Here is a 55,056-nt window from a genome sequence, read left to right on the forward strand (position 1 = left end):
TCGACGAGGCGGGCCATGCGGGCGAGTTGGGTGTCGGAGCCGATACGGGTGGCCTCGACGACGAGACGGCCGCCGGCGTTGATCGTCGCACCGGTCACCGCGTCACCGGCGGCGACCTCCACGGGCACGGACTCGCCGGTGAGCATGGAGGCGTCCACGGCGGAGCTGCCGTCGACGACCGTGCCGTCGGTGGCGATCTTCTCTCCGGGCCGGACCAGGAAGCGGTCGCCGACCTGGAGTTCGGCGGTCGGCACGGTCACCTCGCGGCCGTCGCGCAGGAGCGTGACCTCCTTCGCGCCCAGCTCCATCAGCGCCCGGAGCGCGGCTCCGGCCTTCCGCTTGGAGCGGGCCTCGAACCAGCGACCGGCGAGGATGAAGGCGGTCACTCCGGCGGCGGCTTCGAGATAGATGTTCCGGGCGCCGTCGCTGCGCGCGATGGTCAGCTCGAACGGATGCGTCATCCCGGTCATGCCCGCCGTACCGAAGAACAGCGCCCACACCGACCACAGGAACGCGGCCGACGTACCGACCGAGATCAGCGTGTCCATCGTCGCCGCGCCGTGCTTGAGGTTGGTCCAGGCGGCGCGGTGGAAGGGCCAGCCGGCGTACGTGACGACGGGAGCGGCGAGGGTCAGCGAGAGCCACTGCCAGTTGTCGAACTGGAGCGCCGGGACCATCGCCATCGCGATCACCGGGACGGCGAGGACGAGCGAGGTGATCAGGCGCTGGCGGAGCGCGGTGAGTTCGTGGTCGGACTCCTCCGCCGTCCCGTTCTCGCCGGCCTCCTCTCGCGGTGGCTCCTGCGCGGTGTAGCCGGTGGCCTCGACGGTGGAGATCAGGTCCTGTACGGAGACGTCCTCGCCCCGGTACGTCACCTTCGCCTTCTCCGTGGCGTAGTTGACGGTCGCCTCCACGCCGTCCATCCGGTTGAGCTTCTTCTCGATGCGGGCCGCGCAGGAGGCGCAGGTCATACCGCCGATGGAGAGCTCTACGGAGGCGCCGGAGGCGTTGCCGGTGCTGGAGGCCAGAGAGGTGGCGGAGCGGGTGGGCACGGGGTCCTCCTCGGAGCGGGTTCGAATACCCCTAGGGGGTATCCCTTCCTCTCCTCATATATACCCCCCACCCCTATGAAACGCAAGGCGCGCCGGAGGATGCCTGCCGGACGGGGTCGCGCATGTCCGCGATCATGCGTTCAGATGGAGGGCTGCGCGGCCGCTCGGCCGCCCCGTAGGCTGGCCATTGGACTAGACCTATAGCCGCAAGCTGTGTACGGCTGCGTACAGCCGCGTATCGGAGGAATGGGGACCCATGAGCAACCGTGCAGTCCTGGAGGTGATCGCTCTCGACGCGGAGGACGCGGTCGCCGCCCAGGCAGGTGGTGCAGACCGCCTCGAACTGGTCACCGACATGGCCGCGGACGGCCTGACGCCGTCACGGGAGACCTTCGCGGCGATCCGGTCGGCCGTGGACATCCCGCTGCGCGTGATGCTCAGGGTGGCGGACGGCTTCGCCGCCGGTGACATCGACGTACTGGTCGAGAAGGCGCTCGAGATGCGGGCGGCGGGCGCGGACGAGTACGTGCTCGGCTTCCTGGACGAGGACGGTCACGCCGACCTCGTGGCCATCGAGCGGATCGTCGCCCAGCTCGACGGCGCCCGCTGGACCTTCCACCGCGCGATCGACCGGGCCGCCGACCGCGACGCGCTGCGCAAGCAGCTCGCGGACCTGCCGGGCCTGGACACGTTCCTCACGGCGGGTTCGCCGGACGGGGTCGACGCCGGTCTGCCGACGCTGCTCGCCGAGGCCGCCCGTACGCGGGAGCCCGGGTACGAGGCGCAGATCCTGGTCGGCGGCGGGCTCCAGCTCCACCACGTGCCGCGGTTGCGGGCGGCCGGGATCGACGCGTTCCACATCGGCGGCGCGGCCCGTCCGTCCGGCTGGTCCACGCCGGTGGACGCGGCGGCGGTACGGGAGTGGCGCGAGGCGCTCGACGCCTGATCCAGGAGGCACGGGGCGGGCGCCGCAACAGGCCCCGCCCCTCCGTCCGACTACCGCAGCGCCTCCGGCAGCGCCGCCGCGTGCACCACCGTCAGCCCCGACACCGCACGGGTCAGCGCGACGTACAGCCGCCGCAGCCCGGTCCGCTCGTCCGGCTCGCCGTCCACCACGGCCGCCGGCTCGTCGAGCACCACGTAGTCGTACTCCAGGCCCTTCGCCAGCGACGCTGGCACCAGCGTCAGCCGCGACTCGGCGGTGGTCTCCTCACCGGGCGAGAGATACGCGTGACCCGCGGCCGCCAGCGCCGCACCGAGCGCCGGAATCCGGGCATCGGCGGCGATCAACCCGATCGACCCCTCGTGCAGCAACGACTCCGTGCAGGCGGCGACCACGGCCGCGTCCAGCGCCTGCACGCCGGCGACCTCCCGTACGACCAGCGAACCCGGCGACTCACGCACCGACTCCACCGCTGCCAGACCCGGCGAGATCGCGGGCAGCAGCCGGGAGGCGTACGCGATCACCTCGCGCGGCACACGGAAGCCAGCCGTCAGCTCCTCCACCACCGCGTCCGCCTTCCCGAGGTGGAACAGCGCCTCGTTCCAACTCTCCGTCGACCACGGCGTCGTCCCTTGCGCGAGGTCTCCGAGCACGGTCGCCGAACCGGTCGAACACCGCCGTCCCACCGCCCGGTACTGCATCGGCGAGAGGTCCTGCGCCTCGTCCAGCACGACATGGCCGAGCGAGTGCGTACGGGCCACCAGGTCACGGGCCTCGTCGATGAGCACCGCGTCCGCCGCCGACCACCTGGCCGACTTCACGCTCCGGGCGGGCTTCGCCTGGAGGATCAGCTTCTGCTCGTCCGCGCTGAGCAGCCCGTCCGCGTGGACGGCCAGGAACTCCGGGTCGGCCAGCAGCCGCAGCACCAGCTTCTCCGGGTCGACGGCGGGCCAGATCGCCTTCACGGCCGCCTTGACCGCCGGGTTGCGGGCCACGGTGTTCTGCACGCGGTCGTCCGGCGCCTCGCCGGCCTCCTCCATCCGTACGAGGACGGCGTGCGCGATCCGCTGTGGCAGGGCCTCGTGGGCGGAGCCGTACCGCATGTCCCGGGCGAGCAGCTCCTCGACCATCTCCCCGATCTCGTACGCGGGCACGCGCCAGCGCCGCGAGCCGCGCACCACGACGACGGGCTCGGCCGGCGTGGTGACGTGCGAGCGGATGGCCCGGCGCAGCACCTCGGCCATCCGGGCGTCGCCCTTGACGACGGCGGCGGCCGCGTCGTCGCTGCCGCGCACCACGACGTCCGCCGTCACCAGGTCGTCCACGGTGGCCTGCTTGACCTCCAGCTCACCGAGTGCGGGCAGGACCTGCTCGATGTAGTGGAGGAAGGACCGGTTCGGCCCGATGACGAGCGTGCCGGTACGGGCGAGGCGCTCGCGGTGCGCGTACAGCAGGTAGGCCACGCGGTGCAGGCCGACGGCGGTCTTCCCGGTGCCGGGACCGCCTTGCACGCAGACGGTGCCGCCGAGGCCGCTCCGTACGATCTCGTCCTGCTCGGGCTGGATGGTGGCGACGATGTCGCGCATCGGGCCGACGCGCGGCCGCTCGATCTCCGCCTGGAGGAGCCGGCTGGTCCGCGCGGCCTCGGTCGGGTCGGTGAGGTGCTCGTCCTCGTACGCGGTGAGCTCGCCGGCCGTGTAGCCGAAGCGGCGGCGGAGCCCGACGTCCTGCGGGTTCTTCGGTGAGGCCTGGTAGTACGGCTGGGAGACCGGGGCCCGCCAGTCGATGACCATCGGGTCGCCGACGGTGTCATGGACGTGCCGGCGCCCGATGTAGAACCGCTCGCCTTCCGTACCTTCGGCCAGCTCGCCGCCGACGGCGTGGAGGTAGTCGAGACGGCCGAAGAACAAGGGCGTGTGGGAGAGGTCGGCGAGCGCCTTGACGCGGTCGTCGATCTGGGACTGGAGTACGGCGGCGTTGACCCAGTTCGCGGTGACATCGCGGATGTCGAGGGCCTGGACGTCCTCACGCATCGCGCGCAGGGCGGCCCGGGACGCGGCGAGATGGGCGCGCTCGTGAGCCAGGGGATCGGCGGGATCGGTGGTGCCGGTGGGGTCGGGGGTGGAATCGCTTGTCGCTACGTGCGCGGGCACGGTGTTGCCTCCGGCTCTTCAACGGCTCGTCGACAACCTCTCGACGGCTTTCGACGGCTCTTCGACGCAGGACGGCGGACCGTTCACCGGCGCCGGCGGAGGCCGGAGCAGGACGGTCCGCTCGGAAGGTTCGTTCGCGTGTGTGTCGGCCGGTTTCCGTCCGGTCGGCGGCGCTCCCGGGGCCGTCGGTGCGGCGCGGGAGGCGGGCAGACCGGCGATTGTAGCCACAGGTCGGGTCGGCGGCGAAACGGATTATCGCCTCTCCTCGCGGAGGAGAGGCGAGGGATACCCGTAGGGGATGTGTGCGGGCCGAGCGGTACTGGAGACCTACGAGCCCGGCGTACGGGTTCCGTCCGCGGGCCGACGCGGCCGAACGGGTGACGGGAGCACCATGGATACATGAGCACCACCACCCTGAACCCCAGCAGGACCGGCCCCGCGCACGGCGCGACCGCGGTCACCGGTCACCACCGACCTCATCGCCTCGGAGACGCGGTGCGCGCCGTGAAGGTGTTCGTGACGACGGCGTTCAGCGTGGTCGTCCTCGGGGAGTACGCGGAGGCGGCGGGCGTACGCCGGGGCCACTGAGCGGTCCTTCTCAGCGAACGACTCCTCCGATACGCACCGCGCCCCGGAAGTCCCGGACCCGCTCCTGCCCGACCACCGACATCGCGTCGAGCGCCTGATCAGCAACCGGCAGCAGATACGCGTCGACCCAGCTCTCTCCCGCAGCCGCGTTGAACCACGGATCGCCGACCACCTCCGCACCCGGCACGGCTCCATGGCACAGGACCCAGTGCGGCACGTCGAACCCCTGCATCGTGGCCAGCGACACCAGCAGCACGTGCTCCCGCCGCCCGACCGCCTCCCGGATCCCGGCCACCGACAGCCGCCGCGCGTCGACCGTTACGCCGAGTCGTCCGGCCTCCGCCCGTGACGCCCGCTGCAGCACGGCCCGCCACTCCCGCTCGTCCCCGGAGAGGTGGTCGAGCAGAACGGGCCCGTCCGTATCGAGCAGCACCCTCCACCGGCGACGACGGCCACCGGCGGCGGACCGCGACGCCCAGTCCCACCGGCTCGCACGCGGCGAAGTTGGTCGCGTCCCGCCACAGCGTCAGCTCCTTCACGTAGGCGGTCCCGGGACGCGCCGTCACCAGCGCGGCGCCATCGCCACCGGCCGCGACGACCAGCCGAGGAGCGTGCGGTGAGCGGTCGACAACGGCCCAGCGCTCCAGCACCTCGGGCCGGGCGGTCCGCCGCAGCGACTCCGGCCACGCGCCGGGCTCGTACGGGATCACGGTGTACGTCGACGTCATGCGCGGGACCTCCGGAGCAGCCAGACGAAGTACGGAGCGCCGACCAGTCGACCCGCGCATCAGCCGGGTCCGTATCGACCCCGTCGGGCGCCATCCGGCCCCGGAATCCTTCTACCAGCAGTAAGAGAGAAGAGAACCCTTCATGATCCGCACCCGCCGTCCACCCGGGACATCAGCGTCCCGCCGCGCACCCGGACCAGCTCGTGCAGCGGGTGGGTGTGCGGCTCCCACTCGGTGGGGACGCCGGAGACGTGGGACTCGGAGGTGATCACGAAGGGCGCCACGGCCCCCGCCGGAACGGTCGAGGCCCGACGCGTCACCGTGCCGGGCTCACGCGGCCACGCCCCGAATCCCGCGAGGTCAGGAGGGCGAGGGGACATGGGCCCGACTGTATCCGGTGCGTCCCGGGCCCCCTCGCGTAAGCCCTCCTCAGTTACCGGCGAGCAGCTCGTCCGCGTCGACGATCCGGTACGCGTACCCCTGCTCGGCCAGGAACCGCTGGCGGTGCGCCGCGAAGTCCTGGTCGATGGTGTCGCGGGCGACGACGGAGTAGAACCGCGCCTCGTGCCCGTCGGCCTTCGGCCGCAGGACGCGGCCCAGCCGCTGCGCCTCCTCCTGGCGCGAACCGAAGGTCCCGGAGACCTGGATGGCGACGGTGGCCTCCGGCAGGTCGATGGAGAAGTTGGCGACCTTGGAGACGACGAGGACGCTGATCTCGCCGTTCCGGAACGCGCCGAAGAGCTTCTCGCGCTGGGCGTTGCTGGTCTCGCCCTTGATGACGGGCGCGTCCAGATGTTCTCCCAGCTCATCGAGTTGATCGATGTACTGCCCGATGACGAGGGTCTGCTCGCCCTGGTGCTTGCGTACGAGCGCCTCGGTCACCTTCCGCTTGGTGGCGGTGGTGGCGCAGAACCGGTACTTCTCCTCCGCCTCGGCGGTGGCGTACGCGAGCCGCTCGGAGTCGGTGAGGTTGACCCGTACCTCGACGCAGTCGGCGGGCGCGATGTAGCCCTGCGCCTCGATCTCCTTCCACGGCGCGTCGAACCGCTTGGGCCCGATGAGCGAGAACACGTCGGACTCGCGCCCGTCCTCCCGTACGAGGGTGGCGGTGAGGCCGAGCCGCCGCCGGGCCTGAAGATCGGCGGTGAACTTGAAGACGGGTGCCGGCAGCAGATGGACCTCGTCGTAGACGACGAGCCCCCAGTCCCGGGAGTCGAAGAGCTCCAGGTGCGGATAGATGCCCTTACGCCGGGTGGTCAGCACCTGGTAGGTGGCGATGGTGACGGGCCGGATCTCCTTCTTCGTCCCGCTGTACTCGCCGATCTCGTCCTCAGTGAGTGACGTCCGCTTCACCAGCTCGTGCTTCCACTGCCGGGCGGAGACGGTGTTGGTGACGAGGATCAGCGTGGTGGCCTTGGCCTCGGCCATGGCACCGGCGCCGACGAGGGTCTTCCCGGCGCCACACGGCAGCACCACAACGCCGGACCCACCGTGCCAGAACCCTTCCACGGCCTGCTTCTGGTACGGCCGCAGCGCCCAGCCGTCCTCGGCCAGCTCGATCGGATGGGCCTCGCCGTCCACGTAACCGGCCAGGTCCTCGGCGGGCCAGCCGAGCTTCAGCAGCGTCTGCTTGATCTGCCCGCGCTCGGAGGGATGCACGGCCACGGTGTCCGGGTCGAGCCGGGCGCCGACGAGCGGCTGCACCTTCTTCGACCGCAGGATCTCCTCCAGCACCGGCCGGTCGGTACTGGTGAGCACCAGCCCGTGCACCGGGTGCTTGGAGAGGGTGAGCCGCCCGTACCGCGCCATCGTCTCGGCGATGTCGACCAGGAGCGCGTGCGGCACGGGGTAGCGGGAGTACTCGACGAGCGCGTCGACGACCTGCTCGGCGTCGTGCCCGGCGGCGCGGGCGTTCCACAGCCCGAGCGGGGTGACCCGGTACGTGTGGATGTGCTCGGGCGCACGCTCCAGCTCCGCGAAGGGTGCGATGACCCGACGGCAGGCGTCCGCCAGCTCGTGGTCGACTTCGAGGAGCAGCGTCTTGTCGCTCTGGACGATGAGGGGTCCGGTCACGCGCTTCGGCCCTTTCTGCGGGGTACGGCCACGCTGCGGGGTACGGCTGCGGCCAAACGTCCAGTGTGCCGCATCGGCGGGCGGGGCGGGGTGGGCGTGCGTGCGGAGCCCGGGGCGGCGGCCCCGGCCTCAGGCCCCGCGCCGCTGCGGCCCGAAGCGCACGGGGACACCTGGCGAGTACAGCACGCTCACCGGATCACCGGCCGGCGCGGGCAGCCCGGCGGCCGCCACCAGGTCCTCGTCGCACTCCAGGAGCTCGGCCCGGTGGAGGGGCCAGCGGGGATGGGCGTTGGGCAGGTAGGCGGTCCGCCCGAAGAACGAACTGTGCAGCGCCCAGCGGGCGGTCAGGAAGTGCTCCAGGCCCGTCGGTTTCTCGATCGCCTCCCCAGCCCGCAGCACGATCCGGCTCCGCGCACCGCGCGGCCCGGGGAGGCGTCGGGTGCTCGTGTACGTGAGGGTGTCGCCGGAGCGCTCGATGTCCATCCGGGACCAGACGTACGGCAACCGGAAGCCGGCCCGCGCCACGAGGACCGGGAGGAGCCGCGAGGCGTCGAGCGACCGGAAGACAACACCGCGCCGCCCGCGCTCGTCCACGGAGTACAGCCGCACATTGGTCTCCGGAAACGTCCCCAGATACGGAATCCCCGGCAGCCCGAGCACCCCGACCCGGTACATCCGGAACGCCACGAGCCCCACGTACGTCGTCGTCCCGTCGAAGGTGTCCGACACGGTCCCCGGCGGCAACAGCGGCGCCACATCCGTCGGATCGACAGCCCAGTGCACGAACGCCAGATCCAGCCAGGACTGCGTGAGCAGCGGCGGCATCGGCGCGGCGGGCGGGTCGGGCGTCACGGGTTCGGGGTCCGGGCGGGCTGTGGACATGTTCGCAGCATCGCAGACCGCAGGCTTCGGAGACCGCCCGCCGGCGAGGTCGGCAGAACCCTCGTGCAGCGGTGGCCGCTGACCAGGATCTCCTCGACAGCCGTGGCCTCCCTGCCCCTACGTCCCGTCCTCCGCCAGCTCCGCCACCCCCGTGATCCGGTGCAGAGCGAACGTGCGGACCTCGTCGGCCGTGTGGTCGTACGCCGTGACGAAGCCGCCTTCCACGCGGACCGGCGCGATCACGCGTTGGCTGGCCGCGCCCTCCGCGTTGACGTAGCCGATCCATACCGCCGAGCCCGTCATCGCGGCCGCCTGGACCGTGGCCAGGGTCTCCGCCGAGGTCGTACGGGGCAGGGAGCCGGAGGACGTGGTGGATGACGGGCCGCCTTCCGCCGGGTCCTTGCGGATCACCGTGGCGGCCGTGTCGCCGGCGCGGATGGCTCGGACCGCCGCGCCGAGCAGGATGGCGTCGGGAGTCGGCGGGCCTTCGGGGACCGGGGTCGGCGGGGTGCGGGGCGGGGTGCGGCGGGCGCCGGCTCGGGTGATCAGGACGTCGCCCTCGGCGGATTCGGCGGCGGGCGCGTAGCCCATCTCGCGGAGCGCTTCGAGGAGCGAGCCGGGGTCGGCCTGGGAGGCCAGGACCGTGGGGGCCAGGCGGCGCAGGCGCAGGCCCGTCGAGCGGCGGTCGGCCAGGATCTCGTTGAGGACCGCCTCGTCGTCGCAGCGTACGTACGCGGACGCCGCGCCGATCCGCAGGTGGCCGTGGCGGCGGGCCACGTCGTCGATCAGGTAGCTCAAGGGCTGCGGCACCGGCGTACGGCTGTGCGCGGCCAGGAACGCGTGCAGGTCGGTCGCCGCCTGCCCGGCGTCCAGCGCGCGGCGGACGGAGCCGGGCGTGAAGCGGTAGACCGTCGCGCCGCCCTTCGACTCGACATCCGCCAGGACGGAGAGGGTTGCTGCCAGCGGGCGTTCCAGCGGGCCCGGTGCCACCGCCGTCAGGTCCGCCTGGAGCAGGACGTGGTCCAGCGGTTCGGGCAGGAGAGGTGCCAGAAGGGCCGCCGCCGTCTCCTCGCCCTCCTCCAGCAGCGCACGGGCCTGCGAGGACAGCGCGCCTCGGCCCGTGATGCCCAGCAGCTCCGCCTCGTTCAGGGTCCAGAGGGCGAGGCGCGAGCGCAGGTCCGTGCCCTCACCGGAAGGCGCGGAGCCTCGCGACGGCCTTTCCCAGCGCAGCCGTCGCAGCAGCGTCTCCGGGTCCGGCGCGGTGCCCGGCGCCAGTTCGGCGAAGAGGGCCAGCACCCGGCGGCGTACCTCCGGCGCGGCCGAGCGGTCCAGCTCCGGCCCCAGCGCGGAGAGCGCCCGGCCCTTCGCGTCCTGGCCGCCGACCAGGCCCGGTACCCGCGTGGCCGGGAGCCAGGCCGTGGCCAGGTGCGTCCAGCGGTCCTGCGCGGAGAGGTCGAGCCACTCGTCGTACGCCGGCGTCGGCGCGTACCGCTCGTCGCTCTCGCCGTCGGCGGCCAACAGCCCGGCCGCGTAAGCAAGTTCGACCCAGAACGCGGCGATCGGCTCCGACACCTCCAGCGCGGTCGCCGTGCGCTTCAGCTCCCGTACGCTCAGGCCGCCCGCGCGCAGGATCGCCGGGCCGCCGCCGTTCCAGAGCTTCAGCAGCTCCTCGACCGTGGACAGCGCCGTGAACGCCTGACCGGCCGCCGCTCTGTCCACAACCTGTGGATCGCGCTCGGCCACCGCCGCGACGACCGGAGGAACCGGTTCCGGTACGCGGTGCGCGCGGCCGGCCCGCAGGTGCAGGGCCGCCTCGCGCGGCAGCACCACCGTCCGCGTCGAGACCGGCAGGAGCAGGCCCCGGTCCCGTAGCCACTTCACGGGCGGCGTCGGGTTCGGCGTGACCTCTCCGTACGGCGGGCCCCACACCAGCCGGTCCAGCACCGACAGCGCCTCCACCGGTGCCGTGTCCAGCAGCTCCGCCATCCGCGTCCGGTCCGTGAACAGGGCCGCCAGCGCCGCCACCGCCGACACCGGGTCGTGCGTGGCGGGCAGTCCGGCCGACGCCAGGATCTCCTGGAGCCGGCCCGGCGACATCCCGGCCGTCGCCTCCGCGACCGTGGGCCCGAGGCCCGTGGGTGAAGGGTGCTGCGGGGACGGGGCGAGCAGCTCGCGGGCCGTACGCACCAGCCGCAGCCGCTCGTCCTCGCCCCAGACCAGGGCCTGTTCGCGCAGCGTCGCCAGCGCGTCCGGCAGCGCGGCCGTGACCGCCGCACCCGCGTCGTCGCGCTGCTCGCCGTCGTCCAGGCCGTCGCCGGTGAGCAGCGAGAGCAGCGTGTCGTACGGCGCCGGGTCCGGCGCCACCGCCAGCGCCTCGGCGGTCTGCAGCGCGAACCGGTCCAGGTGCTCCAGCGCGCGGACCACCGAGGCCCGCGTCCCGGCCCTGGTGGCGAGCTGCGTGATGTCGTTCGGCACCGGGTTGAGGAGGTCGGGGCGGGCACGCAGCAGCCCGGCCAGCGATTCGTCGCCCCGGGCGCGCAGGGCTTCGGCGAGCGTGCGCGGTGGTGTGGTCGTCCCCATCCGTCCCACGTTAGCCGCTGAAACGCTACCGTCGGGGCAGGGCCGCAAGAGGGGACGCACCGCGTGGGGATCGAGAGCGACCAGCTCGTCTACGACTATCTGAGCCGGGTCGGTGACCTGGCGCAGCAGCAACAGCTGTCCTCGGGCGCCCGGATGCGGCTGGTCTCGACGCTGCGCGGGGAGATCGACCGCCGCCGCGCCACGGAGGGCGCGGACTCTCCGGCGGCCGTGCGGCGGATCATCGGCCGCCTCGGCAGCCCGGACGAACTGGTCAGCGCGGCGGCGGAGTCGGGCGACGGGTCGGTGCCGTTGCCGTCGGCGCGTACGAGTGCGGAGACCACTGTTCCCCGGCCCCGGACCGGCTTCCTCCGCAAGGGTCCGAAGGAGCCGGACGAGCCCGAGTCGGCCTCCGGTGCTGCCTCGGATCCGGCCTCCGCTCCCGCTCCGAAAGCCGGTTCCCGGCGGGGCGCGTCGTGGCGTGGCCTCGGGCGTGGAGCGGCGAGCGGCACGGGCGGCGACGCGGACGCCGGAAGCACCGAAGCCCGGTTCCGTACGGAGGCCGGCTATGCGCCCGACTCCCGTACGGAGGCCGGTCGCGGATCAGACTCCGGCTCCGGCTCCGGCTCCGGCTCCCGTACCGGCTCCGGCTCTCGTACCGGCTCCGACTCCCGTACCGGCTCCGGATCCGGCGCCGGCGACCATCCCCGTACGCGTCTCACGAAGTCCACCGCCCCCGACGAGCCCCCCGCCACCCCCTGGCCCCACCCCTCCGCACCGCACGTCCTCGGTCCCGACCAGCAGAGCACCGGTGACGACTGGTGGCGCCTGGAGCCCGGGCCCTTCGACGCCGGGACCGCCGTCCCCGGCTTCTTCGGCGGCATCGAGGCACCCGAACTCCTCGGCAGGCGGCCGGCGAAGCCCGAACCCGCCGAACGAGAAGCGGAAGACGAAGCGGAGGAGGCCGGCGGACCCGCCACCGCGGAGGCCCCTCGCCGCCACACCCTCCGCATCCCCAGGCCCCGCCGCCGCAAGCCGGTCGTCGCCGTCGCCGAACCCGTGGTCGCCGCACCAGCCGCCCGTGGCTTCGCGCACCCGCTGCTGCTCCTGGCCGCCGTGCTGCTCATCGCCGGAGTCGTCACCGGCTCCTGGATCCCGCTCGCGGGCGGCTGGCTCATCGCGTACGGCTCGCGGACCCTCTCCCGTACGGAGGCGAAGTGGGCGGCCCTGGGGCTGCCGGGCGTGGTCGTGGCCGGCGCGCTCGTCTGGGTGTGGGGCCGGGTGGACGGGCGGTGGGGCGAGCCCATCGCGGACGGCGGCCTGCGCGAGGTGCTGACCGGCGCCTGGCCGGTGGTCGTCCGCGTCGCCGCCGTCGCCTCCGCGCTCTACCTGGTGTGGCGGGCGCGGAGGCGGGCCTGAAAGCCGCGGTGGCTACTTCGTCAGGTTCGTCTGCAGCTCGCTCAGGATCTTGTCGGCCGCCGTGTAGCCGATGCCCTGGATCCACAGCTGGTCGTCGACCGCGAAGACCTTGCCGTTCTTCACCGCGTCCATGTTCTTCCACAGGCCGCCGCCGGTGGTCTGCGTCTCCCTGGACTTCTTCGGGTCGCCGTACGTCGAGTGGAAGACCGCGTCCGCGTCCGCGAGGTCGATCTTCTCCGGGCTGACGTCGTAACTGAAGCCGTCCTTCGCCTTGTCCGTGATGGCCGGACGGCCGAGGCCGACGTCGGCGAGGATCGTGGCGATGTAGTTCTTCCTGCCGTAGATGCGGATGTCGGCGCCTTCGACGAACCGGACCATGGTGACCTCGGTCGTCGCGGCCTTCTCCTTGCCGCCGAGCGCCTTCGTCACATCGGCCACGTGCCGCGCGTAGTCGTCGGTGACCATCTTCGCCTCGGCCTTCTTGTTCAGGGCCTCCGCGTGGACCTGGAAGTTCTCCTTCCAGGGGTAGCCGGTGTTCTCCGTCATCACGGTCGGCGCGATCTCCGACAGCTCGGCGTACTTGTCGCCGTGCCGGATCTTGCTCGTGAGGATGAGGTCGGGCTTCAGACCGGCGATGGCCTCCAGGTTCGGCGTCATCATCTGGCCGACGTCCGTGATGCCGGTGACCTGGTCCTTCGGCAGGTAGTTCAGGAAGCCGGAGTCCACGTCCGCGTGGGTCGCGCCGACCGGCTTCACGCCGAGGGTGAGGACCGAGTCGAGTTCGGCGGTGTCCAGGACGACGACCCGCTGCGGCGCGGCCGGCACCTTCACGTCGCCCATCGCCGTCCTCACCGTACGAGGAGCGCCGGCGGAGGCGTCGTCGGAGCCGGAGGAGCCGGAAGCGGAGCCCGAATCGGACGAGGAGCCGCACGCGGAGAGCGCCAGAGCGGCGGCCACGGTCAGGGACGCGGCGGCGAGCGTACGGGAGCGGTGCTGGAGGAGGGTCATGGCTCAGAGGGCCTTTCCAGGAGTCGGGGCAGAGGCAGGGGCTGAGGTGGTCGATGGGGTGGGGCTCCACGGCGCGCCCGGGACGACGAGCGGCGAACCCGTCACCGGATCCGGGACGATCACCGCCTCCAGGCCGAAGACCTCGCGTACGAGCTCGGCGGTGACGACGTCTCCCGGCCGGCCCTCCGCGACGATCCGGCCCTCCTTCATGGCGACCAGGTGGTCGGCGTACCGGGCCGCCTGGTTGAGGTCGTGCAGCACCGTCACGACGGTACGGCCCCGGCTGCCGTCGGCGGCAGGCGCGGCCAACTGGCGTACCAGATCCAGGACTTCCACCTGGTGCGCGATGTCCAGATACGTCGTCGGCTCATCCAGCAGCAGCAGGTCCGTCTCCTGCGCGAGCGCCATCGCGATCCACACCCGCTGCCGCTGCCCGCCCGACAGCTCGTCCACCGGCCGCTCGGCCAGCGCCGTCACATCCGTACGGGCCATGGCGTCGGTCACCGCGCGCTCGTCCGCGTCCGACCACTGCCGCCACCAGCTCTGATGCGGCTGGCGGCCCCGGGCCACCAGGTCGGAGACGGTGATCGCCTCGGGCGCCACCGGCGTCTGCGGGAGCAGCCCGATGGACCGCGCGATGCGCCTGGTCGGTATCCGCGCCAGCTCCGTACCGTCCAGCAGGACCGCGCCACCACGCGGCTTCAGCAGCCGGCCGAGCGCGCGCAGAGTGGTGGACTTGCCGCAGGCGTTCGGGCCGACGATGACGGTGACCTGGCCGTCGGGCACGGCGAGGTCCAGCTCGTGGACGACGGTGCGGTCCTCGTACGCGAGGGTCAGCGAACGGGCGGCCAGCCTGCTCCGGTGCTGAGCGGTTCCGGTCGTCGGGCTCATGCGGTGCCTCCACTGCGGCTTCGGTGACCGCGGATGATCAGCCAGATCAGGTACGGGGCGCCGACCGCCGCCGTGAGGACGCCCACCGGCAGTTCGGTCGGCGCGAACAGCCGGCGGGCGAGCAGATCGCCGAGGACCACGATCACCGCGCCCAGCAGCGCCGAGGAGACCAGCGGGATCTGTGCCGTACGGGTCATCCGGCGGGCGATCTGCGGCGCGAGCAGCGCCACGAAGTCCACCGGGCCCGCCGTGCCGGTCGCCACGGAGGCCAGGACCACACCGAGCGCGACCAGTCCGAGCCGTACGCGCCCCAGGCGTACGCCCAGCGCGGTCGCCGTGTCGTCGTCCATTGTCACGGTCCGCTGCGCGCGGGCCGCCCACGCCACGGCCGGCAGCAGGAGCAGCAGCGTCCAGGCGAGCGGGCCCGCCTCCGGCCAGCCGCGTCCGTTCAGCGAACCGGTCATCCAGATCTGCGCCTGCTGTGCGACCAGGTAGTCGCCCTTGGTCAGGAACAGCGTGGTCACCGACCGCAGCGCGATGGCGAAGCCGATGCCGATGAGGACGAAGCGCGTGGCGTGCAGGCCGCCGCGCCAGGCGAAGACGTAGACGAGCGCGGCGGCCGCGATGCCGCCGACGACGGAGAGGTACGGCAGGACGGCGTACGAGGTGATGCCGAAGGTCATCGAGCCGACGGTGAGCGCGCTCGCGCCTTGGCTGATGCCGATGATGTCGGGGCTGGCGAGCGGGTTGCGGGCCACGGTCTGGATGAGCGCTCCGGCGATCCCGAAGGCCACGCCGACCAGCAGCCCGACGGTCATCCGCGGCAGCCGGAGCGTGCCGACGACCAGCTCGGCGGAGGACGGCCGGCCGAGGACCACCTTCACGACCTCGCCGGGCGCGACGAAGCTCTCGCCGGCACAGAGGTACGCGACACAGACGGCGGCCAGCAGGACGAGGAGGCCCGCCGCGACGACGGACGCTCGCCGGTGCAGCAGGAACCGGCCGCGCGGGCCCGCCTTCACGACGGCGTACCCGGCGGGCCGGACCCGTACGGCCGTGTCCGTCACCGACGTACGGCTCACGCGGGCACCGCCTTCCGGCGGCGTACGAGGCTCTCTCTCACGCCGGCACCGCCTTCCGGCGTACGAGAGTGACCAGGAACGGCACTCCGATCAGCGCCGTCATCACACCCGCCGGGACCTCGCTCGGCGGGAACACGATCCGGCCGACGACGTCCGGGACGAGCAGCATCACCGGCCCGAGCAGCGCGGCCATCGGCAGCACCCAGCGGTGGTCGCCGCCGACGACCGCGCGGGCGATGTGCGGGACGGCGAGGCCGATGAACGCGATCGGCCCGGCGGCGGCGACCCCGACCCCGGTCAGCACGGTCGCACCGATCCCGCCGACGATCCGGACCGCCGCGACGTCCCGACCGAGCCCCTTCGCCACGTCCTCGCCGAGCGCGAGCGCGTCCAGGCCACGGGCCACCGAGAGCACGAGCACCGCGCCCAGCAGCAGGAACGGCCACACCTGCTGGACGACGTCCGCCTCGCGACCGGCGATCGAACCGACCTGCCAGAAGCGGAACTCGTCCAGCGCCGACGCCCTCGTCGTCAGGACCCCCATCGTCACCGACACCAGCAACGCGTTGATCGCCGCACCGCCGAGCGCGAGCTTCACGGGCGTCGCGCCGCCGCGACCGCTGGAGGCGATGGCGTACACCGCGACCGAGGCGACGGCGGCCCCGGCGAAGGCGAACCAGACGTACCCGCTCAGCGTGTGCACGCCGGCGAACGCGATCGCCATCACCACCGCCACCGACGCGCCTTGGCTGATGCCGAGGATGCCGGGGTCGGCGATGGGGTTACGGGTGATGCCTTGGAGCACCGTGCCCGCGAGGGCCAGCGCCGCGCCGACCATCAGCCCGGTCAGCGTGCGCGGCACCCGCATGGTCCGGACCACCTCGGCCGCGTCGGAGGTGCCGCCGTGCAGCAGCGCGTCGAACACCTCGCCCGGCGGGATGGACCGCGCGCCGACCGCGAGGCTCAGCAGCACGGCCAGCAGGAGCGCGAGGACGGCGGCCGCGGTGGCGGCGGCGCGCCGGGAGAGGCGGGGCGCGCGAGGTGTCGGGGTCGCGACGGCCGGTGCTGGCGCAGGCGCTGACATCTGAACCCATCGGCAGGGACTTGGGGAGGGACTTCGCAAGGATGGCTTGCGAGAATGACTAAGGCTTGGCTAAGTGCGGGCTCAGTCTAGGTGGCGGGCGCTTCGCCGAGAACGGCGGTGGGCGGGCCCGACGGACCCACCGGGCCCGACGGACCGTGGGCCCGACGAACCCACCGGGCCCGACGGACCCACCGGGCCGGTCGGCACAATGGTCCGCATGGCTTCCACGGCTTCGAGCCCCCACACGGTCCCCGCCCCCGCACCGCACCCGGCCCCTCTCACGGTCGGCTTCGACCTCGACATGACCCTCATCGACTCCCGGGCCGGTATCGCCGCCACCTACCGGGCCCTCTCCGCGGAGACGGGAGTCCCCATCGACGACGCCTTGGTGGTGCGCCGGATCGGCCCGCCGCTGGAGGAGGAGCTGGCGAACTGGTTCCCGGCCGACCAGGTGGCCGCCGCCGGTGACCGCTACCGGGCGCTCTACCCGGACCACGCGATAGCGCCGAGCACGGCCCTGCCCGGAGCGCGGGAGTCCGTGGAGGCGGTGCGGGCGCTGGGCGGCCGGGCGATCGTCGTGACGGCGAAGTACGAGCCGAACGCCAAACTGCACCTCGCGCACCTCGGGATCGAACCGGACTCGGTGACCGGCTGGCTCTGGGCGGAGGCCAAGGGTGAGGCGCTGAAGGAGTACGGGGCGCAGGTGTACGTGGGCGACCACGTCGGAGACGTACGAGGAGCGCGCGCGGCCGGTGCTCTGTCGGTGGCCGTGACGACGGGCCCGTGCGACGAGCGGGAGCTGCGGGCGGCGGGCGCGGACGTGGTGCTGGCGGACCTGACGGAGTTCCCGGCCTGGCTGCGCGTGTACGAGGCGAACCGCACGGCGGCCTGAGACAGCCACCGCACGGCGGCGGCCTGAGAGCCCTACCGCACCTCGGTCACCCGGTCGATCACCCAGTCCAGCCCGTGCGGCCCCGGTACGTACGACGGTGCCTGCCGCCAGACCCGGCTGAAGCCGTCGACGAGCGCGGACCGGGCGTCCGCGCCGTCCGGCAGCCGGGTCCGCAGCAGCTCCAGCAGGAGCGGCGCGAGCAGGTCGTACAGCTGACCGAGCGCGTCCCGGCTGCCGTGCGCGACCTGCACGAGGAGGTCGTCGACGTGTGCGGTGGCCCGGCCCGGGACGTCACAGGCTGCGGGATGGACGGAGAGGGCGTCGCCTGCGTGCTTCACGCGACCGAGCCTAGAGCCTTCCGCGACCCCGGCCGACCGGCGTGATCCGGACGAAAGATCCACGAGGCCCTAGGTGCGGCTCGCGGCCCGCTTGGGCGAGGAGAGCCAGACCGAGCGGACGACGCCCGCGCCGGCGATCAGGAAGCCGACGCCCATGAACATGCAGACCCCGTACGCGATCGGAGGGAACGGCTCCGTACCGAGGAAGAGCGGGGCGACCGTCACCAGAGTGGCCAGCGCGCCGACGAAGAAGACGATCGCGCCGACCGATACGAGCCGGTCACCGGCGCCTGAAGGAGTAGTGGTCACGCCACCAGGGTAGTTCCCTGCCCGGAGGAACACTCCGGCGACGTCTTGTCACCGGACGCAGGGCCATTAGCCTGGGACCAGGCGGGTCACGGTGACCCGCTGTACTGCTATCCGGAGCCGTGCCCATCGGCGAGCACGGCTCTTTCCGCACAGTGACGAGTACGAGGACGGGGACAGACGTGCCCACCGGCAAGGTGAAGTGGTTCAACAGCGAGAAGGGCTTCGGCTTTCTCTCCCGCGACGACGGCGGCGACGTCTTCGTGCACTCGTCGGTACTCCCTGCCGGGGTCGACGCACTCAAGCCCGGCCAGCGTGTGGAGTTCGGCGTGGTCGCGGGCCAGCGCGGTGACCAGGCCCTGTCCGTGGTGGTCCTCGACCCGACCCCGTCCGTCGCGGCCGCCCAGCGCCGCAAGCCGGACGAGCTGGCGTCGATCGTGCAGGACCTGACGACGGTCCTGGAGAACATCACGCCCCAGCTGGAGCGCGGCCGCTACCCGGACAAGGCGGCGGGTGCCAAGATCGCGGGCCTGCTGCGCGCGGTCGCGGACCAGCTGGACGTGTAGCCGGCGGACTCTCAGGGCGTGTGGCCGGCGGACTTCTACGGCGCGGCCGGGAACGCCAGCGCGTCCGGGCCGAGGGGCGGTACGAGTCCCTCGGCCGCGGCGCGGGTGAGCAGGCCGCGGACCGCCGCGTAGCCGTCCTCGCCGAGGTCGGCGGTGAACTCGTTCACGTACAGGCCGATGTGCTGGTCCGCGACGGCCGGGTCCATCTCCTGGGCGTGCTCCTGGACGTACGGCCGCGAGACCTCCGGGTGGTCCCAGGCCAGCCGGACCGAGCTGCGGATGGTGTCGGCCAGGCGGTGCAGGGTCTCGGCGCCGAGGGAGCGCTTGGCGATGATCGCGCCGAGCGGGATCGGCAGGCCGGTGGTGTCCTCCCAGTGGCGTCCCATGTCGGCCAGGTTGTGGAGCCCGAAGTTCCGGTACGTGAAACGGGCCTCGTGGATGACGAGACCGGCGTCCACCTTGCCGTCCCGGACCGCCGGCATGATCTCGTCGAACGGCATGACGACGACCTCGCCGACCCCGCCCGGCACCATCTCCGCCGCCCAGAGCCGGAACAGCAGGTACGCCGTGGACCGCTCGCTCGGCACCGCGACCGTCCGGCCCGTCAGGTCCAGGCCCAGCTCCTTGCTCAGGACCAGCGGCCCGCAGCCCCGGCCCAGCGCGCCGCCGCACGGCAGGAGCGCGTACTCCTCCAGGACCCACGGCAGGACCGCGTACGACACCTTCAGCACGTCCAGCTCGCCGCGCTCGGCCATGCCGTTGGTGAGGTCGATGTCCGCGAAGGTCACGTCGAGCGCGGGCGCGCCGGGGACGCGGCCGTGGGCCCAGGCGTCGAAGACGAACGTGTCGTTGGGGCAGGGCGAGAAGGCGATCTCGATCGGGCCCGGGTGCGTGTCAGTGGTCATGCCGGTTCCAACCTTCCAGTACGGGTGCGCTCTTCCCGAACGCTTCCGTGAGCGCGGCCAGCGCGTCGCCGATGCGCCAGGCGGCCCGGTCGCGCGGGCCGACGGTGTTCGAGATCGCCCGCAGTTCCAGTACGGGCACTGCGGCCCGCTCGGCCGCCTCCGCGACCCCGAAGCCCTCCATCGCCTCGGCCAGCGCGTCCGGGTGCGCGGCGAGCAGGGCGGCGGTGCGGGTCGCGGTGCCGGTCACGGTGGAGACGGTGAGGACGGGGCCGGGTGCGGCGCCGGTGGCCGACGCCACCTCCCGTACGAGCGCGGGCGGCGGCGTGAAACGGTCGCGGCCGAAGCCGAGCGCGGTGACGGGCGCGAAGCCGTCCGGCGTCTCGGCGCCGAGGTCGGCCGCGACGATGGCGCTCGCCACGACCAGCGAACCGAGCGGTGCGGCGGGCGCGAAGCCGCCGCCGATCCCGGCCGAGACGACGAGTCCGTACGGGTGAGGCGTGGACGCCAGCGCGAAGGCGGCGGCCGCCGCTGCCGCCGCCGGGCCCGCACCGCCGGCCAGGACGTCGAACGCACCGCTGCGGTGCAGCTCGGCGCCCGGCAGCGCGAGGATCTCGTCAGTGCCTCCGAACGCACGCGTGACCGCGTCCCGTTCCACCGGGACAGCGGTCACGACGAGCACACGCACAGGAGAGCCTCAGGGCCTCGGGAGGGACGGGACGACGGCGGTCAGGACGTCTTCTTGAGCTCGAACTGCCAGATGCCGGTGAGCTTCTTGCCGCTCGTCTCGACGATGGAGACGTTCGTCTTGCTGGCGGGCTCGCCGGTCTGGCTGGCGAAGAAGGCGGAGCCGGGGATCGTCCGGTACGTCTTCGTGAACGGCTCCTGCTCGGCCTGCTGGCCGTTGATGAAGAGCGTCCAGCCCTTCTCGGCGATCTCCGGGTCGACGCCGAAGCGGACCTTGTCGTCCATCGCGACCTCGAGGGTCTTGTCGGCCTTCTTGTTGAGGCAGCCCTGGATCAGCGACTCCTTGATCGCCTCACCGTCGTTGTAGCAGGCCGCCTCGGAGTTCACCGAGGTCGTGCCGACCGTCACGGTGGCGAGCGGCGTCGGCTTGTCGCAGGCGGACAGGACAAGGAGTCCCGCGGACACGGCACCAAGAGCGACGCCGATTCGACGGCCCTTACCGGAGAAGAACGCAACGGTCATGGGCCGAAGGCTATCGGTCGCCTCCGCTCACGCCACGCGGGGGTGCGGCGAGCCGCGCCGCGCGGCACCCAGGAGACCCCGGACGGACGCGGCGGCACCGAGGGCGAGGATGCACGCGGCGACCGACATGCCGAGCACCGCGTTGAGCGGCAGCGCGATCCCGATACCGCCGCCGACCACCCACGCCATCTGGAGCAAGGTCTCGGACCGGGCGAAGGCGGAGGTGCGGACCTCCTCCGGGACGTCCCGCTGGATCATCGCGTCCAGCGACAGCTTGGAGAGGGCCTGGGTGAACCCGGCGACCGCGCCGAGCGCGGCGACCGCGGCGGTGGAGAAGAAGACCGCGGCGAGGACCGCCGTGCCGAGCGCGAGCGCCAGCACCGTCGCGATGATCACCTCGGGCCCGCGCGCCCGGAGCCACGCGCCCACCGCCGTACCGCAGGCGTTGCCGACGCCGGCCGACACGCCGACGATGGCGAGCGAGACCGCCGCGCTCTGACCGGCCATCGGGTGCTGGCGCAGCAGGAACGCCAGGAAGAAGATCAGGAAGCCGGAGAGGGCCCGGTGCGCCGCGTTGGCCTGGAGGCCGTGGAGCACCGACCCGCCGACGGACCGCAGACCGGGCGGACGCTCCTTGGGCGGCTTCTCTCCGTTGCGCTTCGGCTTCGGGGCGGAGCGGCGTACGGGCTCCGGGCGGTGCGGAAGGTGCGGGTGGTCCTGCGGGTCGATCAGGCGGGCCCGGCGCTCACCCTTGGCCGAGTCGACCTTGGGCGGCATCGTGAAGGCGAGGAAGGTGCCCATGATGAAGATCGCGCAGGCGCCGTAGAGCGGCCACGCGGAGCCGATGGTCTGGAGGCCGGCCCCGATCGGGGCCGCCACACCGGTGGCGAGGAGCCCTGCCAAGGTGACCCGTGAGTTGGCCTTGACCAGCGAGAACTTCGGTGGCAGCAGCCGTGGCACGACCGCACTGCGCACCACTCCGTACGCCTTCGAGGAGACCAGCACTCCGAGCGCCGCCGGATACAGCTCCAGGCCGCCGGTGGCGACCGCGCCCGACATGGTGATCGCCAGCAGCGCGCGGGCCAGCATCGCGCCCGCCATCGCGGCCCGGCGGCCGTGCGGCAGCCGGTCCAGCAGCGGCCCGATCACCGGCGCGAGGAGCGTGAAAGGGGCCATGGTGATGGCGAGGTAGAGCGCGACGCGCCCGCGCGCCTCGTCGGTCGGCACGGAGAAGAAGACGGTGGAGGCGAGCGCGACGGTGATCATGACGTCACCGGCGCCGTTCACCGCGTGGAGTTCGATGAGTTTTCCGAGGCCGGATTCGCCGGCTCCATGGGCGTGCGTCGCCTTGCGGATCCCGCGCGCCGTGCCGGTGAACGGCGTGCGCAGGGCACGACCTGTCGCCCGTCCCGCCCTGCGGAGCGGGCCGGGACCGTCGTGCGACCTGGCGGCAGTCACCCCGTCATAGTGCCCCAACCCTGGCCGGTATGAACGGTGATCGGCTGCGGACTCGCGCGTGACGCTCTGTCGGACCAATCGGAGCGGACCTGGGCGCGTGCACCGCCGGGCGGGGTCGCACAAGCCCTTCGGAGCGGCGGTGGCCGGATATCGGAGAGACGGATACGGCACGTTTGGGACGGGCAGGTGGGCGCGGAGCGGCGGAGAGGGTAGCGTGCTTAACGCGCCACCGGCGGTTGTTCTTGGCCGCGCGCCTCTCCGCGATCCCGCAGAATGGATGGCAGAAGGCGCGCCCGAGGCAGGCACAACGGGTGTGGACGTCGACGCGGCCCCCAGGTCCGCTCCGCCCGCAACTGTCTGGCCGAAAACGGCAATCGTGCAGCAGCTGGCGCGCTCGTGAGACTGGCGTATGGAGAGAAGCGAAGACCTGTGAGTGCTGCGACGACGCGAAGCCGTACGGCCCGTACCGCCCGTACCCCCGTTCCCGACCGCCTGTGCGCCGAGGCGGTAGACCTCGCGCGCGCGGCGGCGGAGGAAGCCGCCGCGCCCGGCGTGGTCGGTGAGCATGTCGGTGTGGTCTCCGAAGGGGACCGCGTCGTCACGCACTACTTCGAGTCCAAGGAGCCCGGCTACCGGGGCTGGCGCTGGGCGGTGACCGTGGCGCGGGCCTCCCGCGCGAAGAACGTCACGCTGGACGAAACGGTGCTGCTACCGGGGGCCGACGCGCTCCTGGCGCCGGAGTGGGTGCCGTGGAGCGAGCGCCTGCGCCCCGGTGACATGGGCCCGGGCGACCTGCTGCCGACCGAGGCGGAGGACCTGCGCCTGGAGCCGGGCTGGACGGGCGAGGACGAGCCGCCGCCGAACTCGATCGTCTCCGCGGAGCTGGCGGAGCTCGTCGACGCGGAGGACGCGGAGCTGACGGACCGGCCGGTGGCCGCCACCAGCCGGGGGTCCATCGCGTCGGTGGCCGAGGAGCTGGGTACGCGGCGGGCGCGGGTGCTGTCGCGGTACGGGCTGTACGAGGCGGCGGACCGCTGGGACGAGGCGTTCGGCCCGAAGACGCCGATGGCGCAGGCGGCGCCGGCGACGTGTGTGAGCTGTGCGTTCCTGATCCCGATGGCGGGCTCGCTGAAGCAGGCCTTCGGGGTGTGCGCGAACGAGTTCGGTCCGGCGGACGGGCATGTGGTGTCGCTGGCGTACGGGTGTGGGGGGCACTCGGAGGCGGCGGTGATGCCGAAGCCCGTGCGGCCGGCGGATCATGCGCTGGACACGATGCGGGTGGACGCGTACACGCTCCGTCCCGAACGCGACGGCGGCTCGGTCCCGCCGGAGCCGGACGGCGCGTCGGAGGACTTGGGCCACTCGTAGGGCGGCCGCGTTCAAGCCCGTCGGGCGATGTTCTCAGCCCGTCCGGCGTTTGAGGACGGAACGGTCGAGGTGGTGTCGGGTGCCTCTGCGGGGGGTGCTGGGCCCCAGGGCCCCGTTCTTGTGCCGTCCACCTCGGCAAGGGTTCCGTCCTCAAGCGCCGGACGGGCTGGGGTGGGCTCGGGTTCCGTCCTCAAGCGCCGGACGGGCTTGGGTTGGCTGGGGGTCCGGTCCGTGTGCACGGTACCTTCGGGCGCACACTGGGCGGCAGGGACAGGTCCAGTCGCCACCCACCGCGGACGGAGTCGACAGCGTGAGCATGAATGCGACCGAGGAGGCCGATCCGTTCGGGACGGCACGGCTGCGGCGCGGCGTGCTCGACGCCTGGGGCGCGGGCCCGGCCCGCTTCCGGGAGGACGCCAACGCCGAGGAGGACCTCGCGCTCGGCGGCTACCGCGACCGCCTCGTCGTCGAGCTGGCCCAGAACGCCGCCGACGCCGCCGCCCGCGGAGGCGTCCCCGGCAAACTCCGCCTCACCCTGCACCCCGCCGCCCCCGGCGACCCCGACGGCCGCTGCGTCCTGGCCGCCGCCAACACCGGCGCACCGCTGGACGCCACCGGCATCGAGTCCCTCTCCACCCTCCGCGCCTCCGCCAAGCGCGAGGGCCACGAATCCGCCGTGGGCCGGTTCGGCGTCGGGTTCGCCGCCGTCCTCGCGGTCAGCGACGAGCCGGCCGTGCTCGGCCGCCACGGAGGCGTCCGCTGGTCCCTGGCCGAGGCCCGCGAGCTGGCCGGCCAGGCCGCCGTCGGCTCCCCGGGCCTCGGCGACGAGCTGCGCCGCCGCGACGGCCACGTACCGCTGCTGCGCCTCCCGCTGCCCGCCGAGGGCTCCGCACCGGACGGGTACGACACCGTCGTCGTCCTGCCGCTCCGCGACGGCACCGCCGAGGACCTGGCCGCCCGCCTGCTGGACGCCGTGGACGACGCGCTGCTGCTGGCTCTGCCCGGCCTGGCCGAGGTCGTCATCGAGACCCCGCACGGCGTACGGACCCTGAGCCGCTCGGCCCACGGCCCGTACACGCACATCGACGACTCCGGATACGGCCTGAACCGCTGGCGCACCGTCTTCCACCACGGTCCGGTCGAGCCCGCGCTCCTCGCCGACCGCCCGGTCGAGGAGCGCCTGCGCCCGCACTGGTCGGTCACCTGGGCGGTCCCGGTCGACGAGTCCGGCGCCCCGCTCGCACCGCGTACCTCGCCGGTCGTCCACGCCCCGACCCCCACCGACGAACCCCTCGGCATCCCCGCCCTCCTCATCGCCTCCCTCCCGCTGGACACCGCCCGCCGCCACCCGGCGCCCGGACCGCTGACCGACTTCCTGGTGGAGCGGGCGGCCGACGCGTACGCCGATCTGCTCGGCGGCTGGCAGCCGGTGTCGACCGGTACCATCGACCTGGTGCCGGGACCGCTCGGCAAGGGCGGCCTGGACGGAGCCCTGCGCGGCGCGATCCTGGCCCGGCTGCCGAGGATCGCGTTCCTGGAGCCCGCCGCGCCCCGGGAGCCCGGTGTCGATCAGAGCTGGGCGGACGACTGGGACCCGGGCCGTACGGACGAGAGCGCCGCCACCACCGCCCTGCGGCCCGTCGAGGCCGAGGTCGTCGAAGGCGTCGGAGCCGCGACCGTACGGGTCCTCGCCGAGGTGCTGCCCTCTCTGCTCCCCGCAGGCCTGGAACGCCGCCCCGAGCTCCGCACGCTCGGCGTCGCCCGCGTCCCGCTCACCGAGGCCATCGACCGCCTCGCCGGTCTGGAGCGCGACCCCGCCTGGTGGCACCGGCTCTACGACAGCCTCGCCGGCATCGACCCCGACCGCCTCACCGGCCTCCCGGTGCCGCTCGCCGGCGACCCGGAAGACGAGCAGGCGGGCCGTCCGCCGCGCACCACCATCGGCCCCCGCCAGGTCCTCCTGCCGCTCCCGGACGCGCTCACCGGCCCCGTACTCGCCCGCCTGGCCCGCCTCGGCCTCAAGGTCGCCCACCCGGACGCCGCCCACCCGCTCCTGGAGAAGCTCGGCGCCCTGCTCGCCACGCCTCGCGCTGTCCTGACGACTCCTCAAGTGCGGGCAGCGGTCGCCGGATCGCTGGACGCGGGCGAGATCTGGGACGAGGACGCGCTCGACGCCGACGAGCTGGCCGAGACCGTCCTCACTCTCGTACGCGACGCCGAACTGGCCCCCGGAGACGAACCCTGGCTCGGCGCGCTCGCTCTGCTCGACGAGGAAGGCGAACCGGCCCCGGCAGGCGAACTCGTCCTTCCCGGAAGCCCGTTCGCGCAGATCATGCGCGAAGGTGAACTGGCCCTCGTCGACCAGGAACTGGCCGACCGCTGGGGCGAGGCGTCGCTCACCGCCTGCGGAGTGCTCGCCACCTTCGCGCTCGTCCGCGCCACCGATGTCGTCCTCGACCCGGACGAACTGGAGCCCCGCGACAGCGACTTCGCCGAGCCCGACGACGCCGGTCTGCTGGACGCCGTCGACGTCTGGTGCGAGGACCTCCTCGACCAGCTGCCCGGGACGCCGGTGCCGCCGGTGGCCACGGAGATCGTCGCCGTACGGGATCTGGATCTGGTGGACGACGACGCCTGGCCGCAGGCGCTCGCGCTGCTGGCCCAGCCGCCGCTGCGCGACGCGCTGACGCAGCCGGTGCGGGTGCTGCTGCCGGACGGCACGACGCAGTCCGTGCGCCCGTACACCGCCTGGTGGCTGCGCGACCATCCCGTACTCGACGGCCGCCGTCCCGCCGGACTGCGCGTGGCCGGCGGTGACCCGATGCTGGCCGGGCTGTACGACGCGGTGGACGCCACCGGCTTCGACGACGCGCAGGTGCTGCGGGCCCTCGGAGTGCGCACCTCGGTCGCCGCGCTCCTGGGCGAACCGGGCGGTGCGGCCGAGCTGTTGGGCCGGCTTGCCGACGAGGACCGGCCCGTCACCCCCGTACAGCTGCACGCGCTCTACACGGCTCTCGCCGAACTCGACCCGGACCAGGTGACGTTGCCGGACGAGCTGCGCGCGGTGGTGGACGGTGAAGTGGCCGTGGTCGACGCGGCGGACGCCGTCATCGCGGACGCGCCGGACGTGCTGCCGCTGACCGATGGCCTGCCGCTGCTTCCCGTAACCCCTTCGCGGGCCGCCGAGTTGGCCGACCTGCTCCAGGTGCGGCGGCTCGGCGAGACGATCGAGGCGGACGTCACCAGCGAGGGCGAGGAGCACCGCGTACCGGACTCCGTCCGCGTCCTGCTCGGCCCCGCCACTCCGGCCACGTACGTCGAGCACACCGAGCTCCACGCGGGCGGCGTCGAACTGGACTGGCGCCGCACCCGGGACGGAGTCGTCCACGCCGCGACTCTGGAAGGCGTCGCGGCCGGTCTGGCCTGGGCGGCGGGTCAGTGGCCGAGGCGCTTCGAGGTCGCGGCGCTGCTGGAGGACCCGTCGCGCACGGAGGAGCTGGCGCGGGACCGCTGGTTCGACTGAGAGCCGCGAGCCCATACGGAAGCCCCCGGGAGGTCATCGACCTCCCGGGGGCTTCTCCGTGCTGTCCTCAGGCTCCGAAGCGCCGGCCCACCAGCCGCCAGCTGAGCTCCAGCAGCGCGGCCGCCGCCACCGCGATGCCGACCGCCGCCCACGGCATGGTCGTGCCGACCAGCTTCAGCGCGAAGAAGTCCTGGAGCCACGGCACCACGAGCACGATCAGGAAACCGAGCCCCATCGCCGCCACCAGGCCGATCCGCCACCAGGTGTACGGCCGGGCGATGATCGCCAGGACCCACATCGCGACCAGGAACAGCGTCAGCGTCGCCGCGCTCGTCTCGGCCTCCAGTGCGCCGGGGCCGGAGTAGTGGTGGCGGGCCAGCAGGTAGGTGGTGAAGGTGGCCGTCGCCGCGATGACGCCCGAAGGGATCGCGTACCGCATGACGCGGCGTACGAAGTGGGGCTGCGCGCGCTCCTTGTTCGGCGCCAGGGCCAGGAAGAAGGCGGGGACGCCGATGGTCAGCGTGGACAGCAGCGTCAGGTGGCGCGGCAGGAACGGATACTCCACCTGGGTGCAGACCACCAGGATCGCCAGCAGCACCGAGTAGACCGTCTTGGTGAGGAAGAGGGTCGCGACGCGCGTGATGTTGCCGATCACGCGGCGGCCCTCGGCGACGACCGACGGCAGCGTCGCGAAGCTGTTGTTCAGCAGCACGATCTGCGCCACGGCCCGGGTCGCCTCGGAGCCGGCGCCCATCGAGACGCCGATGTCGGAGTCCTTGAGCGCCAGCACGTCGTTGACGCCGTCGCCGGTCATCGCGACCGTGTGGCCGCGCGACTGGAGGGCCGCCACCATGTCGCGCTTCTGCTGCGGCGTGACCCGGCCGAAGACCGCGTTCTGCTCCATGGCCGTGGCCATCTCGTCCGGGTCGGTCGGCATCTTGCGGGCGTCGAGGGTGTTCTCGGCGCCTGCCAGGCCCAGCTTTCCGGCGACGGCGCCGACCGAGACGGCGTTGTCGCCGGAGATGACCTTGGTGGCCACGTTCTGCTGGGCGAAGTACTTCAGCGTCTCCGCCGCGTCCGGCCGCAGGCGCTGCTCCAGGACGACGAGAGCGGTGGGTGCGGCGCCGTCGGCGGCGTCCGGAGCGTCCAGCTCGCCTCGTACGCGGGCCAGGAGCAGCACGCGCAGGCCCTGCTCGTTGAGGTGCTCGATCTCGGTGAGGGTCGCGTCGCCGTCGGGGAGGAGGACGTCGGGCGCGCCGAGGAGCCAGGCGGAGGAGGTGTCGTCGGTCTCGGTGAAGGCCGCGCCGCTGTACTTGCGGGCGGAGGAGAACGGCATCGCGTCGGTGACGGTCCAGGCGTCCTCGTCGCCCTTGCCGCCCTTGTCGCCCGCCGGGTACGCGTCGATGATGGCCTGGAGGCTGGCGTTGGGCCGCGGGTCGGAGGAGCCGAGCGAGCGCAGCACCTGGTGGACGTACGCCTCGTCGCTCCCGTTCAGCGGCCGGACCTCCGTGATGTCCATGCCGCCCTCGGTGAGGGTGCCGGTCTTGTCCAGGCAGACCACGTCGACCCGCGCGAGGCCCTCGATGGCCGGCAGTTCCTGGACCAGGCACTGCTTACGGCCCAGGCGTACGACACCGATGGCGAAGGCGACCGAGGTCAGCAGCACCAGGCCCTCGGGGATCATCGGGACGATGCCGCCGACGGTCCGGGCCACGGAGTCCTTGAAGTTGCTGTCCTTCACGACGAGCTGGCTGATGATCAGCCCGATCGCCGTCGGGACCATCATCCAGGTGACGTACTTGAGGATCGTGCTGATGCCGCTGCGGAGCTCGGAGTGGACGAGCGTGAAGCGTGACGCCTCCTCGGCGAGCTGCGCCGCGTACGCCTCACGTCCGACCTTGGTCGCGGTGAACGCGCCGCCGCCCGCGACGACGAAGCTGCCGGACATCACCGGGTCGCCGGGCTTCTTGAGCACCGGGTCGGCCTCACCGGTCAGCAGCGACTCGTCGACCTCCAGGCTCTCGGCCTCGGCGACCGTGCCGTCCACGACCACCTTGTCGCCGGGTCCCAGCTCGATCACGTCCCCGAGGACGATCTCGTGGGTGGAGACCTCGGCGGCGGTCCCGTCGCGCCGCACGCTCGGCTTCGCCTCGCCGATCACCGCGAGGCTGTCCAGGGTCTTCTTGGCCCGCCACTCCTGGATGATGCCGATGCCGGTGTTGGCGACGATCACGAAGCCGAAGAGGCTGTCCTGGATCGGCGCCACGAACAGCATGATCACCCAGAGCACGCCGATGATCAGGTTGAAGCGGGTGAAGACGTTGGCGCGGACGATCTCGGTGAGCGAGCGCGAGGAGCGCACGGGTACGTCGTTGACCTCGCCCCGGGCCACCCGTTCGGCGACCTCGGCCGTGGTGAGACCGGTGGCGCGATGGCCGGATGGCGGTAGCTCGACCGGATGCACGGGGTCGAGTTCCGCCCCCGCGTCGATCATGGCCGGCCGGGAGGATCCGGGGGTCTGCTCCCCGGAGGAATCGAGTGCCCGCTGCGTCATGGATTAGACGGTACGGGCGTGCGGCGCGGATCACCCGCCGGGGGGCGGAAGATCCGACCAGGGGAGGAGCAAGCCGGTCCCGTGGTCGTACGGAGGCGACGAGGTTCCCGTACGGAGGAGGTAGCTCTCCGGTCCTCGTACCGGGGGGTAGCTCTCCGGTCCTCGTACGAGGGAGGTAGCTCTCCGGTCAGGCTCGGCGGTCGGGGCCGAGTGTGCTGTCCGCCGCCTCGGCGCCGGCGGCGTCCTTGGCCTCGGCCTGGGCCGCGTGGCGCCTGAGGGCGGCGTCGCGGCCGCGGACGTACCAGATGCCGATCAGTCCGAGACCGGCTCCGGCCAGCGGCGTCCAGACCCACCAGGTGTGGCCGCGGTCGGCGAACCAGCCGTAGAAGGGGAGCTGGGCGAGGAAGAGGACGAACCAGAGGATCGTGCCGCCGACGACGGTGGAGACGACGGGGCCCTCCAAGGGCTCGGGCGCCTCGTGCTTCGGTGTCCACTTCTCCATGACCTCAGTGTACGGAGCCGCCGGACCGGCAGACCGGGGGCCGGGCGGGGGCCGTGCGAGGGCCGGACGGACCATGGGCCACGCGGGTCTACGCGCGGAGATAGCGATCTTCGCCTTATGTATTCATACTGAATCTGCTTGAGGCTGGCTCGATTTGTTCGTCTGAACATCCAATTTCGATCACCTGTCGCCCTTTCCTTCACCTCCCTACGTACGACTGAGGTCACCCATGCCCCCCTCGGCCACCGCTCCGGTCGACTCCCCGCAGCCCTCGGCTCCGCAGCCCGCCGGCGGCGTGGACCGGTTCTTCAGGATCTCCGAGCGGGGGTCGACCGTCGGGCGCGAACTGCGCGGCGGGTTCGCCACGTTCTTCGCGATGGCGTACATCATCGTGCTCAACCCGATCATCCTGGGCAGCGCGAAGGACATGTACGGCAATCAGCTCGACAACGGCCAGCTGGTCACCGCCACCGTGCTCTCGGCGGCCTTCTCCACGCTCCTGATGGGCGTCATCGGCAACGTGCCGATCGCGCTCGCCGCCGGGCTCGGCGTCAACACCGTCGTCGCGCTCCAGCTCGCGCCGCGGATGAGCTGGCCGGACGCGATGGGCATGGTGGTCCTCGCGGGCATCGTGGTCATGCTGCTGGTCGCGACCGGGCTGCGGGAGCGCGTGATGAACGCCGTACCGCGCTCGCTCCGCAAAGGCATCGCGATCGGCATCGGCCTCTTCATCCTGCTGATCGGCCTGGTCGACTCCGGCTTCGTCTCGCGCATCCCGGACGCCGCGCACACCACCGTGCCGCTCCAGCTCGGCGGCGACGGCCACCTCACCGGCTGGCCGATCCTCGTCTTCGTGCTCGGCGCGCTGCTCACGCTGGCGCTGATCGTGCGCAAGGTGCCCGGCGCGATCCTGATCTCGATCATCGCCATGACGGTGGTCGCTCTGGTCATCGACGCGGTGGCCGGCCTGCCGGAAGGCGCGTGGGGCCTGACGACGCCGTCGTGGCCGGGCAACCCGGTCTCGGCGCCGGACTTCGGTCTGCTCGGCGAGGTCAGCCTCTTCGGCGGGTTCGGGAAGGTCGGTCTGCTGACCGGCATCCTCTTCGTCTTCACCGTGCTGCTGTCCTGCTTCTTCGACGCGATGGGCACCATCCTCGGCGTCGGCGACGAGGCGAAGCTGATGGACGAGAACGGCAACTTCCCCGGCATCAACAAGGTGCTGTTCGTGGACGGCATCGCGGTCGCGGCCGGCGGTGCGAGCTCCTCCTCCGCCACCACCTGCTTCGTGGAGTCCACCGCGGGCGTCGGAGAGGGCGCCCGCACCGGACTGGCGAGCGTCGTGACCGGTCTGCTCTTCTCGGTGGCGCTGTTCCTCACACCGCTGGCGACCATGGTCCCGTCGCAGGCGGCCACACCCGCCCTGCTGGCGGTCGGCTTCCTGATCATCGCGGGCTCGGTACGGGACATCGACTGGAGCGACTACACGCTCGCGGTCCCGGCGTTCCTGGCGATGGTGATGATGCCGTTCACGTACTCGATCACCAACGGCATCGGCATCGGCTTCGTCGCCTTCGCCGTGCTGCGGCTGGCGGCGGGCCGGGGCCGTGAGGTCCCGATCGCGATGTACGTGGTGTCGGCGGTCTTCGTCTTCTACTACGCGATGCCGGCGCTCGGCCTCACGTGATCGGGTCTCCGGTCACCGTAGGGCCCGTCGGCCCGCAGAGTCTCTCCGTCTCCCCGTAGAACTTCTCCGTCTCGTCGACGGCCGCCTTGAAGCGTTCGTCGAAGTCGTCGCGGATGAGCGTCCGGACCACATAGTCCTGGACGCTCATTCCGCGTCTGGCGGCGTGCTGCCGGAGCCGGTCGAGCAGCTCACCGTCTATCCGCAGGCTGAGTACTGTCGATCCCATACCGAGCAGGGTCGCCGCCCGGGGGCGCTTTTCGCGTCACTTTCCGCTTCCGACTCACTCGTTCGGGTGATCGGTTTCTCGCGCGCGTACCACCGGGTGGTATTTAGTTTGGGTAATGAGTTACGCTAACAAACATGCCTGACCTGATCCACGACGGTGACAGTGCCGCCGCCGTGAGCTCCCTCCGCTCGGCCGTGATGCTGCTGGGCCGGCGCCTGAAGCACCAGCGCGTCGACGAATCGCTGAGCCCGACCGAGATGTCGGTGCTCGGCACCCTTGCCCGCTGCGGCTCGGCCACCCCCGGTGAGCTGGCCCGCAAGGAGCACGTGCAGCCTCCGTCGATGACCCGCATCGTCGCGCTGCTGGAAGCGAAGGGACTCGTCAGGCTGGAACCGCACCCCGATGACCGTCGGCAGAAGATGGTCAGCCAGACCGAGCAGGCCGAGGCCATGCTCGCGGAGAGCCGCACCAAGCGGAACGCCTGGCTGGCCCACCTCGCCGAGGGTCTGGACGAGGACGAGTGGGAGACGCTGCGGGCCGCCGCGCCCGTGCTGGAGAAGCTCGCCCACCTGTGACCCCGCGGGCGCGACGGCGGTGACGCCGTCCCCGTACCGGATGAGACAGCCGGTACGGGGAAGACGATCACCGCCGGAGCGCCCGTCGTCACGTCCTCGTCGGACCGCACACCGCAGACACATGAGGAGATGAACCCTTTTGAGTACGGGACCCGGAGCAGACTCCGCCCCCGCACCGACTTCCACCCACGAGAGCAAGACCGGCGGGACCTTCTCGTCGCTGAAGATCCGCAACTACCGCCTGTTCGCCACGGGCGCCGTGATCTCCAACACCGGTACCTGGATGTCCCGCATCACGCAGGACTGGCTCGTCCTGAGTCTGACGGGTTCCGCCACGGCCGTAGGCATCACCACGGCCCTGCAGTTCCTTCCGATGCTGCTCTTCGGCCTGTACGGCGGTGTCATCGCCGACCGCCTCCCGAAGCGGCAGATCCTGCTCGTCAGCCAGGCCATGCTCGGCCTGTGCGGTATCGCGCTGGCCGTCCTGACCCTCTCCGGCGTCGTCGAGGTATGGCACGTCTATCTGGTCGCCTTCCTCCTCGGCATGGTGACCGTCGTCGACAACCCGGCCCGTCAGTCGTTCGTCTCCGAGATGGTCGGCCCCGCGCAGCTGCGCAACGCGGTCAGCCTGAACTCGGCGAACTTCCAGTCCGCCCGCCTCATCGGCCCCGCCGTCGCGGGTGTCCTGATCACCACGGTCGGCAGCGGCTGGGCGTTCCTGCTCAACGGCCTCTCCTTCCTGGCCCCGCTCATCGGCCTGCTGATGATGCGGACGAGCGAACTCCACGCTTCGGTACGCGTGCCGCGCGCCAAGGGCCAGCTGCGCGAGGGACTGCGGTACGTCCGTGGCCGCCCGGAGCTGATCTGGCCGATCGTCCTGGTCGGCTTCGTCGGCACGTTCGGTTTCAACTTCCCGATCTGGCTCACCGCCTTCGCCGACGGCGTCTTCGACGGCGGCGCGGGCATGTACTCGTTCTTCAACATCCTGATGGCCGCCGGTTCGCTGGCCGGCGCGCTGCTCTCGGCCCGCCGCCGCTCGACGCGGCTGCGGATGCTGGTGGCGGCGGGCACGGCGTTCGGCCTGCTGGAGATCGCCGCCTCGCTCTCCCCGAGCGTCTGGCTGTTCTCGCTCCTGCTGGTCCCGATCGGCATGCTCGGCCTCACGACGAACATCACCGCGAACACGAGCGTCCAGATGGCCGCCGACCCGGAGATGCGGGGCCGCGTGATGAGCCTGTACATGATGGTCTTCGCCGGTGGTACGCCGGTGGGCGCGCCGATCGTCGGCTGGATCAGCGACACGTACGGCGCCCGCGTCGGCTTCGCGTCCGGCGGCGCGATCTCGGTGATCGCCGCGCTGGCCGTCGGCTTCGCGCTGGCCCGCGTCGGCGGCCTCCGCCTGAAGGTCGACCTCCGGCCGGGTCGGCCGCATGTCCGTTTCGTACCGCGCGAGCAGTTGGCGACGGCTGCGTAGGTCACTCACACAGAACCGCCCCCGCCCGGACCGGGCGGGGGCGGTTCTGTCGTCGAGGGTCAGTCGCGCGGGAAGGCGTCGGTCTTCAGCACCAGGTCCATGGAGGTGTCGGTGAGATCGACGTCGAGGCCGAAGTCGACGACGAGCTTCTTGTGGTAGCCGCCGTCCTTCGGCTCCGAGTGGAGGAGGCAGCGGCCCACGTACGGGTCGACGATGAGGAAGACGGGGACGCCGGCGGCCGCGTAGGCGTCCTTCTTGGGCCCGTAGTCGGCTGCGGCCGTGCCTTTGGAGATGACCTCGCCGACGAACTCGATGTGCTCGGGGAGCCAGCGGCCATGGCTGTTCTTGGCCGCCTTGTCGAAGAGCTTCACGATGTCGGGGGCGAAGCCGTCGCCTTCGCCGAAGTCGATGCGTACGTCCGAAAGGGCCCTCACATCCATCCCGAACCGGTCCTCCAGAGCACGGACGATCCTGCGGATGATCTCCCAGCGCGTGTCCCGCTGCGGCGACATATGGACGGTCCCCTCGACGATCTCGACCTTGAATCCCTCGGGGGTGGGCTCAAGCCACTCGAACATCTCGTCCAGAGTGAAGTCGTCGCTGGTGTCGGCCATGTCGATCCTGTCGTCTACGACGGTCATCGTGCCGCTCCTCCCCGCTGCCGCACGGGCGTGCGGGCAGCCGCGTAGGACAACGATAGGCCTGGCCCCGGGGGCACGCCCGGAGACTGCTTACGCCTGCCGCGGGCCGGGAGGTGGTACGGGCCCGGGCTCGGGAGCGGTCGGTGGTGCGGTTAGGCTCGAAGGGTGGACCCGAAGACCAGAAACCGCATCATGGCGGCCGTGCTCGTGCTCATGTTCCTCGTCGTCGCCGTGGCGGCCGCCTTCGGCGCCTGAGGCGGGCGGTGTGGTGCGCGGCGGTGACTCCTCGCCGCGCTGAGCCAGTACCACCGCCCCGACGACCCCAGCCGCGCCCAGGAGCTGGAGCGGTCCCAAGGTCTGCCCCATGAACAGGTAGCCGAGGACCGTGGCGCACAGCGGCGAGGCGAACGACAGGAACGAGGCGGCGAGGGCCGGCAGCCTCGCTATGCCGTTGAACCAGACCACGTACGCGAGCAGCGCGCCGATGATGCCGAGGTAGGCGAAGCCGCCGACGTTGGTCCAGGTCAGGCGGTCCGGGAGCGGTTCGCCGAGCAGGGTGACGGGGAGCAGGACCAGGCCGCCGACGGTGAGCTGCCACCCGGTGAACGCCAGCAGCGAGACCCCTTCGGGCCGTCCCCAGCGTTTCGTCAGCACGATGCCCGACGCCATGCACACGGCCCCCAGCAGAGCCGCCGGCACGCCGACGCCGTCCAGTCCGGCCCCTGGCTGGAGGACCAGCAGCGCGACGCCGGCGGCGGCCAGTGCGCAGGCACCGATGTGCAGGGCGCGGATGCGGGCGCCGAGCAGGAGCGGGCCGAGGAGCAGCACGATCATCGGCTGGACGGTCATGACGAGCGCGGCGACCCCGCCCGGAAGATGGTAGGCGGCGAGGAAGAGGAAGTAGAAGAAGGCGCCGATGTTGAGGACGCCGAGCACGGCCGCCCGCAGGAGCTGAACCGGCTGCTGAGGACGCTGGTGATCACGCTGGAGGGCGGCCGCTGACGGCGGAGGCGGTTCCTCCCGGAGTGCTCGGCCGACGTGTCGTCCGGGACGGTTGCTTGCCTGGAGTGGACTCGAAGGAGTTGGCTGGGGCGTCATGAAGTACACACAGCTCGGACGCACCGGACTCAAGGTCAGCCGACTCGTGCTCGGGACGATGAACTTCGGCCCGCAGACCAACGAGTCGGACAGCCACGCGATCATGGACTCCGCCATCGGCGCGGGTCTGAACTTCTTCGACACCGCCAACGTCTACGGCTGGGGCGAGAACAAGGGACGCACCGAGGAGATCCTCGGCACCTGGTTCGCGCAGGGCGGCGGCCGGCGCGACAAGGTGGTCCTGGCCACCAAGATGTACGGGAACATGGCGCCGGACGGCGACGCCTGGCCCAACCACGACAAGCTCTCCGCCGTGAACATCCGGCGCGCGGTCGACGCCTCGCTGAAGCGGCTCCAGACGGACCACATCGACGTCTACCAGTTCCACCACGTCGACCGCGACACCCCGTTCGAGGAGATCTGGCAGGCGATCGACGTCCTGGTCCAGCAGGGCAAGATCCTGTACGCGGGCTCCTCCAACTTCCCCGGCTACAAGATCGCCCAGGCCAACGAGCAGGCGGCCAGGCGCGGTTCGCTCGGCCTGGTCAGCGAGCAGTGCCTCTACAACCTGGCCGAGCGCCGCGCCGAGATGGAGGTCATCCCGGCCGCGCAGGAGTACGGCCTCGGCGTCATCCCGTGGTCGCCGCTCCACGGCGGCCTGCTGGGCGGCGTCATCAAGAAGGAGGCCACGGAGGGCCGCCGCGCCTCGGGCCGTTCGGCCGACGCGCTGGCCAACAGCACGGTCCGCTCGCAGGTCCAGGCGTACGAGGACCTGCTGGAGAAGCACGGCCTGGAGCCCGGCGAGGCGGCCCTGGCCTGGCTGCTGACCCGCCCCGGCGTCACGGGCCCGATCGTCGGCCCGCGCACCGCCGAACAACTGGAGAGCGCCCTGCGCGCGCTGGAGCTGGAACTCCCGGAGGCGGTCCTGACCGGCCTGGACGAGATCTTCCCGGGCCCGGGCCCGTCGCCGGAGGCCTTCGCCTGGTGATTCGCCTGGGACTCGCCTGGTGAGGTGAGCGGATCGGCCGCCGTCCCGCGTGGGGCGGCGGCCGATCGTGCTGTTCGGGGGCCGGAGGCGGGTACCTACGGCCGGGAGCCGGCTACTCCGCGAACCGGTCCAGCGCCGCCAGCACCGCTCGCCGGGTCGCGTGCGGCGTAACGTGGGCGCCGTGAACGCGACTCCTCGGGTCCTTGCCGTACTGGATGACATCCTTGCCTCCGCCGCTCCCGGCGAACGCGGGGCCTTGTGGCATCTCGCCGAGCAGGGGCGGGAGTTGGACGCCAACGTGGTGCGGGTGCCGGGCGGTGCGGAGGTGGGGGAGCATCAGGAGGACGTGCTCGATGTGCTCCTGGTCGTGCTGGAGGGGGGCGGGCGGGTTCGGGCGGGGGACGGGGAGGTGGAGTTGGGCGCCTCCGCCGTCGTCTGGTTGCCTCGGACCTCGCGGCGCGGCCTTGCCGCGGGGCCGGACGGGATCACGTATCTCACCGTTCACCGTCGTCGGCCCGGGCTGGCGATCACGGTGCCGAGCGAGGCGTCCGCGTACGAGGGTGGTGAAGGGCCCTGCATGCTGGACCGGGTCTGTCCGGAGTGCGGGCGGTTGTCCGAGGATCCCGCGCCGGTCTTCTGCAGCGGGTGCGGGGAGCGGTTTCCGGAGCGGTGAGCTTCAGGGAGAGCGGTGCTCCGTGCTCAGAACGGTGCTCCGTGCCGTGAGCGGTCCTCCGTGCTCAGAGCGGTGCTCCGGTTCGTGAGTGGTGCTCCGGTCCGTGAGCGGTGCTCTGGGGCCTGGAGCAGTGCCTCGGACCGAGTGCAGTGCCTCGTACCGAGAGCAGTGCATCGCGCCGAGAGCAGTGCTCCGTACTCGGCTCGGTGAGCCCGGTCCCGTGATCCCGGCCTCGCAACCCGCTCCCGTAGCCCAAAGCCGTCAGTACCCCTCGCACTCCGTCAGGTCAGGCCGGCCAGGTGGAGTGCTGTTGTCCATCAGGGTCGACAGGTTCTTCTCGTACATGTCCTCCCAGACCTTTCCGGCAAGGATCTTTCGCAGCGCCGAGCACACCTCGCGCTTCAGGCCCGTGGAGCCGGGGCGCATCGCCACGCCGTAGCCTTCCGCGCCCTGGATGTTCTCCAGGCGGCGCACCTTGCCCGGGTTCGCCTTCTCGTAGCCCGCGAGGATGATGTCGTCCGAGGCCACCGCGTAGACGTCCGACGTCACGTCCAGCAGCTTGTCCAGGCAGTCCTGGTAGGTGTTGGGCTGGGACTCCGTCATGGTGAAGCCCCTTCTCGGCAGCTCCGTCTCGTACGTCGACTCCCTCGCCGTGCACACCTCGACGCCGAGGCGGCGCAGGTCGCTGGAGTCGCTGATCGTGTACTTGCTGGACTTCTCGCGGACCAGGAAGCTCCGGCTCGCCTCGTAGTACGGGCCCGCGAAGTCGACGCTGTCCCCGCCGGGTGACGCGCTCTTCCGTTCGGGCGTGATGCTGTACGAGGCGATGACGAGGTCCACGCCCTTCGTCCGGAGTGCGGTGCTCCGGTAGTCGGTCGGGACCGTGGTGAAGGCGACCTCGTCCCGGTCGTATCCCATGTGACCGGCGATCGCGTAGGCCAGGTCGATGTCGTAACCGGCGTACGCCTTCGTCTTCTTGTCGTACTTGCTCAGGCCCGGCTGGTCGTCCTTGACGCCGATCTTGAGGAGAGGGTTCGTGGCCTTCCACTTCTCCGTCACCGTGCTGCCACCGCCGCGGCCGCCCGAACCGGCCGTGGTGCTGCCGTTCGTGCCCGTCCCGTCGTCGCCGACGCCTTGCGCCACCAGCCAGCCCGCCGTGCCCAGCAGGGCCACGCACACCACCGCCGTCGCCGCCTTGAGCCAGGGCCGTTTGCGGCGCCGCGCTGGTTGTCCGTCGGCGGCCCGAGGCGCTGCGACCGGTGGGCCGAGAGGCTCCGGAGAGGGGTCGGGCGCCGGTTCCGAGACCGCCGTCGGCGGATGCGGCGTCGCGGCCGCCGCCGTCGTGTTCCGGGCGAGCGGGCCGCCCAGCACCTCCCGCAGCATCGCCTCCACCGTCGTCGCGTCCAGGCGTTCGGCCGGGTCCGGGAAGAGGAGGCCCTGGATCACCGGGGTGAGCGGGCCGGCGTACCGGAGGACCGGTTCGGGGGTCTGCCGGATGTTCTCCTGGACCTCCCACACCTCACCGCCGGCGAACGGGACCTTGCCCTCGGCCATCTCGTACAGCGTGATGCCGAGCGCCCACAGATCGGACGCCGGCGTGGGGCCGGGAGAGCCGGACGTGAAGAGTTCGGGTGCCAGGTACGCGGGCGTGCCGATCACGCTGCCGGACCGGGTCACCTGCGCGGCGCCCTCGAACGTGGCGATCCCGAAGTCCACCAGGATCGCCAACCCGTCGTCCCGGACCAGGACGTTGCCGGGTTTCACATCGCGGTGGACGACCGACGCCGCGTGCACCGCCCGCAGGCCCTGGAGGATCTGGAGGCCGATGTCCGCCGCCCTCGGCACGGCGAGCACCCGCTCGGTGCGCAGCAGATCCGCCAAGGACCTGGCTTCGAGCAGCTTCATCACGATCCAGACCTGGTTGTCGGTCTCGACCTGGTCGTGGACGGTCACCACGTTCGGATGCTCGATCTTGGCGATGGCCTCCGCCTCCCGGCGCGCCCGCTGCATCGCGGCGGCCTGGGTTCCGGCGGTCATCGCGTTCCGGTCGAGCAGGCCCTTCACGGCGACGAAGCGGCGCAGCCGCCGGTCGTGGGCCCGCCACACCTCGCCCATGCCCCCGCTGCCGATCGGCTCCAGCAGCTCGTAACGGCCCTCGATCACCACCTGCGGGCGGCCCTGCGAGGGGCCGTGCGGCGGTGTCCGGGGCCATTCCTGCGCGGTCCCGGAGTCCGCGCGCTGGAGCCCGTCGCCCGCCCAGCGGTCCTCGGGAGCACCACGGCCACCGGCCGCCCCGTCGCCCCCGACTCCCGCCCCGGACCTGTCTTCGCCTTGCATGCGACCCCCTGTGCACTACATGGACCAGGCAAACAGTAGACGTTCCGTCAGGACCGCACAGGGTGGGGGGATATGGCGATCCCTGGCTGATTCAGGAAGCCGCGCCACCGTTGCTCTTCAGCAACTGCCCGTTGACCCACCGGCCTTGTGGCGAGCACAGGAAGTCCACCAGGTGCGCGGTGTCCTGCGGAGTGCCGAGGCGGCCGAGCGGTGTGCCCTGCGTGATGGCCGCGCGGAGATCGTCGTTCATCCAACCGGTGTCCACCGGGCCGGGGTTGATGACGTTGGCGGTCACGCCGAGGTGGGCCAGTTCGTGCGCGGCGGCCAAGGTGATGCGGTCCAGAGCGCCCTTGCTCGCGCCGTACGGGAGGTTGCCCACGGTGTGGTCGCTCGTGAGCGCGACGATGCGGCCCGTGCCCGCGCGCGGTTCGCCGGGCCTGCTCCCGGGCTCGCCGCGGAATCGGAGCCCGTACTCGCGGATCAGCAGCCAACTGGCCCGCGCGTTCACGGCGAAGTGCCGGTCGAACGCCGCCACGGTGGTGTCCAGCAGCCCCGAGTCCACCGACTCCGCGTGCGAGAGGACGAGCGCGGTGACCGGGCCGAGGCGCTGCTCCGCCTCGTCGAAGATGCGGGCGGGGCCGTCCGGATCGGTCAGGTCCGCCTCGATCGCCGCCGTACGGGCTCCGGCGTCCTCCAGCTCTCGCGCGATGGAGGCCGCGGCCCCGTCCTCGGCGCCCCACTCCATGCGCCGGTCGTACGGCGTCCAGTAGGTGAAGGCGATGTCCCAGCCGGAGGCCGCGAGCTGCCGGGCGATGCCCGCGCCGATGCCGATGGAGCGGCCGACACCGGTGATGAGCGCGATGGGACGGGCCGGTGCCGGGGTCGGGTCCGGTGCCTGCTCCGGAGCGGTCGAGGGCTGTTCGTCGGTCGTCACGGGCCGATCCTTCGTGACCCGTACGCGTACGTCAACGACTTTCCCGGCCGCCGCTCCGGCCTCTTCGCGCCACCGCTGACCTGCGACGATCCATCTTCCTGGTGGACCGACGCGATCTTTGTGTTTCCCCTGGCCCCACGAGCGCTCCTAGCGTGGACGACGGAAACTGCAGCGAACGCAGACCAACGCCGCATATCGACTCGACTGCGGGGCCGGAGAGAGGACCGTCACCATGAGCGAGCAGCAGCTGCTGAACGGCAAGACCGCGGTCGTCGCCGGAGGCGCCAAGAACCTCGGCGGGCTCATCAGCCGGACCCTGGCCGAGGCCGGCGCCGACGTGGTCGTCCACTACCACGGCGAGAACACCGCCGCCGACGCCGAGAAGACGGCGGAGGCGGTACGCGGCACGGGTGCCCAGGCCATCGTCGTACGAGAGGACCTCACCCGGGTCGACGGCGTACGCAGCCTCTTCGACCAGGCGCTCGACGCCTTCGGCGGAGTGGACGTGGCCGTGAACACCACCGGCATGGTCCTCCGTAAGCCGATCGCGGAGACGACCGAGGAGGAGTACGACCGCATGTTCGCGATCAACTCCAAGGCGGCGTACTTCTTCCTCCAGGAGGCCGGCGCCCGGCTCAACGACGGCGGCCGGATCGTCAGCCTGGTGACCTCCCTGCTCGCCGCCTTCACCGACGGTTACGCCACCTAGGCGGGCGCCAAGGCCCCGCTGGAGCACTTCACCCGGGCGGCGGCCAAGGAGTTCGCGCCGCGCGGGATCGCGGTGAACAATGTGGCGCCGGGGCTGACGGACACGCCGTTCTTCTATCCGCAGGAGACGCCGGAGCGGGTGGAGTTCCACAAGTCGCAGGCGGTGGGCGGCCGGCTGACGGAGATCGAGGACATCGCGCCGCTGGTGAAGTTCCTGGTCACGGAAGGCGGTTGGATTACCGGCCAGACCATCTTCGCCAACGGCGGCTACACGGTCCGATGACCCCCCGCCGGAACTACGGGAGGACCGCGCCCGGATCGCCGAGCACCGCCTCCGGGTCGCCGTCCCGGGCGGCCACCCGCTCGCCGCGCGGCCCGCGGTGGCCCTGGCCGGTCTGCGCGGCGAGCCGCTCACGGTGTGGGGCGAGTCCGGCTCGTCCGCGTACACGGACCTGCTGATCGGCCTGTGCCGCCAGGCGGGCGTGGAACCGGACACGCAGCGCAAGCCGGTGCAGGGCACGCCGCCCATCACCGCCCTCACCGCGACGGGCCGCATCGCCTTCGTCACCGCGCCTCCGGGCCCGGCGGCGGGTGGTGCGGCGTACGTCGTCGACCTGGAGCCGCCGGTCCACGTACCGGTCCACGCGCTGTGGCCGGCGCACACGACCTGTCCGGACCGGGATGTGTTCCTCGGCCGGGTGGGAGATCTTCCCGGGGCGTGAGCCGGGTGACGGTGACGGCGGATCCCGTACAACCCTCCGGCCCCATGATCGGTCTCACCTGCACCGGACGGTGCGTACGCCGGGCCGGGAGCCTTGGCGGGAGCCGGGCCCCGGGCCCGTACGCAGCCGGGCCGGAACACCGAACCGGACGGCCGTGACGGCGGTCCCGCGTGCCGTAGGAGAAGAAGACACGCATGCAGCAGCACCTGCGCACCACCCTTGCGACCATCGCCTCGGCGGCCCTCGTCGGCGGTTTGCTCCTGGCCGGCTCAGGCAGCGCCGCCGCCGCGCCGTCCGGGATATCCGGCGACTTCAACGGTGACGGCTACCGCGACCTCGCCATCGCCGCGCCGATCGGCAAGGCGGGCAACAAGGCCAAGGCCGGTTACGTGGCTGTCGTCTACGGCACCAAGAACGGCCTGAACAAGTCCAAGCGCACCATCATCAGCCAGGCGAGCGCCGCCATCCCCGGTCTGCCGGAGTCCGGCGACTACTTCGGCGACCGGCTCACCACCGGTGACCTCGACGGCGACGGCTACACCGACCTGGTGGTCGGCGTGCACTCCGAGCGCATCGGCTCGACCGACTCCTACGGCGCCGTCACCGTCGTCTGGGGCAGCGCGAAGGGCCTGATCAAGGGCGTCGACATCTCCGCTCCGCTGCCGAAGTACCGCAGCGAGCTGGGCTGGGGCCTGGCCACCGGCGACTTCGACGGCGACGGGCGCACCGACCTGGCCGCCGTGAACATCGCCGCGCCCGAGCTGAACATCTTCAAGGGTCCGATCTCCCGCACCGGCAAGGCGGCGGGCCTCGTCGGCATCGACACGACGGCGCAGACCGGCATCAACGCCGACCGGATCATCGCCGGAAACGTCAACGGTGACGGCGCCACGGACCTGCTGGTCATGGGCCAGGAGGAGAAGGGGAACGCGTACCGGACCCGTAGCGTCCTCTACAAGGGCGGCAAGACCGGCCTCAAGCCGTCCGGCAAGGTCGCCGGCGGGTACGACGCGGTCATCGCCGACGTCAACAAGGACGGTTACGGCGACATCGTCACCGGCAACTTCATGGAGAAGTCCGCGGACGAGCCCAACGGCGGCCCCGGAGGCGCGGTCACCGTGTCGTATGGCAGCGCCGCCGGTCTCTCGACCCGTACGCCCGCCCGCATCACCCAGGCGACCGCCAACGTTCCGGGCTCCGCGACGAAGGGCGACCGCTTCGGCTGGAGCCTGTCGGCCGGTGACACCAACGGTGACGGTTACGCGGACATCGCGGTCGGCGTCCCGGGCAAGGACGTCTCGGGCAGGATCGACGCGGGCGCGGTCGTCGTGCTGCGCGGCTCGGCCAAGGGTCTGACCGGCACGGGCGCCAAGAGCTTCACGCAGAACACGGCCGGCGTACCGGACAGCGCCGAGGCGCGCGACCAGTTCGGTGCCTCGGTCCGGCTGACGGACAGCAACAAGGACCGCCGGGCCGAGCTGATCGTCGGCGCCTTCGCTGAGAACAACGGCGAGGGCGGGGTCTGGCTCTTCAAGACCGGCAAGAGCGGCATCACGGCCACCGGCTCGACGCACTTCGGCGCGGTGCCGGTGGGCGGGCCGAAGGGTCCGTCGTACTTCGGTGAGGTCTTCGCCGGATAGGGGCCGGGCCTTCGCCTCCCGGGCCTTCGCCTCTCGGCCCGCCGCTGCCCCGACATGCGGCGGCGGGCCGACCGGCAGAGACTCGGTACGGATCTCCGGGGACGGGCCGCCCGTTCCCGGCCACACCCGTACCGAGGAGGAACACCATGACCACATCGATCAGCGACCCGGTGGTCGAGAAGTTCGTCGCCGCCGTCAACGCGGGCGACGAGAGCGCCTTCACCGCCGTCCTCACCGACGACGCCACGATGTCCGACGACGGCAGCGAACGGGATCTGGCCGCCTGGACGGAGAAGGAGATCTTCTCGCCGAAGGCGAACGGCCGTATGAAGGTCGTGGACGCCTCGGACGACGGCCGCACGCTCGTCGTCGACTACACGAACGACACGTGGGGCACGATGCGGACGCGCTGGATCTTCACGGTCACCGGCGACCGCATCAGCCGTTTCGAGACGGGCCAGGCACCGGCCTGAGGGCGCAGCACCTGCCCGGAGGAGTGCTCCCGGAGCAGTCCTCCCCGGAGCGCTCCCCTCGCGCCCGGCCACCGCTGCCGGAGCCTCCGAACCGCGCGCCCGCCGCCGGGCGGACGCAGCGAGTTGCTTGCAGGCGGCAGGAGTTGGGCTGACGTACGGTCAGGGCCGGTCGACCCGGTAGAGATAGTGGGCCCGGTCGTCGACAGGATTGTCCGGCTCCAGCTCACCCTCGGCGACCCGCACCAGCCCGGCCTTCTCCAGGGCTCGCCAGGAGGCCCGGTTGGCCGCCGATACGGGCACGAGAACACAAGGCGCCTCGGGATGCTCGTCCCAGATCGCCTGGACGGCCGACCGGATCACCTGCGGCCCGAGCCCATGGCCGACGAGCTGCGGCTCACCGATGAGGTAGTCGATGGTCATGGCCCCGGCAGGAACGTCGATCAACGTGGCCACCTCCGCCAGATACTCGGAGTAGTCACCGAGACGGCAACGCTGCACCAGCCCGACCGGCCTGCCGTCGACCTGAACGACCAGATCCTCCGAGGGCTCCTCGCCTCTGAAGGCAGGCCCGAAGTCGTGTCGTACGGCCTCGGCCGAGGTCTCATGGTTCCACCACCGGGCCACGTGCGGCTGCTCCAGCCAGGAGATCAGCAACGGGAAGTCGTCCTCGGTGAGCCGACGCCAGGTGATCATCGGGAATCCTCCAGTGGGATGCAGCGGCTGGGGTAGGGGTGCGGAAGGGACCCGACGGAGTGGAGCAAGCGGCGCTCGCCGCCGGAGCCGTGGCCATCATCGACCGGCCCCGCCGCATCGAGGACATCCTGCCGCGCCTCGCGGTGGGCAGGCCCGCCGGTGACGGCTCCGCAGGTCCACCGGCGGTCGTCAGAGGCTCTGCCGGGAGGGGCCGCGCCTGACGGGCATCATCGTCTCCACGGAGTCCTGAGCCGATCGGCGACGGCGGACGGCCGGTATCAGGGCGCCGCGATGGACGTTCCGGGACTCGTGAGAACCGCGTGACGTGGTGACCGCCGGAGCGCGAGGAGGAGGGCTTCTGTTGCAGGCGCTCGGGGAAGGATCCGGGCGTGGCCCACACCGCCGGTGAACCGCTTGCAGACGATGGCCGTGGCAGCTCCTTGATCTCCTTCGCACGGGGCGGCGAGGCGGCGCCGCCGCAGGACGCCCCGCTGTCGGCGGCCCTGGTGGCCTTGTGGAGAGCCGGTCGGGTCCTGATGGTCCTCGATCGGTACCGCCAGTCCTGGGAGCTCCCAGGGGGGAGCATCGAGGAGGGCGAAACCTCCCGCCAGGCAGCCGCGCGCGAGCTACTGGAGGAGACCGGGCACCAGTCCGACGAACGGTTACGGTTCATCGGCTACGCGCGGTTCGTCCTGGCGCCCGACCGGCGAACCGAGTACCTCGCCCTCTACGCGGGATACTGCGCAGAGACCCTGGCTTTCGAGCCCACCGAGGAGATCTCGGCAATCCGCTGGTGGAACCTCCTCGAACACCTCCCGGGGTATGTACAGCCCCTGGATGCCCACCTCGCCGCGCTCACCCGGTGACCCGGCAGCGACGCCACCACCCAGCACGACGAGTGCCCAGGTCAGTGACCCGGCCCTGGTCGCTACCTGGTCCGGTCCACAGGTACGGCTCAGTCGGTCAGCTCAGATCGCCGAGGTGTAGGCGGCGAAGAAGGGCGTCTTCACCGGTGTTCCACCGGGGCCGAAGCACGCCACGCGGAGCCCGACGGAACCGCTGGTCCTGGCCCAGGGTGCGTACAGGCCGCAGTAGTCGGGGCTCTTGCCGTAGGCGGTGACCTGGGAGGTGTCCGACGGGACGGCCACCGACGGCAAGGTGACCGTGAAAGGCGCTCCCGCGCCCGTGAGGGTGTTGGTGGCTCCGCCGGAGTTGTAATTGGTCAGCGGGGGCAGGGACCCGTTGTACCAGAGGTATCCGAACGACCGCGGCGCGAAGGCCGGTCCGTGGACCGCACGCAGGTAGGAATAGCTCAGAGTCCACTCCGTGTCATACGGAGCATTGGACGCGTTGTAGCAGGCGACCACGATGGTCTGCCCCGTTGTGCCTGGTGACCAGTCGGACACCTTGCATCGCGCGCCCTGCTTCGCGTCGACCGCGGTGACTTGGAGGTTGCCCGCGTTGCCGGCCAGGCCGAGACCCGGGAGCCACGCCTTCCAGAGACCGGTCGAGCCCTTACTCACCGCGTTGACCGCTCCCACGGAGTTGTACTGGGTGAGGACGGTGCCGCTGCTGTCCGAGTTCAGGTAGCCGTACGACCCGGACGGCGTGGAGGGCAGACCGCTGCTGCTCGTGTACAGAACCGTGAAGGTGGAGTTGGTGGGCGCGCCGCTGGGGAGGTAGCAGTTCACATAGACGTCCTGGCCGGACCCTGCGGTTGTCCAGTCGCCGACCTGACACCAGCGGGCAGCGCTGCTCACGGCGGTGGCGTGGGCGATCCCGCCCGCCCCGCCGATCAGGGGGAAGTGCACGACGTAGGAGCCGAGGCCGATCTGGTCGACCTTGACGGGATTGGCGGACGGCGAGGGCCAACTGCCCCATTGCCGCGACGGGTCGGGTACGTAGCCCGAGGGCGGAGTCGCGTTGTCCAGATAGGCGAATCCCCAGCGGTCGGGTACGGCCGCGTGAGCCGTGGTGGCGGAAGGAACGGCTGCGGCCAGCAGGGCGGCCAGCATGGCGCAAACGAGCAGAACGGCCCGGGCGGGTCTGCCTGACAGAAGTAACGTGCGGATGTGCATGGGCGTGCCTCCTGTGCGATGAGGTTGGTACTGCCTGCGCGATCCGGTGCTGTGCGTTCAAACATCCGGGCATGTACCGCAGTGCGAAGGGCGTACTCGCACCAGTCCTCCCGCGGCTCTGGGAGAAGGCGGCAGAGCACGCGCCCCGCGGCCGTGCCGCAGGTTCGGAATCCGATGCTCACTGTCCCAGAAGCGCGTACGTGCGCAACGCTCTCGGTCAGCCGTTTCGTTGCCCGTCGCACCTGCCACTGCGGCACCGTGGCTGACTCTGTCACCTCAATCGGTATGGTTGATCGGCCCTTTCGGCCACTGTCCCGCCACCAACCGTCCTGCTCTGCCTCTTACACCCCACTCTCTTCTCCTCGCACCGCCGTCGAGCCTGGCTGAGATTCACGCCTGATGCGCGTCTTCGCACCGTCGAGCGGTAGGTGAAGGACCAGAGTGCCGGTGAGGCGCCCCGGACCGGCGAAGGGCCACCGGCGCTCGACCGGTGATGAGCCAACGAGCTCCTGGATCGTTCGGATCCCGCGGGGCCCTGCCCCGGGGGCCTCCTGTTGGGGACTCAAGCGCATGCGTACCACCGTGGCCGCCGTTTCCGGCGAACCGGGACGCTGATACGTACGAGGGTTGCACCCAGCAGCCTGTGAAGCTCCAGTTCAAGAAGAAGGGCGCCAAGAGCCGCACGACCGTCAAGACCAGCTCGACCGGCACTCTGAAGACCACCGTCAAGGCCTCGGCCGACGGCACCTGGCGTTACGGCTTCGCCGGCACGCCGAGCACTCCTGCCGTCTCGGCCACGGGCGACTACGTCGACGTGGAGTATGGATACCAGCCCAGCGCGGCCAGGGCAGGACTCCGTGCCGCCGGGGCCTCGCGCTGCGCCAGGGGGGCAGGGTGGTGGAGCGGGGCAGGCGGTGAGGCGCTCTATGGGGCGGGGGACGAGCCGGGCCAGGCGCGGGCGGCGGGCTCCGCTCGGTCACTCCGTGACGTGCCCGGTGGGGAACGGGGCCGCGGCAGCGGCGCCGCCGTGGCCGACACTCCGGGGCTCGGCTCCGGCGGGCTTCGTCCCGCCGCAAGCGCCGTTGCCGGGGCTCACACCGCCGCCGTCCCGTCAGGGAGGGGCCCGCCGCCGAGAGCTTGGTCCAGGGTGTCGGCGATGTCGAAATGCTCCAGTACCCGGGTGACGCTCAGAAGGGTGATGACAGGTGGCTGGAGGGGGCCGACGAGGACCAGACGGCGGCCGGCGGCGTGGTGCACCTGTCGGGCACGGAGCAGGGTGTCGAGGAAGGAGCTGTCGCCGAAGGTGACGCCGGACAGGTCCAGGACGGTGACGAGCAGGGCCTGCTCTTCGGCCTCGTTCCAGGCGGCGGGGAGCAGGTCCTGCTCGTCGGCGTCGAAGTCACCACAAGCGGTGACCACCAGCGCGCTCCGCTCGTGGCGCACGTGGACGCGGGCCTGGGATCTCCAGGGCATGGGGGCACCCCCTTACTTCGGACTGGTCCAGACCAATACCCTGGAATGTTGACTCCATGTCCACAGCGCCCGGAGGCGGCATCCCGGCCCGTCTGCCCATCGGTACCTGGCTGTCTCAGGCCGCTGTACGCACGGCCCCCTGGGCCGCCGAGGTGGGCAGGTGCCGGTCCCACCCCTGGTCCGGGAAGGTGGCTGTGGCTACTTCCAGCAGGCGCGTGACCGGCGGTGTCAGATTGGTCAGGGCGACCTGCGCGGGGGTGGTCGGTGTGTTGAGGAGGTGGAGTCCGGCGATGTCCACGAACGTGACGGCGTGCAGGTCCCAGATGACCTCGGCCACGGTGTCGGGGAGGCCGGTGAGACAGGCCCGGAGCTGATCCAGGTTCTCGAAGTCGATGTCGCCGCGCGGGGTGAGTGTGGCGCCGCGGCCGTACAGTTCGGTCGTGATGTGCATGGGTGCGCCCCCCTCCTGGGGGTTGCTGAGCCCGATGGCGAGGAAACCCCCGTGTGCGGGGCTCCAGGCGGCCAGGGCGGGGTCGGATGCCCGGGTAGGGGGCAACGTCCGGCTCCCAAAGAGTCGGCGCAGGATCGCACCGGCTCGGTCTCTTGTCTTCTCACCGTCCCATACACCAGCCACCACAAGCCAGACCGGCCCCCACGGCCGGGGGAAACGTCATCTGATCGTCGGGCAGGAGCTGCGCCGCCCAGGGCGGTTTTCGTCCGTGTGATCCCTCTCGGGCGGTCTCCACCCTTTCCACGGCGGTCAGAGCCGGGGGGCCGCCCGGAGTCCTTCAACGGCCCTGCCGCCAGAGCGCCGCATGCCCCGGTGCGGGGATAAATGGGGCGTGCCGTCCGGAGGGCAGGGCAGGTGATGTGCGATGACAGATGACCGTGCGCGAACCGATGCCGGTGCGGGGAGTGAGCCGCATCAAACCCAGGCGGTCCCTCTGCCGGGGCCAGGCGTCGGCCTGCCCACGACGGCGGCTGCCGCGCGCACCCGCGTACATGAACAGATGACTCTCAGCGCTCAGGGTCCGCAGGACGAGGAAGCCGGTGCACGGGTCCTGGCGGACGTGCTGTTGGTGACCTCGGAACTCGTCACCAACGCGATCCGGCACGGCGACGGGCTCACGGCCTTCGACCTGTGGATCACCGGCAATGAGATGATCTTGAATGTGGCTGACGCCAGCACCCGCCCACCGGTGACCACTGATCCCGGCAGTCGGGGAAAGGGTCAGGTCGGGGGGTTCGGCTGGCCGCTGGTATGCCGCCTTGCGCAGCACGTCGCGGTCACCGCTCTCCCGGACGGGAAGCAGATCACCGTCCTCATCAGCCTCACACCATCGGCTTGACAGGCGCGTCGGTGGCATCGGGTCGACGTCGGCCGGATGGGTGTGGTCGCCCTGATCGCGCCACCCAGAAACGATCTGCCGGATCACGCGGCCTTGACGGCACCGGATCAGTCCTCGCTCTGCCCGCCGCAGAACACCGGCCGCGCGGGGCTGGGCGATCACTACAGTCCAGCCTCATGACGACGATCACGACGATTTCGACGCGTACGGTGGCGTATCCGGCCGACGGTTTGACGATGATCGGGCACCTCGCGCTCCCGGCCGGTGTCGACCGCCGCCCTGCGGTGCTGATCGGACCGGAGGGCATGGGGCTCAGCGACGTCGAGCGCCGCCGGGCCGATGCTCTCGCCGAACTGGGTTACGCGGCGCTGGCCTTCGACCTTCACGGCGGGCGCTATCTGGCCGACCCCGAGGAGATGCTGGCCCGTTGCCTGCCGCTGCTCGCCGACCCCGACCGGATGCGGGGTATCGGCCATGCGGCGCTCGACGTGCTGCGCGCCGAACCGCGGACCGACCCCGACCGGATCGCCGCCGTCGGCTACGGCACCGGGGGTGCCGTCGGGCTGGAACTCGGGCGGGCCGGTGTCAGCCTGCGCGCGATCGGGACGGTCAACGCGACGACCACGGGCCGATCGGGCGAGGCGGCGCGCATCCGCTGCCCGGTGTGGGCTGGGGTCGGGTCAAAGGACCTGATCATGCCGCCCGCGCAACGGGACGCGTTCACCGCCGAGATGCAGGCCGCCGACGTCGACTGGCGCCTCACGGTCTACGGCGGCGCCTTGCACGCCTTCCACCATCCGCCGGTCGACCACCCCACGGTCCCCGGTGTCGGCTACCACCCACGGCACGCGCGGCGAGCCTGGCGCGACGTCGTCGACCTGCTCGCCGAGTGCCTGCCGTTGACGGAGGACTGACGGCGCGCGCCCGGCCGTCCTCGTCGGTGATGAGCGCGCCGACGACGTACTTCTCGATGCCGTCCTGCCGGGCGTCGGTGAGGAGGGTCTCGGTCAGGGAACCGGGGAGGAAGGATGTCACGGGGCAGCTCCTTCTGACGGTGGTGGCGATCGTAGAACGGGTGTTGAAAGTCCTTCGTACCGGTGGTGGTGAACCGTTGCCGGGAATTCCGGCCGCAGCGCCGGGCTTCCTGACAGGACCGGGGCGTGACCACGTTGTTCCTGGTGGCCGGCCTGCCAGGGGCCGGAAAGACCACGAGAGCCCGGTAGCTCGCCGAGACCCAGCGCGCCCGGATCGCCCACCGCTGGGCGGCCGCTGCCGGGGAGACGTTCCCGATGACGGAGGCCGACATCCTGGACGGACGGTTCCCGTTCGAGGAACCGGACGCGCCGGAACTGGAAGGCGGCGCGATGGACGGCCCGCCGCCCGGGTGGACGGGCCGGCGAAAGTGGGCCGCCGCCCGATGGCCGTCGTTCTCATGACCGCGCGCCGAGCCTGAGGCGCTCAGGAGGCGGCGAACTCCACGAAGGACGTCCAGGTGGCGGAGGAGACGGCGAGCGCGGGGACTGCGAGGTCCTTGGAGTCGCGGACGTGGACGGTGTGGGGGCAGGTGGCGACCTCGATGCAGTCGCCGCCCTGGCTGCCGCTGTAGCTGGACTTGAACCAGTGGAGGTCGGTGCTCATAGTTCCTCTGCCATCTTCTCGATCGTTTCCAAGGTCTTCTCCGGAGTGTATGCCTGGGCCCGGGTGACGCCATACTGGCCGAACAGGTTGCCCAGCTCCGGATGTTCGGTGATGAAGAAGTTGCCACCCTGTCCCTCGATATAGGCGAGCTGCTGGCGCTTTTCGGTCTCCAGCAGGACAAACGGGCCGTCCAGCGCTGCATGATCCTCGCGGTACGGGTCCATCAGCTGGATCCGTACGTGCCGGAGCCGCGCCACGTCGGCGAGATGGTGGAGCTGAGCCTTCATGACGCGGCGGCCGCCGATCGGCCGCGTCAGTACAACCATCTCCAGGACGAAGCTGATGTCGGGCAGCGGTCTGCGGGTCAACAGCTTCTGCCGTTCGAGTCGTGCGGCTACCTTCGCTTCGATCTCGTCGTCGTCAAAGTTCGGGTAATGGCTCGTGAGGACCGCCCGTGCGTACGCCTCTGTCTGGAGCAGTCCGGGCATGACATGGTTCTCGTACGCGTGCCTAGCCCACGCCTTCTCCTCCTCGTCCGCGAACGGCGTGAACCAGTCCGGCAGCGGGCTGCGCTGCTCCGTCTGCTCTGCCTGCTTCGGTGATTTCGGTGCCGCGACGATCAGTGCACCCTGTGCACCCAGCACCTCGTCGGCCCGCTGCACGAAGACGCCCTTCGGCGGTCGCGCACCCCGTTCCACCATCGCCACTTGGGACTTGGAGTAGCCGATCCGCTTGCCCAGCTGTTCCTGCGACAGCCCGGCCCGCTCGCGGAAGTGCCTGAGCAGCAGGCCGAACATCTCGGCGGAGGTCTCGGCCTGATCACTGGAGTGCACGCGCTCACCTCGTAGGTACACCACTGTCCACAACCTGCTTGTGACCCTGGTCACGGTACGTGTCCGCCGCAAAACTGAGCGCATGGAACTTGGAAATTCTCTGGATCCGGTGCCGTCCTGGATCCCCGCCTCCGGCCACGCCCTCCGTCACGTGGGCATCCACTTCGACGCCGTACGGGCCATCGGTATGTTGGGCGAGGAAATCGCGTACGAGGTCATGCAGTTCACCGACTTCCATGCCGGGCCCATCGTCCGTTCGGGCGTCGGTGAGCGCAGCATGTACTTCTTGCTCGCTCCCGGTACGGCGGCCGGGCATCGGTGGCCGCCCGGGGTGGAGGCGATGAGCCGGAGCGCGCGAGGCGACGCCTTCGTGGGAGTGCCTGCGCTGGACGGGGCGACCTGGCCGCTGGACTGGCGGTCGCGGCCTACGGCGGAGGAGCCGTTCGTGGATGTGGCGTTGCTGCACGAGATGGCGTGGCTGCGGGCGGGGTGCGCGGCGAAGGAGTGACCGGCGTGTGCCGGCGTGTTCAGAGGTTGCGCTAGATCTCGCGCCTATGGCCGACCGCCAGCACCCAGACGATGAGCTGGCCGTCCTCGACGGTGTGGACGACCCGAAAGCTGCCCACGCGGAGGCGCCCATGGGTCAGTTGACCGACCGGAGGAGTGCCGCCATCTCCTCCATGGGCACTGACCCCTCGGTGCCGTCGGCCTCGGTTTGGTCGGCGAGGCGGTTGAGCCATTCGTCCTCGTACCGTTCAGCGGCTTCGCGCAGGCGGCAGGTGCGGTCGATGACGTCTGCGAGGTGCTTGCGGACCTCGGCCATGGACGCGGTCACAGGCTCACTCATGGACTGGATGCCTCGGACGTGATGCGGATGCGCCTAGAGGCGAATCTGAGTCATCAGGTTGCGGTACCGTAATCATGACATCACGTTCTGTGTGCGCATGCGGGTGACGTGTGCGCATATGGAGCGGCCCCCGGCGGTGTTCGAGCACCGGCCCGGGGACCTTCACCACTAGTGGATATCGAGGTCCACCCGCGATGCTGTCGCATGTTATCCCGCCCCCTCGGGGCTACACGAAGGTCTCCAACGGCCTTGTACGTCAATCGCGTCTGGGCAGTGACGCGAAGATTCTCGTCATCTACGTGCAAGGGCTGCCCGAAGTCGATCGCGACAAGGCCCTGAGTGAGCACGGCCGTGCCCTTCGCATCACCGGGCGGCGGTACCAGAAGGCCAAGGCCGAGTTGGTGGCGAGCGGGTACGTCCATGAGAAGCGGGCCTGATGTGCTCGAAGAGCCCTCCTCCGGCGGGCCTGAAGTGGTTCTCGCCGAGCGCGTGTTGCTCTCCCTCCGCCACGAGCAGCGCCAACTGCATTTCGGCGTGCGCGAGGCCCGTACCCTCGCCGGGCTCGCGGCCGAGTGGTTGCGGCGCGGCGTCACCGCTGCGGATCTGCGGCGGGCCCTGTGCAGTGGGCTGCCGACGGAGGGGGTGCGGACGGCCGTGGGGTTCCTGGCGCACCGGCTCCGGGAGAAGCTGCCCGCCGCCCCCGAGAGCGTGCCTGCGCCGGAGCCGACCCCGCCGCCACTTGTGCTCATCGCCTGCGCCGGACCTGGTGAGGAGCACATGTTCCGGCCTCACGTTCCGTGGGCCACGACCTGTGGGCCCTGTTACCAGGAGGAGCAACGCGCCTTCTGGGCCGATGCGCAGGACCGGGCCGACGCGGCTCCCGAGCCTCCGCCGTGGCGGGAGCGGTTTGCGGCCGTTGCGGCGGACGGAGCCGTACCGGATACGGAAACGGAGGTCGGTGCTCCGTAGCGGCTGTCCGGTGGGCCGTGTGAACTGATCAGGGCTGTGGCCCGGTGTTCGCCGCATGAAGGTGGCGCAATGTCACGCGATGCGGTCGAAGCGGAGGCGGGACGCCGGTCCCGTCAGCCGGGTCGAGGCCGCCCTCTGGCTTGGTCTAGACCAAGAGGAGTACGCTTCCTCGGAGATGTGTGGCGGTCCGGAACGTCATACATAGCCATGCCTGTCATGCGCGCGTCAGATTGCGTGCAGTCAAGCAACCGTGTCAACAGAGGAGTTGTCATGAAGAGCAAGAGAATGCTGGCCGTCGCCATCGGCGCGGGCATCGCCCCGCTCCTGGCCGTGAGCCTGCCCGCCGGCGGTGCGAGCGCGCACGGGTACATATCGTCGCCTCCCAGTCGTCAGGCGCAGTGCGCCGCCGGCACGGTCTCCTGCGGTGCCATCAAGTACGAGCCGCAGAGCGTCGAGGGCCCCAAGGGCTTAACGAGCTGCAGCGGAGGGAACGCCGCCTTCGCCGAGCTCAACAACGACAACAAAGGCTGGAAGGTCACCCCGGTCAGCCGCACGACCAGCTTCAACTGGCGGCTGACGGCACGGCACGCCACCAGCACCTGGCAGTACTACGCGGGTGGCCGGAAGATCGCCGAGTTCAACGACGGTGGCGCCCGTCCGGGAGAGACCGTCACCCACCAGGTGAACTTCGGCACGCTGACCGGCAAGCAGAAGGTGCTGGCCGTCTGGAACATCGCCGACACCACGAATGCCTTCTACGCCTGCGTGGACGTGAACGTGAGCTGACACACCACCACGGCGGCGCCGGCCGGCTCCGCCGGTAGGTACGAAAGCAGAACCCGAGAGAACCGATCCGGCTGAGTCCGTGACGGACGCCCGGGGCGGATGGTGCACCGTCCGCTCCG

Annotated in this window: 50 protein-coding genes and 7 pseudogenes; 25 read left to right on the top strand and 32 right to left on the bottom strand. The window is 71.4% G+C overall.

The genetic code is table 11. The features are described from left to right. The coding region (locus ABZ267_RS20875; RefSeq protein WP_356747277.1) for a cation transporter at positions 1–1,052 on the bottom strand (1,052 nt) is incomplete at its 3' end. 256 nt (positions 1,053–1,308) lie between these two features. Here ABZ267_RS20875 and ABZ267_RS20880 point away from each other — a divergent pair. Next, positions 1,309–1,998, top strand: a complete 690-nt coding sequence (locus ABZ267_RS20880) for a copper homeostasis protein CutC (RefSeq protein ID WP_356747279.1) — start codon at positions 1,309–1,311, stop codon at positions 1,996–1,998. 50 nt (positions 1,999–2,048) lie between these two features. Here ABZ267_RS20880 and ABZ267_RS20885 read toward each other — a convergent pair whose 3' ends face one another. Continuing rightward, entirely contained in the window at positions 2,049–4,148 is a 2,100-nt protein-coding gene (locus ABZ267_RS20885) for a UvrD-helicase domain-containing protein (protein ID WP_356747281.1), read from the bottom strand. 399 nt (positions 4,149–4,547) lie between these two features. Between ABZ267_RS20885 and ABZ267_RS20890 the strand changes: the two genes are divergently transcribed. Then, on the top strand, positions 4,548–4,736 hold the full coding sequence (locus tag ABZ267_RS20890; RefSeq protein ID WP_356747283.1) for a hypothetical protein: 189 nt from the start codon (positions 4,548–4,550) through the stop codon (positions 4,734–4,736). 10 nt (positions 4,737–4,746) lie between these two features. Here the strand turns inward: ABZ267_RS20890 and ABZ267_RS20895 are convergent. The 5 genes and pseudogenes from ABZ267_RS20895 to ABZ267_RS20915 form a co-directional block, all read right to left on the bottom strand. Next, positions 4,747–5,464, bottom strand: a pseudogene (locus tag ABZ267_RS20895) (peptidase C39 family protein). A gap of 161 nt (positions 5,465–5,625) precedes the next feature. Then, positions 5,626–5,844: pseudogene (locus ABZ267_RS20900) on the bottom strand (AraC family transcriptional regulator); the annotation flags it as partial. Positions 5,845–5,893: 49 nt separating this feature from the next. Beyond that, positions 5,894–7,537, bottom strand: coding sequence for a DNA repair helicase XPB (locus ABZ267_RS20905; RefSeq protein WP_350677943.1), 1,644 nt, complete (start codon positions 7,535–7,537; stop codon positions 5,894–5,896). A 129-nt stretch (positions 7,538–7,666) separates the two neighbouring features. Beyond that, on the bottom strand, positions 7,667–8,419 hold the full coding sequence (locus ABZ267_RS20910) for a DUF2071 domain-containing protein (protein ID WP_356747285.1): 753 nt from the start codon (positions 8,417–8,419) through the stop codon (positions 7,667–7,669). A 117-nt stretch (positions 8,420–8,536) separates the two neighbouring features. Beyond that, entirely contained in the window at positions 8,537–10,999 is a 2,463-nt protein-coding gene (locus tag ABZ267_RS20915) for a helicase C-terminal domain-containing protein (RefSeq protein ID WP_356747287.1), read from the bottom strand. A gap of 63 nt (positions 11,000–11,062) precedes the next feature. On the opposite strand from ABZ267_RS20915, the gene ABZ267_RS20920 reads away from it, so the two are divergent. Beyond that, the gene (locus ABZ267_RS20920; protein ID WP_356747289.1) at positions 11,063–12,415 is read left to right on the top strand and encodes a hypothetical protein; all 1,353 of its coding nucleotides are present in this window, start codon (positions 11,063–11,065) and stop codon (positions 12,413–12,415) included. 12 nt (positions 12,416–12,427) lie between these two features. On the opposite strand, the gene ABZ267_RS20925 is transcribed toward ABZ267_RS20920, so the two are convergent. Genes ABZ267_RS20925 through ABZ267_RS20940 form a run of 4 tightly spaced genes read right to left on the bottom strand, consistent with a single transcriptional unit; the run spans position 12,428 to position 16,480 of the window. After that, on the bottom strand, positions 12,428–13,423 hold the full coding sequence (locus tag ABZ267_RS20925; RefSeq protein ID WP_356747291.1) for an iron-siderophore ABC transporter substrate-binding protein: 996 nt from the start codon (positions 13,421–13,423) through the stop codon (positions 12,428–12,430). A 3-nt stretch (positions 13,424–13,426) separates the two neighbouring features. Continuing rightward, positions 13,427–14,314: an ABC transporter ATP-binding protein gene (locus ABZ267_RS20930; protein ID WP_356747293.1), complete on the bottom strand. Its 888-nt coding sequence runs from the start codon at positions 14,312–14,314 to the stop codon at positions 13,427–13,429. Next, entirely contained in the window at positions 14,311–15,381 is a 1,071-nt protein-coding gene (locus ABZ267_RS20935; protein WP_356747839.1) for an iron ABC transporter permease, read from the bottom strand. The genes ABZ267_RS20930 and ABZ267_RS20935 overlap by 4 nt, the downstream gene beginning before the upstream one ends. 52 nt (positions 15,382–15,433) lie before the next feature. Continuing rightward, positions 15,434–16,480 (bottom strand): iron ABC transporter permease, encoded by a 1,047-nt coding sequence (locus ABZ267_RS20940; RefSeq protein WP_356747295.1) that lies wholly within the window; start codon positions 16,478–16,480, stop codon positions 15,434–15,436. A gap of 217 nt (positions 16,481–16,697) precedes the next feature. Between ABZ267_RS20940 and ABZ267_RS20945 the strand changes: the two genes are divergently transcribed. After that, the gene (locus ABZ267_RS20945; protein WP_356747297.1) at positions 16,698–17,372 is read left to right on the top strand and encodes an HAD family hydrolase; all 675 of its coding nucleotides are present in this window, start codon (positions 16,698–16,700) and stop codon (positions 17,370–17,372) included. A 32-nt stretch (positions 17,373–17,404) separates the two neighbouring features. Here the strand turns inward: ABZ267_RS20945 and ABZ267_RS20950 are convergent, their stop codons facing one another. Beyond that, positions 17,405–17,710, bottom strand: a complete 306-nt coding sequence (locus tag ABZ267_RS20950) for a hypothetical protein (protein WP_356747299.1) — start codon at positions 17,708–17,710, stop codon at positions 17,405–17,407. 69 nt (positions 17,711–17,779) lie between these two features. Further along, complete coding sequence (locus tag ABZ267_RS20955; RefSeq protein WP_356747301.1) at positions 17,780–18,019, bottom strand: hypothetical protein; 240 nt, start codon at positions 18,017–18,019, stop codon at positions 17,780–17,782. Positions 18,020–18,198: 179 nt separating this feature from the next. Between ABZ267_RS20955 and ABZ267_RS20960 the strand changes: the two genes are divergently transcribed. Then, positions 18,199–18,582, top strand: coding sequence for a cold-shock protein (locus ABZ267_RS20960; protein ID WP_006126557.1), 384 nt, complete (start codon positions 18,199–18,201; stop codon positions 18,580–18,582). Positions 18,583–18,617: 35 nt separating this feature from the next. Here the strand turns inward: ABZ267_RS20960 and ABZ267_RS20965 are convergent, their stop codons facing one another. The 4 genes from ABZ267_RS20965 to ABZ267_RS20980 are packed head-to-tail and all read right to left on the bottom strand — an operon-like array spanning position 18,618 to position 22,151. Next, a complete protein-coding gene (locus tag ABZ267_RS20965) occupies positions 18,618–19,487 on the bottom strand; it encodes a 1,4-dihydroxy-6-naphthoate synthase (RefSeq protein ID WP_356747303.1) in 870 nt (289 codons plus the stop codon). Further along, positions 19,477–20,172, bottom strand: a complete 696-nt coding sequence (locus tag ABZ267_RS20970; RefSeq protein WP_356747305.1) for a futalosine hydrolase — start codon at positions 20,170–20,172, stop codon at positions 19,477–19,479. Before ABZ267_RS20970 ends, ABZ267_RS20965 begins: the two co-directional genes overlap by 11 nt. 41 nt (positions 20,173–20,213) lie before the next feature. Further along, on the bottom strand, positions 20,214–20,693 hold the full coding sequence (locus ABZ267_RS20975; RefSeq protein WP_356747307.1) for a DUF2771 domain-containing protein: 480 nt from the start codon (positions 20,691–20,693) through the stop codon (positions 20,214–20,216). Positions 20,694–20,720: 27 nt separating this feature from the next. Then, positions 20,721–22,151 carry an MFS transporter gene (locus tag ABZ267_RS20980; protein WP_356747308.1) on the bottom strand — a complete coding sequence of 477 codons (1,431 nt, stop codon included), beginning with the start codon at positions 22,149–22,151 and terminating at the stop codon, positions 20,721–20,723. Between the two features lie 429 nt (positions 22,152–22,580). On the opposite strand from ABZ267_RS20980, the gene ABZ267_RS20985 reads away from it, so the two are divergent. Continuing rightward, positions 22,581–23,519, top strand: coding sequence for a DUF3027 domain-containing protein (locus ABZ267_RS20985; protein ID WP_356747310.1), 939 nt, complete (start codon positions 22,581–22,583; stop codon positions 23,517–23,519). 316 nt (positions 23,520–23,835) lie between these two features. After that, positions 23,836–27,042: a molecular chaperone Hsp90 gene (locus ABZ267_RS20990; protein ID WP_356747841.1), complete on the top strand. Its 3,207-nt coding sequence runs from the start codon at positions 23,836–23,838 to the stop codon at positions 27,040–27,042. Positions 27,043–27,109: 67 nt separating this feature from the next. Here the strand turns inward: ABZ267_RS20990 and ABZ267_RS20995 are convergent, their stop codons facing one another. Together ABZ267_RS20995 and ABZ267_RS21000 are read right to left on the bottom strand one after the other, a co-directional pair. After that, complete coding sequence (locus tag ABZ267_RS20995) at positions 27,110–29,596, bottom strand: HAD-IC family P-type ATPase (RefSeq protein WP_356747312.1); 2,487 nt, start codon at positions 29,594–29,596, stop codon at positions 27,110–27,112. A 187-nt stretch (positions 29,597–29,783) separates the two neighbouring features. After that, positions 29,784–30,098, bottom strand: coding sequence for a DUF2530 domain-containing protein (locus ABZ267_RS21000; RefSeq protein ID WP_356747314.1), 315 nt, complete (start codon positions 30,096–30,098; stop codon positions 29,784–29,786). A 229-nt stretch (positions 30,099–30,327) separates the two neighbouring features. Between ABZ267_RS21000 and ABZ267_RS21005 the strand changes: the two genes are divergently transcribed. After that, positions 30,328–31,782, top strand: coding sequence for an NCS2 family permease (locus ABZ267_RS21005; RefSeq protein WP_356747316.1), 1,455 nt, complete (start codon positions 30,328–30,330; stop codon positions 31,780–31,782). Here the strand turns inward: ABZ267_RS21005 and ABZ267_RS21010 are convergent. Next, positions 31,775–32,008, bottom strand: coding sequence for a hypothetical protein (locus ABZ267_RS21010; RefSeq protein ID WP_356747318.1), 234 nt, complete (start codon positions 32,006–32,008; stop codon positions 31,775–31,777). The two genes, ABZ267_RS21005 and ABZ267_RS21010, sit on opposite strands and share 8 nt — an antisense overlap. 134 nt (positions 32,009–32,142) lie before the next feature. Here ABZ267_RS21010 and ABZ267_RS21015 point away from each other — a divergent pair, with 134 nt between their 5' ends. Together ABZ267_RS21015 and ABZ267_RS21020 are read left to right on the top strand one after the other, a co-directional pair. After that, positions 32,143–32,583, top strand: a complete 441-nt coding sequence (locus ABZ267_RS21015; protein ID WP_356747320.1) for a MarR family transcriptional regulator — start codon at positions 32,143–32,145, stop codon at positions 32,581–32,583. 139 nt (positions 32,584–32,722) lie between these two features. Then, positions 32,723–34,057, top strand: a complete 1,335-nt coding sequence (locus ABZ267_RS21020) for an MFS transporter (RefSeq protein ID WP_356747322.1) — start codon at positions 32,723–32,725, stop codon at positions 34,055–34,057. Positions 34,058–34,116: 59 nt separating this feature from the next. On the opposite strand, the gene ABZ267_RS21025 is transcribed toward ABZ267_RS21020, so the two are convergent. Both ABZ267_RS21025 and ABZ267_RS21030 read right to left on the bottom strand, forming a co-directional pair. Then, a complete protein-coding gene (locus ABZ267_RS21025) occupies positions 34,117–34,698 on the bottom strand; it encodes a Uma2 family endonuclease (RefSeq protein ID WP_356747324.1) in 582 nt (193 codons plus the stop codon). 90 nt (positions 34,699–34,788) lie between these two features. Beyond that, positions 34,789–35,643, bottom strand: a pseudogene (locus ABZ267_RS21030) (EamA family transporter); the annotation flags it as partial. 151 nt (positions 35,644–35,794) lie between these two features. Here ABZ267_RS21030 and ABZ267_RS21035 point away from each other — a divergent pair. Continuing rightward, positions 35,795–36,784: an aldo/keto reductase gene (locus ABZ267_RS21035; protein WP_356747325.1), complete on the top strand. Its 990-nt coding sequence runs from the start codon at positions 35,795–35,797 to the stop codon at positions 36,782–36,784. 181 nt (positions 36,785–36,965) lie between these two features. After that, positions 36,966–37,457 (top strand): hypothetical protein, encoded by a 492-nt coding sequence (locus ABZ267_RS21040; protein WP_356747327.1) that lies wholly within the window; start codon positions 36,966–36,968, stop codon positions 37,455–37,457. Between the two features lie 261 nt (positions 37,458–37,718). Here the strand turns inward: ABZ267_RS21040 and ABZ267_RS21045 are convergent, their stop codons facing one another. Continuing rightward, positions 37,719–39,794 carry a serine/threonine-protein kinase gene (locus tag ABZ267_RS21045; RefSeq protein ID WP_356747329.1) on the bottom strand — a complete coding sequence of 692 codons (2,076 nt, stop codon included), beginning with the start codon at positions 39,792–39,794 and terminating at the stop codon, positions 37,719–37,721. A 91-nt stretch (positions 39,795–39,885) separates the two neighbouring features. Continuing rightward, complete coding sequence (locus tag ABZ267_RS21050) at positions 39,886–40,728, bottom strand: SDR family oxidoreductase (protein WP_356747331.1); 843 nt, start codon at positions 40,726–40,728, stop codon at positions 39,886–39,888. A 232-nt stretch (positions 40,729–40,960) separates the two neighbouring features. Here ABZ267_RS21050 and ABZ267_RS21055 point away from each other — a divergent pair. The 4 genes and pseudogenes from ABZ267_RS21055 (at position 40,961) to ABZ267_RS21070 (ending at position 44,271) form a co-directional block, all read left to right on the top strand. Next, a pseudogene (locus ABZ267_RS21055) lies at positions 40,961–41,719 on the top strand (SDR family oxidoreductase). A gap of 34 nt (positions 41,720–41,753) precedes the next feature. Then, positions 41,754–42,158, top strand: coding sequence for a LysR substrate-binding domain-containing protein (locus ABZ267_RS21060; protein WP_356747842.1), 405 nt, complete (start codon positions 41,754–41,756; stop codon positions 42,156–42,158). A gap of 194 nt (positions 42,159–42,352) precedes the next feature. Beyond that, positions 42,353–43,798, top strand: a complete 1,446-nt coding sequence (locus ABZ267_RS21065; RefSeq protein ID WP_356747333.1) for an FG-GAP and VCBS repeat-containing protein — start codon at positions 42,353–42,355, stop codon at positions 43,796–43,798. A 146-nt stretch (positions 43,799–43,944) separates the two neighbouring features. Continuing rightward, a complete protein-coding gene (locus ABZ267_RS21070; protein WP_356747335.1) occupies positions 43,945–44,271 on the top strand; it encodes a nuclear transport factor 2 family protein in 327 nt (108 codons plus the stop codon). A gap of 159 nt (positions 44,272–44,430) precedes the next feature. Here the strand turns inward: ABZ267_RS21070 and ABZ267_RS21075 are convergent, their stop codons facing one another. After that, on the bottom strand, positions 44,431–44,964 hold the full coding sequence (locus ABZ267_RS21075) for a GNAT family N-acetyltransferase (RefSeq protein WP_356747337.1): 534 nt from the start codon (positions 44,962–44,964) through the stop codon (positions 44,431–44,433). Positions 44,965–45,023: 59 nt separating this feature from the next. Here ABZ267_RS21075 and ABZ267_RS21080 point away from each other — a divergent pair, with 59 nt between their 5' ends. Together ABZ267_RS21080 and ABZ267_RS21085 are read left to right on the top strand one after the other, a co-directional pair. Then, positions 45,024–45,185, top strand: coding sequence for a hypothetical protein (locus ABZ267_RS21080; protein ID WP_356747339.1), 162 nt, complete (start codon positions 45,024–45,026; stop codon positions 45,183–45,185). Positions 45,186–45,353: 168 nt separating this feature from the next. Beyond that, the gene (locus tag ABZ267_RS21085) at positions 45,354–45,830 is read left to right on the top strand and encodes an NUDIX hydrolase (protein WP_356747341.1); all 477 of its coding nucleotides are present in this window, start codon (positions 45,354–45,356) and stop codon (positions 45,828–45,830) included. A 102-nt stretch (positions 45,831–45,932) separates the two neighbouring features. Here the strand turns inward: ABZ267_RS21085 and ABZ267_RS21090 are convergent, their stop codons facing one another. Next, positions 45,933–46,979 carry a hypothetical protein gene (locus ABZ267_RS21090; RefSeq protein WP_356747343.1) on the bottom strand — a complete coding sequence of 349 codons (1,047 nt, stop codon included), beginning with the start codon at positions 46,977–46,979 and terminating at the stop codon, positions 45,933–45,935. A 661-nt stretch (positions 46,980–47,640) separates the two neighbouring features. Here ABZ267_RS21090 and ABZ267_RS21095 point away from each other — a divergent pair. Continuing rightward, a pseudogene (locus ABZ267_RS21095) lies at positions 47,641–47,862 on the top strand (calcium-binding protein); the annotation flags it as partial. Between the two features lie 272 nt (positions 47,863–48,134). Here the strand turns inward: ABZ267_RS21095 and ABZ267_RS21100 are convergent. Continuing rightward, positions 48,135–48,515 (bottom strand): STAS domain-containing protein, encoded by a 381-nt coding sequence (locus tag ABZ267_RS21100; RefSeq protein ID WP_356747345.1) that lies wholly within the window; start codon positions 48,513–48,515, stop codon positions 48,135–48,137. Positions 48,516–48,630: 115 nt separating this feature from the next. Then, entirely contained in the window at positions 48,631–48,966 is a 336-nt protein-coding gene (locus ABZ267_RS21105) for an STAS domain-containing protein (RefSeq protein WP_356747347.1), read from the bottom strand. Positions 48,967–49,390: 424 nt separating this feature from the next. Here ABZ267_RS21105 and ABZ267_RS21110 point away from each other — a divergent pair, with 424 nt between their 5' ends. From ABZ267_RS21110 to ABZ267_RS21120, 3 genes and pseudogenes are all read left to right on the top strand, one after another. Further along, on the top strand, positions 49,391–49,864 hold the full coding sequence (locus ABZ267_RS21110; RefSeq protein ID WP_356747349.1) for an ATP-binding protein: 474 nt from the start codon (positions 49,391–49,393) through the stop codon (positions 49,862–49,864). 185 nt (positions 49,865–50,049) lie between these two features. Continuing rightward, positions 50,050–50,778 carry a dienelactone hydrolase family protein gene (locus tag ABZ267_RS21115; RefSeq protein ID WP_356747844.1) on the top strand — a complete coding sequence of 243 codons (729 nt, stop codon included), beginning with the start codon at positions 50,050–50,052 and terminating at the stop codon, positions 50,776–50,778. Between the two features lie 246 nt (positions 50,779–51,024). Beyond that, positions 51,025–51,300: pseudogene (locus tag ABZ267_RS21120) on the top strand (hypothetical protein). A gap of 22 nt (positions 51,301–51,322) precedes the next feature. On the opposite strand, the gene ABZ267_RS21125 reads toward ABZ267_RS21120, so the two are convergent. Further along, the gene (locus ABZ267_RS21125; RefSeq protein ID WP_356747351.1) at positions 51,323–51,502 is read right to left on the bottom strand and encodes a DUF397 domain-containing protein; all 180 of its coding nucleotides are present in this window, start codon (positions 51,500–51,502) and stop codon (positions 51,323–51,325) included. Further along, on the bottom strand, positions 51,499–52,335 hold the full coding sequence (locus tag ABZ267_RS21130; protein ID WP_356747353.1) for a helix-turn-helix transcriptional regulator: 837 nt from the start codon (positions 52,333–52,335) through the stop codon (positions 51,499–51,501). The genes ABZ267_RS21125 and ABZ267_RS21130 overlap by 4 nt, the downstream gene beginning before the upstream one ends. A gap of 82 nt (positions 52,336–52,417) precedes the next feature. On the opposite strand from ABZ267_RS21130, the gene ABZ267_RS21135 reads away from it, so the two are divergent. Then, positions 52,418–52,843 (top strand): hypothetical protein, encoded by a 426-nt coding sequence (locus ABZ267_RS21135; protein WP_356747355.1) that lies wholly within the window; start codon positions 52,418–52,420, stop codon positions 52,841–52,843. A 31-nt stretch (positions 52,844–52,874) separates the two neighbouring features. Here the strand turns inward: ABZ267_RS21135 and ABZ267_RS21140 are convergent, their stop codons facing one another. Both ABZ267_RS21140 and ABZ267_RS21145 read right to left on the bottom strand, forming a co-directional pair. After that, the gene (locus tag ABZ267_RS21140; protein ID WP_356363344.1) at positions 52,875–53,075 is read right to left on the bottom strand and encodes a type II toxin-antitoxin system RelE/ParE family toxin; all 201 of its coding nucleotides are present in this window, start codon (positions 53,073–53,075) and stop codon (positions 52,875–52,877) included. After that, positions 52,979–53,182: a prevent-host-death family protein gene (locus ABZ267_RS21145; RefSeq protein WP_356363341.1), complete on the bottom strand. Its 204-nt coding sequence runs from the start codon at positions 53,180–53,182 to the stop codon at positions 52,979–52,981. Before ABZ267_RS21145 ends, ABZ267_RS21140 begins: the two co-directional genes overlap by 97 nt. 194 nt (positions 53,183–53,376) lie before the next feature. Here ABZ267_RS21145 and ABZ267_RS21150 point away from each other — a divergent pair. After that, a pseudogene (locus tag ABZ267_RS21150) lies at positions 53,377–54,151 on the top strand (hypothetical protein). A 270-nt stretch (positions 54,152–54,421) separates the two neighbouring features. Beyond that, a complete protein-coding gene (locus ABZ267_RS21155) occupies positions 54,422–54,937 on the top strand; it encodes a lytic polysaccharide monooxygenase auxiliary activity family 9 protein (protein ID WP_356363338.1) in 516 nt (171 codons plus the stop codon). The last annotated feature ends 119 nt before the right edge of the window (positions 54,938–55,056 follow it).

The organism is Streptomyces sp. NPDC006174 (assembly GCF_040614075.1).
Lineage (GTDB): Bacteria > Actinomycetota > Actinomycetes > Streptomycetales > Streptomycetaceae > Streptomyces.

Bases quoted from the DNA above. Each gene is read 5' to 3' on its own strand.
- ABZ267_RS20880 (WP_356747279.1), top strand. From the start codon at position 1,309: ATGAGCAACCGTGCAGTCCTGGAGGTGATCGCTCTCGACGCGGAGGAC.
- ABZ267_RS20890 (WP_356747283.1), top strand. From the start codon at position 4,548: ATGAGCACCACCACCCTGAACCCCAGCAGGACCGGCCCCGCGCACGGC.
- ABZ267_RS20910 (WP_356747285.1), bottom strand. From the start codon at position 8,419: ATGTCCACAGCCCGCCCGGACCCCGAACCCGTGACGCCCGACCCGCCC.
- ABZ267_RS20915 (WP_356747287.1), bottom strand. From the start codon at position 10,999: ATGGGGACGACCACACCACCGCGCACGCTCGCCGAAGCCCTGCGCGCC.
- ABZ267_RS20925 (WP_356747291.1), bottom strand. From the start codon at position 13,423: ATGACCCTCCTCCAGCACCGCTCCCGTACGCTCGCCGCCGCGTCCCTG.
- ABZ267_RS20930 (WP_356747293.1), bottom strand. From the start codon at position 14,314: ATGAGCCCGACGACCGGAACCGCTCAGCACCGGAGCAGGCTGGCCGCC.
- ABZ267_RS20940 (WP_356747295.1), bottom strand. From the start codon at position 16,480: ATGTCAGCGCCTGCGCCAGCACCGGCCGTCGCGACCCCGACACCTCGC.
- ABZ267_RS20945 (WP_356747297.1), top strand. From the start codon at position 16,698: ATGGCTTCCACGGCTTCGAGCCCCCACACGGTCCCCGCCCCCGCACCG.
- ABZ267_RS20965 (WP_356747303.1), bottom strand. From the start codon at position 19,487: ATGACCACTGACACGCACCCGGGCCCGATCGAGATCGCCTTCTCGCCC.
- ABZ267_RS20975 (WP_356747307.1), bottom strand. From the start codon at position 20,693: ATGACCGTTGCGTTCTTCTCCGGTAAGGGCCGTCGAATCGGCGTCGCT.
- ABZ267_RS20990 (WP_356747841.1), top strand. From the start codon at position 23,836: ATGAATGCGACCGAGGAGGCCGATCCGTTCGGGACGGCACGGCTGCGG.
- ABZ267_RS20995 (WP_356747312.1), bottom strand. From the start codon at position 29,596: ATGACGCAGCGGGCACTCGATTCCTCCGGGGAGCAGACCCCCGGATCC.
- ABZ267_RS21000 (WP_356747314.1), bottom strand. From the start codon at position 30,098: ATGGAGAAGTGGACACCGAAGCACGAGGCGCCCGAGCCCTTGGAGGGC.
- ABZ267_RS21005 (WP_356747316.1), top strand. From the start codon at position 30,328: ATGCCCCCCTCGGCCACCGCTCCGGTCGACTCCCCGCAGCCCTCGGCT.
- ABZ267_RS21010 (WP_356747318.1), bottom strand. From the start codon at position 32,008: ATGGGATCGACAGTACTCAGCCTGCGGATAGACGGTGAGCTGCTCGAC.
- ABZ267_RS21015 (WP_356747320.1), top strand. From the start codon at position 32,143: ATGCCTGACCTGATCCACGACGGTGACAGTGCCGCCGCCGTGAGCTCC.
- ABZ267_RS21025 (WP_356747324.1), bottom strand. From the start codon at position 34,698: ATGACCGTCGTAGACGACAGGATCGACATGGCCGACACCAGCGACGAC.
- ABZ267_RS21035 (WP_356747325.1), top strand. From the start codon at position 35,795: ATGAAGTACACACAGCTCGGACGCACCGGACTCAAGGTCAGCCGACTC.
- ABZ267_RS21045 (WP_356747329.1), bottom strand. From the start codon at position 39,794: ATGCAAGGCGAAGACAGGTCCGGGGCGGGAGTCGGGGGCGACGGGGCG.
- ABZ267_RS21065 (WP_356747333.1), top strand. From the start codon at position 42,353: ATGCAGCAGCACCTGCGCACCACCCTTGCGACCATCGCCTCGGCGGCC.
- ABZ267_RS21070 (WP_356747335.1), top strand. From the start codon at position 43,945: ATGACCACATCGATCAGCGACCCGGTGGTCGAGAAGTTCGTCGCCGCC.
- ABZ267_RS21075 (WP_356747337.1), bottom strand. From the start codon at position 44,964: ATGATCACCTGGCGTCGGCTCACCGAGGACGACTTCCCGTTGCTGATC.
- ABZ267_RS21090 (WP_356747343.1), bottom strand. From the start codon at position 46,979: ATGCTGGCCGCCCTGCTGGCCGCAGCCGTTCCTTCCGCCACCACGGCT.
- ABZ267_RS21100 (WP_356747345.1), bottom strand. From the start codon at position 48,515: ATGCCCTGGAGATCCCAGGCCCGCGTCCACGTGCGCCACGAGCGGAGC.
- ABZ267_RS21105 (WP_356747347.1), bottom strand. From the start codon at position 48,966: ATGCACATCACGACCGAACTGTACGGCCGCGGCGCCACACTCACCCCG.
- ABZ267_RS21110 (WP_356747349.1), top strand. From the start codon at position 49,391: ATGACAGATGACCGTGCGCGAACCGATGCCGGTGCGGGGAGTGAGCCG.
- ABZ267_RS21125 (WP_356747351.1), bottom strand. From the start codon at position 51,502: ATGAGCACCGACCTCCACTGGTTCAAGTCCAGCTACAGCGGCAGCCAG.
- ABZ267_RS21135 (WP_356747355.1), top strand. From the start codon at position 52,418: ATGGAACTTGGAAATTCTCTGGATCCGGTGCCGTCCTGGATCCCCGCC.
- ABZ267_RS21140 (WP_356363344.1), bottom strand. From the start codon at position 53,075: ATGGCTCAACCGCCTCGCCGACCAAACCGAGGCCGACGGCACCGAGGG.
- ABZ267_RS21145 (WP_356363341.1), bottom strand. From the start codon at position 53,182: ATGAGTGAGCCTGTGACCGCGTCCATGGCCGAGGTCCGCAAGCACCTC.
- ABZ267_RS21155 (WP_356363338.1), top strand. From the start codon at position 54,422: ATGAAGAGCAAGAGAATGCTGGCCGTCGCCATCGGCGCGGGCATCGCC.